The 42,937-nt window shown below is 67.7% G+C and carries 48 protein-coding genes and 1 pseudogene; 33 read left to right on the top strand and 16 right to left on the bottom strand.

Translation table 11 applies throughout. The features are described from left to right. From CHC08_RS41725 to istB, 3 genes are all read left to right on the top strand, one after another. A partial coding sequence (locus tag CHC08_RS41725; protein WP_218825742.1) for a response regulator transcription factor occupies positions 1 to 516 on the top strand: 516 nt, incomplete at its 5' end. Between the two features lie 332 nt (positions 517 to 848). Beyond that, positions 849 to 2,486: an IS21 family transposase gene (gene istA / locus CHC08_RS41730; protein WP_143653587.1), complete on the top strand. Its 1,638-nt coding sequence runs from the start codon at positions 849 to 851 to the stop codon at positions 2,484 to 2,486. Next, positions 2,483 to 3,274: an IS21-like element helper ATPase IstB gene (istB, locus tag CHC08_RS41735; RefSeq protein ID WP_089212925.1), complete on the top strand. Its 792-nt coding sequence runs from the start codon at positions 2,483 to 2,485 to the stop codon at positions 3,272 to 3,274. The genes istA and istB overlap by 4 nt, the downstream gene beginning before the upstream one ends. A gap of 40 nt (positions 3,275 to 3,314) precedes the next feature. Here the strand turns inward: istB and CHC08_RS41740 are convergent, their stop codons facing one another. Together CHC08_RS41740 and CHC08_RS41745 are read right to left on the bottom strand one after the other, a co-directional pair. Then, positions 3,315 to 3,686: a hypothetical protein gene (locus CHC08_RS41740; RefSeq protein WP_089212926.1), complete on the bottom strand. Its 372-nt coding sequence runs from the start codon at positions 3,684 to 3,686 to the stop codon at positions 3,315 to 3,317. A 129-nt stretch (positions 3,687 to 3,815) separates the two neighbouring features. Continuing rightward, entirely contained in the window at positions 3,816 to 4,631 is an 816-nt protein-coding gene (locus CHC08_RS41745; protein ID WP_089212927.1) for an SDR family NAD(P)-dependent oxidoreductase, read from the bottom strand. Positions 4,632 to 4,677: 46 nt separating this feature from the next. On the opposite strand from CHC08_RS41745, the gene CHC08_RS41750 reads away from it, so the two are divergent. Further along, on the top strand, positions 4,678 to 5,106 hold the full coding sequence (locus CHC08_RS41750) for a MarR family winged helix-turn-helix transcriptional regulator (RefSeq protein WP_089212928.1): 429 nt from the start codon (positions 4,678 to 4,680) through the stop codon (positions 5,104 to 5,106). A gap of 343 nt (positions 5,107 to 5,449) precedes the next feature. On the opposite strand, the gene CHC08_RS50165 is transcribed toward CHC08_RS41750, so the two are convergent. From CHC08_RS50165 to CHC08_RS41760, 3 genes are read right to left on the bottom strand one after another with little or no spacing between them, the layout of a single operon-like run. Further along, positions 5,450 to 5,590 carry a hypothetical protein gene (locus tag CHC08_RS50165; RefSeq protein ID WP_179282519.1) on the bottom strand — a complete coding sequence of 47 codons (141 nt, stop codon included), beginning with the start codon at positions 5,588 to 5,590 and terminating at the stop codon, positions 5,450 to 5,452. Beyond that, entirely contained in the window at positions 5,590 to 6,627 is a 1,038-nt protein-coding gene (locus tag CHC08_RS41755) for a phosphotransferase enzyme family protein (protein WP_089212929.1), read from the bottom strand. Before CHC08_RS41755 ends, CHC08_RS50165 begins: the two co-directional genes overlap by 1 nt. A 53-nt stretch (positions 6,628 to 6,680) precedes the next feature. Then, complete coding sequence (locus tag CHC08_RS41760) at positions 6,681 to 7,961, bottom strand: helix-turn-helix domain-containing protein (RefSeq protein ID WP_089212930.1); 1,281 nt, start codon at positions 7,959 to 7,961, stop codon at positions 6,681 to 6,683. 168 nt (positions 7,962 to 8,129) lie between these two features. Here CHC08_RS41760 and CHC08_RS41765 point away from each other — a divergent pair, with 168 nt between their 5' ends. The 4 genes from CHC08_RS41765 (at position 8,130) to CHC08_RS41780 (ending at position 12,547) form a co-directional block, all read left to right on the top strand. Then, a complete protein-coding gene (locus tag CHC08_RS41765) occupies positions 8,130 to 9,080 on the top strand; it encodes an NAD-dependent epimerase/dehydratase family protein (protein WP_089212931.1) in 951 nt (316 codons plus the stop codon). Then, positions 9,070 to 10,224, top strand: coding sequence for an aminotransferase class I/II-fold pyridoxal phosphate-dependent enzyme (locus CHC08_RS41770; RefSeq protein ID WP_089212932.1), 1,155 nt, complete (start codon positions 9,070 to 9,072; stop codon positions 10,222 to 10,224). Before CHC08_RS41765 ends, CHC08_RS41770 begins: the two co-directional genes overlap by 11 nt. A gap of 92 nt (positions 10,225 to 10,316) precedes the next feature. Next, the gene (locus CHC08_RS41775; protein ID WP_089212933.1) at positions 10,317 to 11,351 is read left to right on the top strand and encodes an MBL fold metallo-hydrolase; all 1,035 of its coding nucleotides are present in this window, start codon (positions 10,317 to 10,319) and stop codon (positions 11,349 to 11,351) included. A gap of 830 nt (positions 11,352 to 12,181) precedes the next feature. Continuing rightward, positions 12,182 to 12,547 carry a PadR family transcriptional regulator gene (locus CHC08_RS41780; RefSeq protein ID WP_089212934.1) on the top strand — a complete coding sequence of 122 codons (366 nt, stop codon included), beginning with the start codon at positions 12,182 to 12,184 and terminating at the stop codon, positions 12,545 to 12,547. A gap of 942 nt (positions 12,548 to 13,489) precedes the next feature. Here the strand turns inward: CHC08_RS41780 and CHC08_RS41785 are convergent. From CHC08_RS41785 to CHC08_RS41800, 4 genes are all read right to left on the bottom strand, one after another. Next, positions 13,490 to 14,191, bottom strand: a complete 702-nt coding sequence (locus tag CHC08_RS41785; RefSeq protein ID WP_089212935.1) for a hypothetical protein — start codon at positions 14,189 to 14,191, stop codon at positions 13,490 to 13,492. Between the two features lie 163 nt (positions 14,192 to 14,354). Then, complete coding sequence (locus CHC08_RS41790) at positions 14,355 to 15,227, bottom strand: ParA family protein (RefSeq protein WP_245878898.1); 873 nt, start codon at positions 15,225 to 15,227, stop codon at positions 14,355 to 14,357. A gap of 248 nt (positions 15,228 to 15,475) precedes the next feature. After that, a complete protein-coding gene (locus CHC08_RS41795; RefSeq protein ID WP_089212936.1) occupies positions 15,476 to 15,877 on the bottom strand; it encodes a hypothetical protein in 402 nt (133 codons plus the stop codon). Continuing rightward, positions 15,874 to 16,155 (bottom strand): ribbon-helix-helix domain-containing protein, encoded by a 282-nt coding sequence (locus tag CHC08_RS41800; RefSeq protein WP_089212937.1) that lies wholly within the window; start codon positions 16,153 to 16,155, stop codon positions 15,874 to 15,876. Before CHC08_RS41800 ends, CHC08_RS41795 begins: the two co-directional genes overlap by 4 nt. A 145-nt stretch (positions 16,156 to 16,300) precedes the next feature. Between CHC08_RS41800 and CHC08_RS41805 the strand changes: the two genes are divergently transcribed. Continuing rightward, on the top strand, positions 16,301 to 17,920 hold the full coding sequence (locus CHC08_RS41805; protein ID WP_218825743.1) for an RNA-guided endonuclease InsQ/TnpB family protein: 1,620 nt from the start codon (positions 16,301 to 16,303) through the stop codon (positions 17,918 to 17,920). 19 nt (positions 17,921 to 17,939) lie between these two features. Here the strand turns inward: CHC08_RS41805 and CHC08_RS41815 are convergent, their stop codons facing one another. The 3 genes and pseudogenes from CHC08_RS41815 to CHC08_RS52085 form a co-directional block, all read right to left on the bottom strand. Continuing rightward, positions 17,940 to 18,770 carry a phosphoribosylaminoimidazolesuccinocarboxamide synthase gene (locus tag CHC08_RS41815; protein ID WP_089212939.1) on the bottom strand — a complete coding sequence of 277 codons (831 nt, stop codon included), beginning with the start codon at positions 18,768 to 18,770 and terminating at the stop codon, positions 17,940 to 17,942. A 9-nt stretch (positions 18,771 to 18,779) separates the two neighbouring features. Beyond that, on the bottom strand, positions 18,780 to 19,283 hold the full coding sequence (locus tag CHC08_RS41820; RefSeq protein WP_245878900.1) for a GntR family transcriptional regulator: 504 nt from the start codon (positions 19,281 to 19,283) through the stop codon (positions 18,780 to 18,782). A gap of 27 nt (positions 19,284 to 19,310) precedes the next feature. Continuing rightward, positions 19,311 to 19,520 (bottom strand): annotated as a pseudogene (locus CHC08_RS52085) (GntR family transcriptional regulator); the annotation flags it as partial. 333 nt (positions 19,521 to 19,853) lie between these two features. On the opposite strand from CHC08_RS52085, the gene CHC08_RS41825 reads away from it, so the two are divergent. The 23 genes from CHC08_RS41825 to CHC08_RS41930 all read left to right on the top strand — a co-directional run bounded on the left by CHC08_RS41825 (position 19,854) and on the right by CHC08_RS41930 (position 38,144). After that, a complete protein-coding gene (locus CHC08_RS41825) occupies positions 19,854 to 20,096 on the top strand; it encodes a helix-turn-helix domain-containing protein (RefSeq protein WP_245878899.1) in 243 nt (80 codons plus the stop codon). After that, the gene (locus CHC08_RS41830) at positions 20,093 to 20,329 is read left to right on the top strand and encodes a hypothetical protein (protein ID WP_179282520.1); all 237 of its coding nucleotides are present in this window, start codon (positions 20,093 to 20,095) and stop codon (positions 20,327 to 20,329) included. Before CHC08_RS41825 ends, CHC08_RS41830 begins: the two co-directional genes overlap by 4 nt. After that, positions 20,329 to 21,834 (top strand): DUF2637 domain-containing protein, encoded by a 1,506-nt coding sequence (locus CHC08_RS41835; RefSeq protein WP_089212942.1) that lies wholly within the window; start codon positions 20,329 to 20,331, stop codon positions 21,832 to 21,834. Before CHC08_RS41830 ends, CHC08_RS41835 begins: the two co-directional genes overlap by 1 nt. Further along, positions 21,831 to 22,250: an SsgA family sporulation/cell division regulator gene (locus CHC08_RS41840; RefSeq protein WP_089212943.1), complete on the top strand. Its 420-nt coding sequence runs from the start codon at positions 21,831 to 21,833 to the stop codon at positions 22,248 to 22,250. Before CHC08_RS41835 ends, CHC08_RS41840 begins: the two co-directional genes overlap by 4 nt. Further along, positions 22,247 to 22,513, top strand: coding sequence for a hypothetical protein (locus CHC08_RS41845; RefSeq protein ID WP_089212944.1), 267 nt, complete (start codon positions 22,247 to 22,249; stop codon positions 22,511 to 22,513). The genes CHC08_RS41840 and CHC08_RS41845 overlap by 4 nt, the downstream gene beginning before the upstream one ends. Continuing rightward, positions 22,513 to 23,067 (top strand): ATP-binding protein, encoded by a 555-nt coding sequence (locus CHC08_RS41850; RefSeq protein WP_089212945.1) that lies wholly within the window; start codon positions 22,513 to 22,515, stop codon positions 23,065 to 23,067. The genes CHC08_RS41845 and CHC08_RS41850 overlap by 1 nt, the downstream gene beginning before the upstream one ends. Further along, positions 23,067 to 23,363: a hypothetical protein gene (locus tag CHC08_RS41855; RefSeq protein WP_089212946.1), complete on the top strand. Its 297-nt coding sequence runs from the start codon at positions 23,067 to 23,069 to the stop codon at positions 23,361 to 23,363. Before CHC08_RS41850 ends, CHC08_RS41855 begins: the two co-directional genes overlap by 1 nt. Further along, on the top strand, positions 23,360 to 23,734 hold the full coding sequence (locus tag CHC08_RS41860) for a hypothetical protein (protein WP_089212947.1): 375 nt from the start codon (positions 23,360 to 23,362) through the stop codon (positions 23,732 to 23,734). Before CHC08_RS41855 ends, CHC08_RS41860 begins: the two co-directional genes overlap by 4 nt. Before the next feature lie 43 nt (positions 23,735 to 23,777). Further along, the gene (locus tag CHC08_RS41865) at positions 23,778 to 24,176 is read left to right on the top strand and encodes a hypothetical protein (RefSeq protein ID WP_089212948.1); all 399 of its coding nucleotides are present in this window, start codon (positions 23,778 to 23,780) and stop codon (positions 24,174 to 24,176) included. A 4-nt stretch (positions 24,177 to 24,180) separates the two neighbouring features. After that, on the top strand, positions 24,181 to 26,367 hold the full coding sequence (locus CHC08_RS41870) for a hypothetical protein (protein WP_089212966.1): 2,187 nt from the start codon (positions 24,181 to 24,183) through the stop codon (positions 26,365 to 26,367). 343 nt (positions 26,368 to 26,710) lie between these two features. After that, positions 26,711 to 29,158 carry a DNA translocase FtsK gene (locus CHC08_RS41875; RefSeq protein ID WP_089212949.1) on the top strand — a complete coding sequence of 816 codons (2,448 nt, stop codon included), beginning with the start codon at positions 26,711 to 26,713 and terminating at the stop codon, positions 29,156 to 29,158. A 79-nt stretch (positions 29,159 to 29,237) separates the two neighbouring features. Beyond that, on the top strand, positions 29,238 to 29,504 hold the full coding sequence (locus CHC08_RS41880; RefSeq protein WP_089212950.1) for a hypothetical protein: 267 nt from the start codon (positions 29,238 to 29,240) through the stop codon (positions 29,502 to 29,504). Positions 29,505 to 29,611: 107 nt separating this feature from the next. Further along, positions 29,612 to 30,502: a M48 family metalloprotease gene (locus CHC08_RS41885; RefSeq protein ID WP_089212951.1), complete on the top strand. Its 891-nt coding sequence runs from the start codon at positions 29,612 to 29,614 to the stop codon at positions 30,500 to 30,502. Continuing rightward, on the top strand, positions 30,499 to 30,660 hold the full coding sequence (locus CHC08_RS50170) for a hypothetical protein (protein WP_179282521.1): 162 nt from the start codon (positions 30,499 to 30,501) through the stop codon (positions 30,658 to 30,660). Before CHC08_RS41885 ends, CHC08_RS50170 begins: the two co-directional genes overlap by 4 nt. A gap of 19 nt (positions 30,661 to 30,679) precedes the next feature. Continuing rightward, positions 30,680 to 30,859, top strand: a complete 180-nt coding sequence (locus CHC08_RS50175) for a hypothetical protein (RefSeq protein WP_089212952.1) — start codon at positions 30,680 to 30,682, stop codon at positions 30,857 to 30,859. Between the two features lie 100 nt (positions 30,860 to 30,959). Next, the gene (locus tag CHC08_RS41895) at positions 30,960 to 32,105 is read left to right on the top strand and encodes a Pycsar system effector family protein (RefSeq protein WP_089212953.1); all 1,146 of its coding nucleotides are present in this window, start codon (positions 30,960 to 30,962) and stop codon (positions 32,103 to 32,105) included. Positions 32,106 to 32,194: 89 nt separating this feature from the next. After that, complete coding sequence (locus CHC08_RS41900) at positions 32,195 to 32,617, top strand: hypothetical protein (RefSeq protein WP_089212954.1); 423 nt, start codon at positions 32,195 to 32,197, stop codon at positions 32,615 to 32,617. Positions 32,618 to 32,632: 15 nt separating this feature from the next. Next, positions 32,633 to 33,217 carry a hypothetical protein gene (locus CHC08_RS41905; protein WP_089212955.1) on the top strand — a complete coding sequence of 195 codons (585 nt, stop codon included), beginning with the start codon at positions 32,633 to 32,635 and terminating at the stop codon, positions 33,215 to 33,217. Next, positions 33,217 to 33,960, top strand: coding sequence for a hypothetical protein (locus CHC08_RS41910; RefSeq protein ID WP_089212956.1), 744 nt, complete (start codon positions 33,217 to 33,219; stop codon positions 33,958 to 33,960). Before CHC08_RS41905 ends, CHC08_RS41910 begins: the two co-directional genes overlap by 1 nt. Further along, entirely contained in the window at positions 33,957 to 34,283 is a 327-nt protein-coding gene (locus CHC08_RS41915) for a hypothetical protein (protein WP_143653584.1), read from the top strand. The genes CHC08_RS41910 and CHC08_RS41915 overlap by 4 nt, the downstream gene beginning before the upstream one ends. Next, positions 34,280 to 34,660, top strand: coding sequence for an RRQRL motif-containing zinc-binding protein (locus CHC08_RS41920; RefSeq protein ID WP_089212958.1), 381 nt, complete (start codon positions 34,280 to 34,282; stop codon positions 34,658 to 34,660). Before CHC08_RS41915 ends, CHC08_RS41920 begins: the two co-directional genes overlap by 4 nt. 754 nt (positions 34,661 to 35,414) lie before the next feature. Continuing rightward, positions 35,415 to 37,760 (top strand): hypothetical protein, encoded by a 2,346-nt coding sequence (locus tag CHC08_RS41925; RefSeq protein ID WP_143653585.1) that lies wholly within the window; start codon positions 35,415 to 35,417, stop codon positions 37,758 to 37,760. A gap of 39 nt (positions 37,761 to 37,799) precedes the next feature. Next, positions 37,800 to 38,144, top strand: coding sequence for a hypothetical protein (locus tag CHC08_RS41930; protein ID WP_089212960.1), 345 nt, complete (start codon positions 37,800 to 37,802; stop codon positions 38,142 to 38,144). A 207-nt stretch (positions 38,145 to 38,351) separates the two neighbouring features. On the opposite strand, the gene CHC08_RS41935 is transcribed toward CHC08_RS41930, so the two are convergent. Together CHC08_RS41935 and CHC08_RS41940 are read right to left on the bottom strand one after the other, a co-directional pair. Then, positions 38,352 to 39,290 carry a tyrosine-type recombinase/integrase gene (locus CHC08_RS41935; protein WP_218825744.1) on the bottom strand — a complete coding sequence of 313 codons (939 nt, stop codon included), beginning with the start codon at positions 39,288 to 39,290 and terminating at the stop codon, positions 38,352 to 38,354. Between the two features lie 159 nt (positions 39,291 to 39,449). Next, positions 39,450 to 41,147, bottom strand: coding sequence for a hypothetical protein (locus CHC08_RS41940; RefSeq protein WP_143653586.1), 1,698 nt, complete (start codon positions 41,145 to 41,147; stop codon positions 39,450 to 39,452). 346 nt (positions 41,148 to 41,493) lie between these two features. Here CHC08_RS41940 and CHC08_RS50180 point away from each other — a divergent pair, with 346 nt between their 5' ends. Beyond that, positions 41,494 to 41,640, top strand: a complete 147-nt coding sequence (locus CHC08_RS50180; protein WP_179282522.1) for a hypothetical protein — start codon at positions 41,494 to 41,496, stop codon at positions 41,638 to 41,640. 111 nt (positions 41,641 to 41,751) lie between these two features. Here the strand turns inward: CHC08_RS50180 and CHC08_RS41945 are convergent, their stop codons facing one another. Together CHC08_RS41945 and CHC08_RS41950 are read right to left on the bottom strand one after the other, a co-directional pair. Next, the gene (locus CHC08_RS41945; RefSeq protein ID WP_089212962.1) at positions 41,752 to 42,261 is read right to left on the bottom strand and encodes a DUF4158 domain-containing protein; all 510 of its coding nucleotides are present in this window, start codon (positions 42,259 to 42,261) and stop codon (positions 41,752 to 41,754) included. Positions 42,262 to 42,415: 154 nt separating this feature from the next. Next, positions 42,416 to 42,937, bottom strand: a 522-nt coding sequence (locus tag CHC08_RS41950) for a response regulator transcription factor (RefSeq protein WP_218825745.1), incomplete at its 5' end; no start/stop codon positions are given.

Consider the following 42,937-nt stretch of genomic DNA (forward strand, 5'->3'; position numbering starts at 1 on the left):
GTGTTCGCCCAGTACGGCATGCGCCACCTGCTGATGATGACACCACGCATCACCGACGAAGACCTGGTGATCATTGGCTTGACCCGCAGACTCCACGACTTCTCCGACCGTGAAACTCGAGCTCTTCATCCCATTCGTGACCTCATCGCCACGGCACTGGACTACCAAGCCCAGATCACCGCAATTCAAGCCAAGATCAGCGCCAGCCTGCCCGCCGCCTCACTACGCCGATTAACCCTCACCGAACGCGAAAACCAGGTGCTCGCACTCATCGCCACCGGCCACACCAACGACCAAGCCGCCCGCCAACTCGGTATCAGCTCGCGAACCATCCGCAAACACCTCGAAGGCGTCTTCGGCAAAGCCAACGTCCACAGCCGCGCTGCCGCTGTCGCCTGGTGGATCCGCCAACCCCCTAGAAGAACTCAGGCACCCACCGGCCACGCCAGCCGGCGTCTGACCCCGCCATCTCGCACGACCGAGCCCTTGCCACCGGAACCATCCGGCCGAAATTGAACGTTAACGAGCGCCTTCCCAGTTCAGAGCCTTGACCACCGCTGGGCCTTCCACCGCAAGCCAGGGTCGGGTGAACTGGATCGCCTTTATGGGGTTCCAGTATCATCGGCGAAATTTCCAACGGATATGCAGGTCCGGAGCCCTTCTAAGGTTCGCCCTGGAAGACTCTTCACCGAGTGGTTCTGTAGGTGAATCCCGAGAGCGTTTGTTGGTCAGTTGCGACAGCGGAGCGCGCTGACCTGGGGCGATATCGCTGAGTTTTGGCAGCGCCGGAGGCCTTGCGGTGCGAGCATGGAGATGCTTGTCGGTGCAAGGGAGCGCCCGTGGCCAAGATGTCCAAGGTCGAGCTGTATGCGGCAATCCGTCGTGACGCTCGTTCGGGTATGGCCAGCCGGGCGTTGCAGCACAAGCACGGGGTGGGTTTCCGTACGGTTCAGCGGGCATTGGCGTCGGTCTGGCCGGAACCCCGGAAGAAACTGCCGCCCCGCAAAACCAAGCTCGATCCGTTCAAGCCGTTGATTGATCAGATGTTGCGGGTGGATCTGGACGCTCCTCGCAAACAGCGGCACACCGTGAAGCGGATCTTCGACCGGCTGGTCGATGAGCATGACGCGGTCGAGGTGTCGTATCCGATGGTTCGGGCCTATGTCGCCGCGCGGCGTCCGGAGATCAAGGTCGAGGCCGGCCGGGGCCCGCCGAACGCGTTCGTGCCGCAGTCTCATCAGCCAGGTGTCGAGGCGGAGGTCGACTTCGGCGACGTGACCGTGGTCCTGGCCGGTGAGCAGGTCAAGTGCTGCATGTTCGCGTTCCGGCTGTCTTATTCGGGCAAGGCCGTGCACCGAGTGTTCGCCTCGGGCGGTCAGGAGGCGTTCTTCGAGGGGCACGTCCACGCTTTCAGGGTGCTGGGCGGAATCCCGACGGGCAAGGTCCGCTACGACAATCTGAAGGCCGCGGTCGCTCAGGTGCTGGGGTTCTCCCGAGCCCGTGTCGAGACGGAGCGGTGGATCGCGTTCCGATCTCATCATGATCTTGAGGCGTTCTACTGCCAGCCGGGCATCGGCGGCGCTCATGAGAAAGGCGGCGTGGAAGGCGATATCGGCTGGTTCCGCCGCAATCACATGGTGCCGGTTCCCGAGGTCGGGTCGCTGGCGGAGTTGAACGAGATGGTCGATCTTTGGGATCTCCAGGATGAGGCCCGCCGGATCGGGACCAGGCCGCGGACGATCGGTGAGCACTTCGCCATCGAACAGCCGCTGCTGAAGGCGTTGCCGGACGAGCCGTTCGAGACCGGACTGCTGATGTCGTTACGAGTGGATCGCTACGCCCAGATCAGCGTCCGCACGAACCACTACTCGGTTCCGGTCCGTCTGATCGGCCGGAAGGTCCGGGTGATGGTCCACGCTTCCGAGCTGATCGTCTATGACGGCCAGGAAGAGGTCGCCCGGCACGAGCGGCTACTGGCCAAGGCAGGTTCCCGGCTGAACCTGGACCACTATCTGGAAGCGCTCGTCCGCAAACCCGGAGCGCTGCCCGGGGCGACGGCTCTGGAACAGGCTCGGGCCGCAGGACGGTTCACCCCGGTGCACGATGCGTGGTGGGCGGCAGTCTGCAAAGCCCACGGAGACCGGGACGGAACCCGGGCTCTGATCGAGGTGCTGCTGCTGGCCCGGCACATGAGCCACGAGCATCTCGTCGCCGGCCTGGCCAGCGCCCTACGGGCCGGAGCGCTGACCGCAGACGCCGTCGCCCTTGAGGCCCGCAAAGCGACCGAGGCCGACCAGCGTGAATCCCTCGAGCTGCCAAAGGAGCCCGCGAAGGCCGATACCGCGACGGTGACGTTCTTGACCGAACGGCGGATGGCCCATCTACCACCAGACACCCGGCCGCTGCCTTCAGTGGCGATCTATGACCAACTACTGCGACGCCGGCACCCTGGCGCTGAGCGTCCCGTCGAAGGAGAGGGCTCATGACCGTTCAACGCCACCGAGGTCTGACCGAGCAAGCCGCGCAGACCGCCGTCGAGCAGGCCTGCCGGATGCTCCGGCTGCCGACCATCCGCAGCCAGTTCCCCGACATCACCGAGGCCGCCACCCGCGAGCAGATGTCCTACCAGGCCTACCTCGCCGAACTACTGCTGGCCGAATGCGACGACCGCTCACGCCGCCGCTCCGAACGCCGGATCAAAGCCGCCTCGTTCCCGCGCGACAAGTCCCTGCGAACCTTCGACTTCGACGCCAACTCCACCATCGACCCGGCAGTGATCCACACCCTCGCTGCCTGCGAATGGGTGAAAAAGGGGCAGCCGCTCTGTCTCATCGGAGACTCCGGAACCGGCAAGTCCCACCTGCTCATCGCCTTGGGAACCGAAGCCGCCATGAAGGGCTACCGGGTCAAATACACGCTCGCGACAAAGCTGGTGAACGAACTCGTCGAGGCCGCCGACGACATGGTCCTCAACAAGACCATCGCCCGTTACGGACGCGTCGACCTGCTCTGCATTGACGAGCTCGGCTACATGGAACTCGACCGGCGCGGCGCCGAACTGCTGTTTCAGGTTCTGACCGAAAGGGAGGAGAAGAACAGTCTGGCGATCGCCTCCAACGACAGCTTCAGCGGCTGGACCAAGACGTTCACCGACCCTCGGCTTTGCGCCGCGATCGTCGACCGGCTCACCTTCGGCGGCAACATCATCGAGACCGGCACCGACTCCTACCGCCTCGCCCAGACCCGAGCCCGCCAAGGCGTAATTTCCAGCTGACCAGCGGATCCATCACGCAGCTGCCCGCGCGGTGCTTCGTTCACGAGTCCGTGCGTTGGAAGACCTGGCTGAACTCCTCCGATTCAACGAGCCCGACGATCACTTCAGTCATCGCCCGCAGACCGGGTTCACGGACGATCAGCCCATCAGAGCACCAAAAATACCGCCCGTCCTGGGCCTCGCCCGTCTCCGACCACCTGTCCATCAAACGCCCGACCTCGGCGAGAGTAAAGATCGTCGCACTCCAGGAGGAACCGTCACGCAACCGAACGAAGACGTCGATGTTACAGATCAGATCGATGTCCTTCTCATCGTCGAGCGCAAAGGACACCTCAAAGGCATCGGTCCGTACTCGATACCAGGGGCCGTCCCACCCATGAGACCACCCCGCCGGCCAGGTGCTGATCGTCATCGATCCACAGGTCCAATCACAGCTGACACAGTTCGCCATCGGTCCCGCGACCGCCTGGCCACAGTCTGGTGGAAAGCACTCGAAATCGGTGGCACAGCCCTGTCCGACCTAGTTGCCGAATCCCTACCGTCAATGGCTGTTTCGCCGTTCCTCGGCTCCTGCGTAGGTCGTGGTCGGGAATCGGCTGGAGAGCGTGTCGAACATCTGCTGTTCGGTGTGGAGGCGGTCGGCGATGCGCTCATCGGTGGTCATTCCGTAGCCGATCACCTGGGGCCCGCCGGTGAGTGCTCGGTCGATGCCCGCAAGGGCCGCGTCGCAGAACTCCTCCAGTGGCGCTCCGTGGGTGTTTCCGGGGCCGGCCAGTGCGGTGGCCACCGCCGGGGGCATGAGTTCGATGACCCGGCAGTTGGTGTAGGCGAGGGAGTGGCGCAGCGTCACGGTGTAGCTGTGCAACGCGGCCTTGCAAGCGCTGTAGAGCGGTGCGAAGGGCTGCGGGATGATCGCGCCGCCGGAGGTGACCTCCACGATCGCGGCGGGGCGGCCGTGCGCGAGCAGGACGGGAACCAGCAGATGGTCCAGGTGGACCGGCGCGGCGAGGAGGGTGTCGAGTTCGATCTGGCGCTCTGCCCACGGGGCGTCGTCCGCGGCCAGCGCGACGCGGCGCTGGATGCCGGCGTTGTTGATGAGGAGGTCCAGTTCGGGCATGGTCTCCCGGACGTGCCAGGCGAGCTTTTCCCGGTCAGCGGGATCGCTGAGGTCGCCGGCGAAGGTCTCCACGCCGGGATGCGCCCGCGCGACCTCGGCGAGCGAGCGTTCGGAGCGGCCGGTGATGAGCACCTGGTCTCCGCGAGCGAGGAGACGGAGCGCGAGACCGAGGCCGATCCCCCGGCTGCCACCGGTGATGAGGACGTGCCGCTGTTCGTGAGAACCATTTTGTGTTGTCATGTCAACACCGTAACAACGGTATGTTGACATGACAACACGAGGGTTGGTGGGCACCTTGCTGCTCGACGAGGACGAGATCGCACTCTGGCACGCGTTCAAGCGGGCCGCGGAGACCGTGCGAGCCCGGGTGGCCGCGGAGATCACCCGGGAGACCGGGCTCTCCGACGCCGATTTCGGGATCGTCACACGGCTCGATGACGCAGGTGGCCGTATGCGCCAAAACGAGCTCGCGGCGTCCATGGGCTGGCACCGCAGCCGACTGTCACACCAGCTCACCCGTATGATCGACCGAGACCTGGTGCGCCGTCTGGACGCCGACGGAAAAGTCACGGTCGAGATCACAGATACAGGCCGCGCCGCAGCCGCACGAGCTCGCCCAGTACACGCTGCCGCCGTCCGCGAAAAGCTGATCGCTCTCATCCCACCGGATCAACGCGATCGGCTGATCGAAATACTGCGCACCCTTGCGGTCTGACCCGAAGTCAACAGCTGTTCACATCTGGCTCCTCGGCATCCGGCGGGACCGCTGATCGTCTGGGTCAGACGGGTGGTCATGGCGGGCGAGCATCGCTTCCAGATCGGCTCCGGCCTCGGGGAACCATGGAGCAGCCCTTAGCGCTAAGGGCTGCTCCATGGTTCCCCGAGGCCGGAATCGAGAGCGAACCCTCACCAAGACCCAGCGCTGTCGAAACTCATCAACATTCCGCAGCCGACCACCCTGCGAGCGCTGTCTGAACCGACCGACAAGCGCTTCCAGAACTCCCCTACAAAGCCAACCGAGGCTCTGACCAGCATTTCCGTTGCCTTTGCGGCGATTACTACCGGTCCCCCAGGAGGCGTGGCGAGAAGGGCTGGCGCGCGGCGCCCGGTTCCTGGTCGACACCCCTGCCCGGGGACTGCCGGACGGTCAAATGCAGCGACTCCTCAACGAGGTGCGCGGCGGTCAGCCAGTCGTCCATCACCGGATGGTGAAGGTCTGCTCCACTAACTCCAGGTGGGTGCTCCACCACTCCAGCATGGCGCTCGCGGAGATGAACAGGTGATCACAGGAGGTGTCGTGTCGCTCGTAATGCCAGTTCAACTGCCACAGGTCACACATCCGCTCCCACCACAGGCGGCGCACCGCGTGCAGGACCTGCTCATCGCTCACCGAGATGACACCGCGGTAGGCGGCGACGAACGCCGCCGCCCGTCGCACATCCACCACGCCGGTGGTGGCGTCGCTGAAGATCAGCGTGACCGAGCGGGCCAGCTCGTAGGCGTAGGCGCGGCGCCGGCCCATGCGGTCCCAGTCCAGCACCGCCGCCACCTGCCCGCCCTGCCACAGCAGGTTCAGCGCGTGGAAGTCGCCGTGCACATACCCGGCCGGTTCCAGATCGGTACTGTCGTCAGGACGCAGATGATCCATGCTTTCCAGCAGTTCACGCTGGGCGTTGAGCTGGGTGCGGGCGAACCGGTCGAAGTCGTCCGGGTGGGGGCGCTCGTCGATCAACGCCTGGTAGCGGTCGATACCGGCTTTGGCTTTGGCCCCTTCCGGTACCCGGTGCTGGATCGCCCCGACTCCTTCGGGCAGCGCTTGGGCCAGGCCCGCGTGGATACGGCCCAGCAGTTCGCCGACCTGGCGGCACTGCGCAAGGCTCCACTGGGTTCCAGCAAAGTGCTCGCCGTCCACCCACGCCACAGCGGAGAACACCGCCTCGCCCAGGTGCAGCAGCGTCTGCCCGTCGGCCGTGGCCAGCGGGGCGGGAACCGGCAACCCGGCCGCGGCCAGCACGGCCGTGGTGCGGTGCTGGAAGAGGGCTTGGTCGGCGCTGACGTCCAGAACTTCCTTAACCGCGACGCTGACGGCGCCGACATCGACGCGCCAGTTGCGGTTCATCAGCCCTTCGGCGATCGCCGTGATGCCAGTGGGAGGGCCGAGCCCGAAGGATTCACACACCGTAGCCAGTACTTGCAGGTCGAGGGATGCGCTGACCGTTGACACGTTGTTCGCCACGGTTCCCTCCGGTCACACGGCTTGGCTCGCGCGGATCACAACGTCGCTGAGGGTTACCTCTGGCCGCCCAGGGCGGCCAGGCGCTGCACGCCCGTCACTTTGGGGTGACGTGCTGCCAACTCGGTGACGAGTTCGCGGATGGAGGGGCGCCGGATCTCGCCCGGAGCCTCACGGTACGCGGCCAACAGCGCCCGAGTGGTCTCTTCCGGTCGACCTGCCTGCCACCAGGCGCGCGCCATGTCGGTGTGCAGCCGCCCGCGCCGCTCAGCGGTCGGGAATTGGCCTGGGTGCAACCGCCGGCCGACGTGCAGCGCCGAGCCCGCGTCGCCGAGAGACCAGTGGATCCCCACCCGATAGAGCCCCACGCTGGCGGGAGTGACCGAGAATGGCGAGCCGGGGCGCACCGGCAGCCGCGCAGCGGCCTTCTCCGCGTCGGCGATCATATCCAGGGCGCGTTCCCGATCGCCTGCTTGGGCGGTCGTGTAGGCGCACGTGCACAGCATCTGCGCATACGCCGCGGCCTGGGCGGGCGTGGCCAGCCCGGTGGCCTCCAATCGGGAGGCGGCATCCAGCGTCACCCGATTGGCGATGGCGTGCCGTCCCTCGTGGCGCAGCACGATGCTGAGCGATCGGGCGGCGGCGGCTGTCGCGATCGGCGACCCCGACAGCGTGGCGTAGGCGGTTGCCCGGTCGGCGGTGATCCTGCTTGCCGGGGTGCCGAGCTTGTTCAGCGCCTCGGTGGCCAGGCTGTAGCACAACGTCAGCCGTGCGTAGCCGGCAGCGTCGTGGGCCTGCTCGGCGTTGGCGTGCGTCACGCTCATCAGCCGCGGGAGCCGGTCGATGAAAGGGGCTAGGTCTCCGGCGTCGAACAAGCGCCGCGCGCGAGCCAACTGTGCGGTGACCTCATCGGCCGTCGGCGCCGCGGACGGGTCGGGCAGCACGGCCAGCGCGTCGTCGAGTGAGGCCAGCATGTGCGCCGGGACGGCGAACCCCGCCGCAGCCATAAACGTACGACGTCGCATGGGATCCTCCTCGCGCTGGCCTGTCGCCACGGTAACCGACGCCGGGCCGCAGAACCCCAGAGCAGCACCGAGAACATCGGCGGGGATCCCCGCGGCCTCGGCGACCCGCCGCACCATGGGCAGATCGCTTGAGGCGCGCCGGCAGTTCTCCAGCCGGGAGATGGTCGAGGCGGAGTAGCCGCTGGCACGCCCGAGGTCTCCTTGGCGCAGTCCCCGAGCGTGGCGCGCAAACTTGATCATTCCGCCGATGTCCTTGGCGGCGATGAGGGACCGCACCCGAGCCGAGTCCCATAGTGCATCGCGTGCGTCCATGTCGCGCTCCTGCGATCACACAGAGGTGCCTCAAGGTTACGCCGACGGCCGCGAGCAACCAGGGCATTTGCACAATCTGCACACGATGTGCCGCATCTGAACGCCGGATAGGAGGTGGTCGTCTGGGGGTGTGTCGTAGGTCGCATCAACCCCCGCCAAGGAGATGTCATGCAGATCCTCATCACCGGTGCGGCCGGCTACATCGGAGCCCCCACCACCGCCCGCCTGATCGCCGCCGGACACACTGTCCGCGCCCTGGACACCCTGCGCTTCGGCGGCGCCGCCCTGCTCGGCGCCTACCCCACCGGACAATTCGAGCTCCTCCGCGGTGACATCCGCGATGCCGACACGGTCGGCCAGGCGCTGGACGGGGTGGACGCCGTCGTGCACCTGGCCGCGATCGTCGGGGACCCGGCGTGCGCCGCCGAACCTGACCTGGCCCGCCAGGTGAATCTGGAGGCGACCGTCGCCCTGCACGCCGCCGCCCGCCGCGCCGGGGTGGGACGGTTCATCTTCGCCAGCACCTGCAGCGTCTACGGCCACGGCGATAGCCTGCTGGATGAGAGCTCGCCTCTGGTGCCGCTGTCGCTGTATGCGCAGACCAAGGCCGAAGCCGAAACCCGCATCCTGACCCCAGGCGGTGAGATGGCCACCACCGCGCTGCGGTTCGCCACCCTGTACGGCCTCGCGCCCCGGATGCGCTTCGACCTGGTGGTCAACCTGTGGGTCCGCCAGGCGCTCACCCGGGGCGTGCTCGCGCTGCACGCCCCGCAGGCATGGCGGCCCCTGATCCACGTCTCCGACATCGCCGCAGCCGTGACCGCCGTCCTCGACGCCCCCACTGAGCGGGTCACGGGGCAGGTGTTCAACGTCGCCTCCGCCCGAGACAACCACCAGCTGTCCGCGGTCGCCGCCATGGTGGCCGAGGTGTGCGGCGACGTGCGCATCAACGTCGCTCCACTCGCGGGTGATGCGCGTAACTACCGGGTGAGCGCGGCCAAGCTGACGGCCGCCACCGGCTGGACGCCGGCGCGCACCCTGCGCCAGGGCATCGCCGAGATGGCCGGCGCGCTGTCGGCCGGGGTCATCGAGGTCGAGGGGATGCGCCGTGCAGCCTGACCCGATCCCCTGGTGCGCCCCTGACGTATCGGGCAACGAGCGCCGCTACCTCACCGAGGCGGCCGCCGCCGGGCAGGTCGGCCCGGCCGGGACGTTCCTTGAGCGGTTCGAGAGCGACGTCGCCGCCGCGGCGGGCACCCGGCACGCGGTCGCCACATCCAGCGGCACCACGGCCTTGCACATCGCCCTTCTGGTCGCGGGCGTCGCACTGGGAGATGAGGTGCTCGTGCCGGCCTGGACGTTCGTCGCCACGGCGAACGCGATCCGGCACGCGGGGGCCCACCCCATCGTGCTGGACATCGAGCCCGATCACTGGCAGCTCGATGTCGCCCAGGTGCGGCAGTTCCTTAACGAACGCTGCACGCTCGCCGGCGGGCGGCCGGTCGATGTCCGCACCCGCCGGCCGGTGGCGGCCATCGTTCCGGTCCACCTGCTGGGGCATCCGGCCGATCTGGACCCGCTGCGCACGGTGGCGGCCGACCGCGGCCTGGTCGTGGTCGAGGACGCCGCCCAGGGCCTGGCCGCCACCTACCACGGGCGTCCGGTCGGCTCCGGCGGACTCGCCATCACCAGCTTCAACGCCAACAAGCTGATCACCACCGGCGGCGGCGGCGCGATCGTCACCGCCGACCCCGACCAGGCGGCCCGCGCCCGCTACCTCATCAACCAGGCGCGCGAGCATCCGGTGGAATACCGCCACGGAGAGGTCGGCTACAACGCCAGGATGTCCAACCTGCACGCCGCCGTCGGCGTCGCGCAGATGGAACGGCTGTCGGCCTTCGTCGAGGCCAAGCGTCGCATCCACGATCGCTACCGGCAGGCGCTCGGCGACCTGCCCGGCGTCACCTTCCAAACCCAGGCGCCCTGGGCCCGCGCCACCCGCTGGTTCACCACCGTCCTGATCGACAGCGACCGGTTCGGCATGACCGCCCGAAACCTGCGCGAGCGCCTGGGTGCGGCCGGCATCCACGCGGGCCCGCCCTGGACGCCGCTGCACCTCACCGGCGCACATCGAGGCTGCGCGCCGTGGCCGTGCCCGGTCGCCGAGCGGCTCGGCCGCACAGCCCTGCACCTGCCTTGCTCGACCACGCTCAGCACCGAGCAGCAAGACCGTGTCATCGATGCCATCCACCAGGCGGCCTGAGCACCTCTGCATGCCCGGCACGTCCGGCGGCCACAGGGTCGCCGGGCGTGTCGCCGCGGTCGACGGCGAGACCGGTCGGCAATACTCGGCGGGTGCACCACGACGACACCACCGCAGACCTCGCGCGGCAGCTCGACGCCGCCTCCGATGAGGAACTGCTCGCCATCCTCGCCGAGGCCGACGCCGCGGACGAGGCGATGCACGCCTCCCCGCCGCGGCTCGGCTCCGCCCTGCCCGTAGCGCCTGGGGCAGTGGAGATCACCCTGCTCGGCGGGCTCGGGTGCAGGTACGGGATGCTCGCGGGAGGCGCCGGCGGGCTACTCGTTCGGACCGCGCATACCTGCGTGGTGATCGACCCGGGACCGGCGGCGCTCGACTGGCTGGTGCGGCTGGCCCAGGCAGGCCACTTCGACTTCGCCGCGCTGGACGCCGTGCTCGTCAGCCACTTTCACCCTGACCACTACGTGGACGTGATCCCGTGCCTGGAAGGCGCGATCAGCGCACGCACCCGCCCGGGCCGCCCCCTGCTCGCGGGCAACACCACGGTCATGCAACGGTTCGCCGCGTTCTCGCCCTACCATCTGAGGCAGGTCGACGCGGTGACGCTGACCCACCCGGCCGGCGATGGTGACGGGGAGCCGACAACGAAGATCGGCGACCTGGTGGTACACGCCACCCCGACCCTGCACGTGGAAGAAGCAGGACGCAACCGCACCCCGATCGGGTTTGCCCTGGACACCCCCGGCGGCGGGATCTGGCACACCAGCGACACCAACCTCTACGACGGGCTCACCGACGCCGTCACCGCGATCCTCCCCGACGTCACGCTCGTGATCGCACACGCCGATGCCACCAACGTGAACGCCCCGCCCGAACGCGCCGCGCTCTGCCACCTGCAGACCCGCGACGTCCTCACCATCACCGAAGCACTGAGGCCCGGCCACGTGCTCATCCAGCACTACGACGCCGCCTACTCCAGCCAGCGCTACCGCATCGCTCAAGCCACGTGGCTCCAGCGGCGCCTCGACGCCGCCGCCCTGCCCACCCGGATACTCGCCGGGGCTGGCGGGCTGCAGCTCACTCTTGCCGAGGCGGCCCTGTCCCACCACACGATCCCCCTGGCATGACCGAAAGCCGCACCGGGGGGCGCAGTACCGGCGACCTCGCATAATCGGCCCTCATCGCTCAAAGGCCTTGCCATGGGAGCTCCGGGCGCGTTCGAGAATTTGGAGGCGGGCATCGTCGGCGTGGTGTCGGCCGATGGCTGGGAGATGAAGGGCTCTTATTGTCGCGACGGTGGCCAGTCCTCTGAACATGTGACTGGCCACCGTCGCTACTTCTGGGGTCCTACAGCGACGTCAGAGACGCGGGAACCACGGAAGCGCGGCCAGGTCCAGTCCGGACGCGACGGCCACCATGATCACAATTGTGATGACGATCGTCCGAACATGACGCCCCCACGCACCGGGGACCTGGCAAGGCCGGTTTTGTCACCAGCAGGACAGACATGCCTGTCCTGCTGTCACCTGGTCCGCCGTGCAGGTGGCTCATACCGTGTCGGAACATGAGCCGCCGGGTACGAGTCAGAGCACACTTTCGAACCCGGCGGGACGGCACTCGGTTCAGGGTTCGGGCGCATGACCGCACGATTCCTGCGATAGCGACGGCCGGGGGCGGTTTGATTGCCGCGATCATCGTCGCTGTGATCCTGGTCAACGCGTTCAGCGGTTCATCTACAGCCGACCCCTCGCCGACGGTTCCAGCACAGCTGGAGACGGCTCCGCCTCCAGAACCAATGACCGAGCCACCACCTCCGGAACCAACGTGATCGTGTCGAACGATGCGACACGATCACGTTGGCTGAGGTCGAGCTGATCGATTTCGAACTCCGTTGCCGCACTCAATTGTCGGGGTGAGCTGATTTACTTCCATAGACCCCCTATCTAGAGTTGCAAGCATGGGACGTTCCCCCTTCCGCCTCACCTTGCAGACGCTGCTGGTGCTACGCGTTCTACTCGATGATCTGGGCGAAGAGCACTATGGCCTGGAGCTCGCCGCGAAGACAGGGCTGCCGAACGGCAGTATCTATCCGATCCTGGCTCGTCTGGAGCGCGCAGGATGGGTCGACAGTGATTGGGAGGACATCAACGAGGCTGCCGAGGGGCGCCGCCGCCGCCGCTATTACCGGCTTACAACTCGCGGTGCGCTGAGTGCCCGTGAGGCTCTCGCTTCGGCCGCGCAGGCGCTCACACCTGCTGGTGACGAAGTCATTGCGAGCCAGGTTAGCCCTCGTCACGGCGACACCGAGAGGCGGCTTGGATGAGCGGCTGGCTCGTCGGTCTTGTGGCAGCGGCTAGGAACGCGGTGATGATGCCGCTAGTCGTTGAACTCATCAAAGAACAGACGCCGCGTATCGCCTATCAGCTTGTTCGAGTTACTGCCCAGCTGCTGCCTGCGGCGCATCGTGACCGGTACGCCTGTGAGTGGGCCGCGGAACTGGACGAGCTGGCCGGAAAGAACGTGACGCAGCTGTGCTTCGCGTTTACGCGTTCTGGCGACCGCCCCGGCGACTCACCGCGCGCTCGCGTTCGGCGACTCCTATATCCGCTTCGTTGAGCGGCTGGGATTCGTCCTTAGCCGGCAGGTGCTCGCGAAGGTGCCACGCGCTGCGCGCCGTGGCAGGACTGCGATGTATGAGTGGTACTGGCGGCAGGTGGTCACGGTGGGCGAGCTCCTGCTGAGGTGGGTACCTGGCTGCTGGGAACTGTCGCTGATGGTGGTGGTGTACCGAAAAGGCGAGCCGAGTACGGTAGATGAGTTCGCCCGAAGCGTGGCGGAACCGAATGTCGTGTACTGGACTGGCCATGGCCGTACGACTACAGCCCTGGTGATCGAGGGCGGTGCTTTACCAGCGAACGGCTGCTTGAGATCGGCCGCATGATAGAGCAGCGGGTGTCGCTCATCATCGTGGACTGCTGCCGGTCCGGCTAATGACGCCGCGATTTGCTGACCCGCCGTGTGACCTGACCGCCTAGCTCGCTATGGGTGATTCTCACCTTTCCAGCCCAGATATCAGGAAGTGATCGTTGCCGGATTCCCGTGTCCGCTGGCGGCGCGTGGGTGCTGGCAACACGCGGTGTGGAGGGCCAGCAGGACCTCAACGTCTCTAACGCGCATGCCTGACTGACGGGTCACGGCACGATAGGGGACGGAGTCACACGACTCTGTCCCCTCGTCATGCCCTGTGCATATACGCACGCCAGAATCAGCTCTCGTCGGTTGGAAGATCCGCCTTGAGCTCAGCTGCGATGGCGAGGAGGGCGTTTCCAACCTCCTCGCAATCCCGCAGAATTCCCTGCGCGGCTTCCGGAGTTTCGAGAGCCACCTGACGAACAGTCCGAAGGTCGAACCCCTTCAACGCTGCCCGCATCGCGATGAGAACCGGCGCCGACGCGAATTGGGCCGGGGTTGATTCGCTGGCTGTCTGGTCGGGTTCGTCGAGAAAGCCCTTCGCCCGCGCTATCCGTTCCAACGTGGCTGCGGTGGGTTTCCCGCTTCGGGAGGCGGTATGCCATACCTCCAGAACCGCACCGGCTCCGTGTCGGTCGTAGACAGGGCTGAGAACTCGTGTCTGCCCTTCCTTGATCTCTCGATCGGCATGAGGGGCGACGATTTCAACGATAGGGAGAGACGTGATGAGCTGATGGGCGCGCTGCCGAGTCCACTCCCAACGATGAGACACGTACGACTCGAACGAGGTATATCCGGTCTCCTCATACAGCTTGTGGTCGCGGATCGCTTTGAGGGCGCGACCGACACCGAGAAGCCATTGATGCGTGACAGCCGCGATGTGCTGCTCGCAGTCGGCGAGGGTTGGGACTTTCCCGTCAACAAATTTGTTGACGGGCTCAGAAATGATCTTCCCAGCCAAGGGCGGGCCGGACGCGAGCTCGAATTGCGGGTCCACCTCGGTCGGGATAGATGGACCGGATGCCGCAGAAGTCAAGGGCGCCGTTTCCGCTGCGGGTGCCTGCGGAGGTACGGCAGCCTGATCTCCAGCGATCACAGATTCTGGCTGTGCAACCAAACGAGACGTTCCGGTCGGCCGACCACGAACAGGCTTCGCCATGTCACTTCACTCCAGTGGGAAGCGCGAGCCCGATCCGGTCGGCCAGACGCGCGGCAAGCTGATCGAAACGCGTGGCCATATCTTCGCCGTCACGGCCAAGAGCGCGCAACGGCCTGGGCGGGGCCGCGTCAGCGGCGTCCTTCACCGCGACCCGCTCCGGAATAATCGGCTGCCAAAGGTCATCACCGAACAGCTCAGGGATGGTGGTCTCCACCTGGAACCGATGCGCACCGGTCCGGGTGTCTACACGGTCCACAATGTATCCGGCCATCTGAAGGCCCGGATTGTGCAGCAGGGCGGCCTTGGAGTCCACGAAGCCGCGGAGAGTCACTGCTCCATCGATACCGTCGTACTCAGGATCCATGACGCACAACACGAAGTCGGAAGCTGCCAGCGCAAGCTGGGTCAGGTGACCTAGGTTCGGTGGGCAATCGATAAGTACGATATCGAAGTCGTTGTCTGCGCCATCGAGCGCCTTCTTCAACCGCAGCACCGCACCGAGCACTCCAGCCTCAAGGGTGCGGTTCTCCAGGTCTGTGCGAGAAGGCAGCAGGGTGATCCGTTCGGAGTACGGTTCAGGCCAGCCGATCTCGGCAAAGGCGTCCGCAGCAACTCCTTCGATGTCGGCCTTGATGGCTTCGGAGACAGTCGGCTGCGGATTGGCGGGGTCGTGGACATAGTTGAGACGGCGGCTAGCGTTGGCCTGGGGGTCGAGATCAACAACCAAGACGTAGTAGCCAGCCTCGGCAAGGGCGGCAGCGAGGTTGATAGTGGTGGCGGTCTTGCCGCTGCCACCCTTGTTGTTGGCGACGGCCACTCTGTAAGGGCGTGACCGATGTTGGGGAGTGTCGGATACGGTGTCGGCGAGGGTCACCGTGTCCACCTCGCTGAGATGATCGTGGCATGCATGAGATACCTCCTGTGAAGAGTCACGGCCTGGCGGGAAAACACCGGAGCGCAGAGCACATCCTAGAGATGTCGGGCGAGGCTTCTACGGACATCGGGTTAGGAGAAATGCTGAAGGACTACACCGAATAGGTGGCGACCCTTCGCTGGCCTCTTCGTAGGTCCGGTCCCAGCATCCTGACTGATCTCCGGCGTCCGGGGTCGAGAACAGCGCGCTCAGCCTGGCAGAGCCTCAAGGACGATGCCGGGGGAAAGAGTCGCCCAGAGGTGCGGCATGGCGGTCAGGATCGGCCACTCCCGAGCGAGCGCCAAGATCAGCGTGTGCGCCTGCCCAAGGTCGACGTCCTTGGCGTCGCGCATCACATCGGCGACGTGAAAAGCAAGCTGCGGGGTGAGATCGCCCGCCGGCGGCGGGACCGTCATGCCCATCTCCACTAGGTGGCCAATGGTTTCCACCTCATGCAGGGTCTCGGCTGCGGCCAGCGCATGTGTCAGCTCGCTAGTAGCGATCAGTAAAGGGCGGGAGGCATCTTCGGCGCGCATCAGCCAGGCGACTATGTGCTGATCCAGACGCGCCCAAGCTGCGATCGCGCTACGGTCCAGCACCGCGCCGATCACGCAGCGCCCTGCACGGTACCGTCCTGATCGGCGAACTGGGCGTATAGGCCATCGGCCCATGACTGGGCCTTCCGCCAGCCTTCGGAGTCGGTTTCCTGGACTTGTTCAGCTGCTCGGTGCAAGAACAGAGAGGCGCGGTGCTGGCGTTCCATTCGATCTTGGACGGCCTGCGTGACGTAGGCCGACACCGACTCGATGTGGCCTTCCTCCGACAGGGCTCGCAGGTGTCCTACCAGGTCTTTCGGCAGACTGACGGTGATTTTCTCCACGTTCGCCATACCAAAATCATACCGGGAATGAAGGTGTCCGCAACGGTGCCACGCTGAAGTCCTGGCCAGGCTTTGATGATCCGCTGCGTTATTTCTATCGAAAGCTGTCGTAGCGTCCGAAATGAGTGATGATTTATCGGCTGAGATGAGGTGCATGGCGCGACGCGAGGTCCTGAAAGCCTTCCGCTTCACGCTGGACCCCACCCGCGCCCAAGAGACAGAGCTCCGTCGCTACGCCGGTGCTGCCCGCTGGGCGTTCAACCACGCCCTGGCCGCCAAAGTCGCTGCGCACCAAGAGCGGAAACAGCGCATCGCGGCACTGATCGGCGGAGGCCTCGCCGAAGAAGCCGCACGCAAACAGATCAAGGTCTCTGTGCTGGGGAAAGGCGTCATTCAGAAGGCGTGGGTTCGGGCGCGGGGCAGCTCCCGCAATGGAGCCGAGGGTATCTGCCCTTGGTCGCACGAGGTCAACAACTACTGCTTCCAGTCCGCGTTCGACGACGCCGACGCCGCGTGGAAGAACTGGCTGGATTCGATCACTGGCAAGCGGGTCGGGCGGTGGGTCGGCTATCCGCGGTTCAAGAAGAAGGGCCGTACCCGCGACAGCTTCCGCATCCCCCACAACGTCAACAAGCCGGGCATCCGCCTGGTCACCCATCGGCGGCTGCGGATTCCCAAGTTGGGCGAGGTGCGTCTGCACGATTCAGCCAGACGCCTGGTCCGCCTTATCAAATGCGGCCAAGCCGTCGTGCGATCCGTCACCGTTTCTCGCGGTGGCCACCGTTGGTACGCCTCGGTGCTGTGCAAGGTGACTGTCGAGCTGCCCGACAAACCGACCAGACGCCAGGCCGCAGCTGGCACCATCGGATTGGACTTGGGTGTCACCCACTTGATCGCCTTGTCCCAGCCCGCCGACCTTGGCAAGGGGCCCACCCAGCTGCTAGACAACCCGCGTTACCTGCGCGCCACCACCAAGCGACTGCGCCGCGCCCAGCAGGCGCTGTCGCGCACCCAGAAAGGGTCAACGCGCAGGGAAAAAGCCAAGCGCCGCGTCGCACGTCTGCACAACCAGGTCGCCGCCCGCCGGGCCACCTTCCTGCACGGCGTCACCAAACGCCTGGCCACCGGCTTCCACATCGTCGCCGTGGAGGATCTCAACGTCGCCGGCATGACCCGTTCAGCTCGCGGCACCGTGCAGAACCCGGGCCGGAAGGTGCGGCAAAAGGCCGGGCTCAACCGGCCGATCCTGGACGCCTCACCGGCCGAGATCCGTCGCCAGCTCCAGCACAAGACTTCCTGGTACAGCTCTACCATCGCGGTCGCCGACCGCTGGTTCCCGTCCAGCAAGACCTGCTCGGCCTGCGGGAGGCAAAACCCACGCCTCACCCTCGCTGACCGGGTGTCCACCTGCTCATCGTGTGGACTGACGATGAACCGGGACATCAACGCGGCCCGCAACATCGCCGTCTGCGCCGTCGCCCGGCCTGGAGTCCAGCCCACGGGTGCAGGCAGCGACCCACGTAACGTCAATGTGAAAGCCCCGGCGACCGGGGCTTTCACAACCATGGCGATTTTTCAGTCCCTGTCAGCCCACGGCTTGTCCACCGACCGGGCCAACGCATCCATCATGTCCATCCCGGGAGTGATGCCGAGGGCACGAAGCAGCATCCCGGCACCTGCCTGCGCCATTCCAGCTCGATCGGCTACCTGTGGGTTGAGGCCGCGGGCGTGCAGGAGTTCCTGTACTTCGCTGACTAGTCGGGCTGCGTCGTAGTACTCAGTCTCAGCCATGGTCACTTCCACCTTTGTCCGGTGATCCGCTCGTAAACATCGATGTAGCGAGCCTGCGTGGCCTGCACGATCTCGTCCGGAACAGCGGGCCCGGGGGGTGTGCGGTCCCAGTCAAGAGTGCTCGACCAGTCGCGTACGAACTGCTTGTCGAGGGCATGCTGAGGGCGACCGGGCTTCCACGAGTCCGCAGGCCAGAAGCGCGAGGAGTCGGAGGTCAGCACCTCGTCGCCGAGCACGAGCGTGCCGTCAGTGGCCCGCCCGAACTCCAGCTTGGTGTCGGCGATGATGACCCCTCGTTCTCCAGCTAGGGCGGCGCCGCGGGTGTACACCTTCAGCGTCAGATCCCGTAGCGTGGCGGCTGTCTCAGCACCGAGTTCGGCAGTCACGTCGTTGTACGTGATGAATTCGTCATGGCCGACAGTGGCCTTGGTTGTGGGAGTGAAGATCGGCTCAGGTAGCCGGGATCCTTCGACTAGGCCAGGCGGCAGGGTGATGCCTGACACCGTGCCGTACTTCTGGTACTCCTTGAGGCCTAGTCCGGCCAGGTAGCCGCGAGCGATGAACTCCACTGGCATCATCTCTAGTCGGCGGCATCTGATCGCCCGGCCTGCCCACTCCTTAGGAATGTCGGTCGTCGAGATCACGTGGTTGGGGACCAAGTCTGCGAGTTGATCGAACCACCACAGCGACAACTGTGTGAGGATCTTTCCCTTGTCGGGGATGAGGGTCGGCAGCACGACGTCGTACACCGAAACCCGATCGGACGCGACCAGGATGAGATCCTCACCGTCCAGGTAGACGTCCCGGACCTTTCCCGAATGCAGTAGTTTCACGTGGTTTCCTTAGTTGATCTCGTAGTCGTAGGACTTCCAGCGGCGAGCAGCCGATACGTACTCGCCATATTCGATGACGCCGCCATCTGCGTCGTACATCCAATTGCGTCCTCGCAGGACTGGTGAGCCCACTTCGATGTTCAGGTCGCTGGCGTCCTGTGACGTTGCTTCATCAGCTGCGAGCTGATCCCGCACTGTCCTCATGGGGCGGCCGGTCGCGGTCTCGATGTAAGCGAAAGTGCCCTCAAGGATGCGTGAGGTCTCCAACAACTTGGGTGCGAGTTCGGCGAGTGTGCCATCGAACCAGGAGATTGACGCTGACACTGGGATCTCGCCCTTGTAAGTAACTCGCTGACGGCGAATCACAGACGCTCCGACAGTGATCCCCAGTGCGTCAGCGATTTGATCGGACGCTGCGACGAGTCCGGCTTCCTCGATGCGGGCATGTTCATCGGAGGGATAGATCCGGCCAGTGCGACGGGTCGAGAGGACACGTGCCGTCGGACTGTGCACCCTCTCCGAGGTAGTGACCACCGTGCCTACCCCGGACACTCCCCGTACAAGTCCCTCCGATCGCAAGGTGCCTAATGCCTTGGTAGCTGTAGCCAATGAGATACCCCACTCCTGGGCGATCTGCCGTGTAGAGGGCACAGTGTCGCCATCGCGTAGAGCCCCTGACTCGATCTGTCCTCTAATGTGCTTGACCACCTGCAGGTATGGGGGATCAGGGCGATGAACCTGTGGTGCCACCTGCTTCTCCTCACGCCATCGGCAATCTAGCCCCAGTGTACTAATACACCGGTAGCGTCCAATCTTCGCGGTCGCTTATGGGTGGGCGTAGCGAAAAAAAAGGGGGGTCAGAGCCTTGACGGTGTCCTAGTACGCTCCTAACTTGTGTACTAGTACGCAACATCCAGTACGGACCATGGATCGCGCAAGCGACTCGTGTCCGAATTGGGAGCTGGAAGCGGCAGATGGCCTGTCCCATCAGCCCTTGAGCAAGGCTCATACGCCCCAAACAAGCGGCCCCGGTGCTGTCACACCGAGGCCACGGCGAGTCGCTATCTGAAGGGACCTCGACTCATGTCCATCATCGCTGATCTCACCATGCCTGAGGAACGGCTGCTGACCTCGAAAGAGGTCGCGAGTCTGTTTCGGGTCGACCCCAAGACGATCGTTCGCTGGGCTCGTACCGGTGCGTTGGCCGCTGTCCGGACTCCGGGTGGGCGGCTGCTGCGTTACCCGGAGTCGGGCGTGCGCGCAGCTCTCCGCGATGGCCTCGCCGTCGACGCGCAGACCGAGTCCGCTGAGGCGGTGAGCGCGTGATGGAGGTCTTCGTCGTGATGGTGCCGGCCAAGACCCACGGTCTGGGCCTGGTTGAGCAGCTCACCGTGATCAGGACCTGCACGGTGCAGCGGGGCGACAGCCGCTCCGAGCTGTTCGATGTGATGTTGGCCGGTGCCCCGGAGCGGATGCGGGGCAGCACCGTGACGTTCTTCTCCGCCGAGCCCAATGCCCTGATCGCCTCGCCTCCCGCTTCCACGGCGGTGAGCGGCTGATGGCCAGCACCTACTACGACTCGCGCGCGCAGCGTGCCGTCGCCGACGCCGAGGCCGAGCAGGCCCGCGCCGCGGCTGAGGCCATCCGCGCGGAGACCACGCTGCGCCTGGAGGAGTCCCGTACCGCTCGTGCGAGTGCGGCCAAGGTCGCCGACCAGCGTGAGCGTGAGACTCAGGCCGCGAGTAAGGCCGCGCGGCGCCGGCTGCGTCGCCGGGAGCGCAAGCTGGCCCGCACCGCCCGGTACGCCGCCGCTCGTCGTGGCGTCGGCGCCTTGGCGGCCGCGGTGGTTGAGCGTGCTCCGGTCATCGTGGGCGGCATCGCGATGGGTGCGCCGATCGTGATCGCCTGGCGCGGCCAGCTGGAGTTCGCCGACCAGGTCATGCATCTGGGCCTGATGGCCCCGGCCCTGCCGATCGCTTTGGAGGGCGGGGTTTGGTATCTGGCCTATCTGATCCACCGTGCGATTCAGGCGAAGTTGCCGATCGGCCGCTACCGGGTCGCGACCTGGGGCATGGCGGGCATCGCGGCCGGGATGAACCTGTGGCACGGCGTCGTCGCCAACGCCACCCAGGATGATCCGTGGGCCGGTCTGCAGGTCGGGGTGATCCTCGCGCTGGCCTCCCTGCTGGGCATCGCCCTGTGGGAGCTGACCGCGTCGCTGACCCAGCAGACCGCCTCCAAGCGATCGGCCGTGGAGATCCGCCGGGCCGCCTGGCGGCGGATCCGCTACCCGCGCCTGTCGTGGGCGGCCGCCTCGATCCGGGCCGCCTACGGCGAGCACTGCACGATCGAGTCCGCCTGGTCGGCGGCGTGGATCGACCGCTACGGCGTCGGCCCCGAATCCTGCCGCCGAGATCGCAAGCTCGCTCGATCGATCGTGCGCTATGAGAAGAAGGCCGACCGTGCCGCTGCCAAGGATGGCCGCCTGCTGATCGTGGACGGCTCGATCGTCCGCCCCGGCGCCCCGACTTCGCAGGCCAGCGAGGCGGGCGAGGAGGCCATGGCGCGGCTGCGGGCGTTCTCCGAGCAGCGCCAGGATGTGGCTCGATCGATCGCCTTCCCCACGATGGGCCATCCGTCGATTGAGAGCGCGCCGATCCATCCGCCGATCGTCGCCCCTCGATCGATCGAGGCCGACCGTCTCGCCGCTGCGGCGAGGATCGATCGGGTCGCGTCGATCGAGACGCGGCCCGCCTCCCGATCGATCGAGGCCGATCGATCGAGCGCCCCGAACCCGATCAAAGCTCGCCGGTCGATTGGGTCCCGATCGAGTGAGGAGTCGATCGAGGCCGAGTCGTTGATGGACCCGATCGATCCCGAGCACCCGAGTGCGCCGCGTCGATCGATCGATGAGCACCGGCTCACCCTGTATGCCGCGATCGAGGCCGGCGACGTCAACCCCCAGGAAGCCACCGCCGAGGGCCTGCGCAAGCTGCTGCGCTGCGCCCCCAAAACCGCCGCGCTGCTGCGCAACGAGATCCAGAAGGCCGAGGTCATGTCATGAGGCGCTCTTCCGAGGTTGTCGAGGGCCTGACCCTGTGGCTGGCGGACCTGCCCGGCTACCCGCTGGCCGGGGTGCTGTCCTACACCAAGGCCGACCCGTACGCGGTCCGGCTGATGTTCCTGTCCGCCGATGGCGGTGAGACGGTCGACGTCACCTTCGGCCGGGCCCTGCTGACCGACGGCCTGCAGGACCCGGTCGGTGAAGGTGACGTGATGGTCGGCCCGCACGAGGCCGACGGCTATCTGGTCATCACGCTGCGCCCCGAGCACGGCAGCCCGTACGCCCTGTACGGCTCCCGCAAGCGCATCGCCGCCTTCCTGAACAACGCCTACCGGCTGGTGCCGATGGGCCGCGAATACGAGGGCGTCGACGTCGACGCCGCGATCGCCGCGCTCCTTCGCGGGGTGACCCCATGACCACGCTGACGACGTTGACCAGGCACAACACCCTCACCGACCAGGACCTGGCCCTGCAGCTCGCCGCCTACGCCGAGCTGCTGGCCGCCGCCCGCGCCACCATGGCGGCCGCCGCGCTCGGCGAGGCCGACCCGCTGATCCACCTGCGACACACCCTGGCCGCGCACGGCCAGCTGCCGCCGACCGGCGCTCGGCCCGTGGTGCTGCTGGCCCAGTGCACCGCCCCGGCCCTGCCCCAGCGAACCACCGCGGGGGTGGCGTGATGGGCCTGGTCGTCACCACCGCCTACCAGCGCGCCTTCCCCGGCCGCCCCGAGCAGGTCGCGCTGGCCCGCTCATGGGCACTGAGCTGCCTGCCCGCGAACTGTCCACGTACCGGTGATGTGTCCCTGGTGGTCTCGGAGCTGGTCACCAACGCCCTGCTGCACACCCGCTCTGGATCCGCTCCAGATGGCGAGTTCGTTGTCCGGCTGGAGGTGTGTGACCCGCGGCGGGTGCGCCTGGAGGTCACCGACCAAGGCGAGGCCGCGCGCGGGGCGCACATCAGCGCACAGCAGGTCAGCGGTACCGCACACGTTCCGGAGGTGCCTGCACAGCGCGCGCACATCCCCACCGCACATCCCGCGCACATCCCCGAAAACCGCCCGGCGGCTCTGGTGCGCCCGGCGGGGGAGGGCGGCTACGGACTGGCCGTCGTGTGCGCCCTGATCGGCCCGGAAGCCCTGAGCGTCCGCCACACCCCGCGGGGCCGGACCACGGCCTGCACCATCGCCTGGCCCGCGCCTTGCGACGGCTCCGCCGCTGAGGTGGGCCGGTGATGGCGCACCTGGTCATCTGGCTGGCCCGGGTGTTCGCGCCGGGCTGGCCGGAGCGGGCCGCGCACGCCGTCGCGATCGCGCTGCTGGCCGCGGCGGCGGTGCTGGTCGCCTTCGCCCTGGCCGAGGAGAGCTCGCTGCGCGGCCGGTCCCGCGCCGTGGTCCGCAGCTGGGCCCGGTCGGCGGCGGAGACCACCACGGTCGAGGCCCGCCGCGATGGGAGCACGATCGCCCGCACCACCACCGAGCAGACCGCCCGTCACCTGCTGTTTTCCGTGATTCATGAGGAGGACCTGTGAGTAAACGCACCGAGGATTTGGGCACGCAGATGGTCGCGTTCGAGAACGCCGAGATCATCGCCGGGCACGAGGCCTTCGAAAACCACCTCTACACCGTGCAGTCCATGGCCCGGACCATGGCGCTGATGCTGGTCCAAGACGGGGAGCTGGTGGCTACCTGGCTGCGTCATCGCAAGCCCAAGAAGGGCAAGCGCATCGCCCTGCTGGAGCGCGTCGGCCTGTCCCGGCGCACCAAGGCCCACAGCCGCAACGCCGCCGATGCCCTGCTGGAGGCGGTCAGCTGCCTGCAGAAGATGGCCGGCGTGCACGCCGAGTACATGCGGGCGGAGAAGGGCTCTTCTCCCATTCGAGACGACACCAACAAGCCGTAGCACCCCGCTGATCAGCGCAACGACCAGACAGGTGAGGTAGCCGATGTCCAAGCAGATCGATCTGGTGGAGGCCGCGAACGCCTTCATCGACAGCGACGTGACCCATTCGCACCAGTCCTATCGCGACTACCAGGAGAACACCCGGGCGATGCTATGCGCCATCTCGCTGACCATGAGCGAGGACGCCCGCCAGGCCGCGGCCTGGCTGCGGCACCGCACCGCTCCCGATGGGCGCCGGGTGGGCTGGCTGCAGCGGGTCTTCCTCGCTAGTCGGCTGCGTGGTCACGGCAACAACACCGCCGAGGCGTTCCTGGAGGCGGCCAAGGCGATCGTGCGGATGTCGGCGGTGCACGCCGAATACATGCTCGCTGAACAGCAGGCCAACAAGACCACCAGCGCAGACAAGCGGCAGGGCCGCTATGAGACGAAGGACGGTGCATGACGTGATGGGACGTCGCAACAAGACCAAGCAGACCGCCGCCGGTGCGCAGGTGGTCCATGTGGAAACCGACTCCAGCCGGCTCAGCGGCGGCTGGCTGCTGGTCCACGGCCTGCCGCTGGCCACCCCGGGCATCGGTTGTGCGATCTTCGCCATCCTGATCGTCCTCGCCCACGCCCAGTGGGGCGGCGATCCGGTCTGGACGCCGCTGCTGTCCATCCTGTTCCTGCTCATCGGCGCCCTGGTCACCTTTTTTGCCCACCTCTCAGCCGGCCCCCGAATGCTGCTGCGGGTGCTGATGGTCGTCACCGGCTCGCTGGCCACCGGCTCGCTGGTGCTCGGCCTGGTCGTCGGGATGGGCGCGATCTGGCCCGCCTACATCCTGTGCTCGCTGGTCGTGTGGGTGCTGTGGGGCATCTGGCGCGGCACCAAGTACGCCGGAGCCACCCCCACCGCCGATGGGGCGGGTAACCCGCTGATGGAGGCCATCAAGCAGGCCAAGGTGCAGTTCAACAACCCCACCGTGGACGAGCGCGGCGTGGTCCGCGCCACGGTGGAGACCCTGTCCGGCGGCACCCTGGAAAACGCCCGCGCCCTGATGCCGATGATCTCAGCAGAGGCCCGGGCGGTGCCGGGCAGCACCAACCTGGCCGGCGACCTGGACGTCGACGGCCGCGGCGTGGTGGAGATCGCCACCCGCGACAACCTCAAGCACGGCGTGCCCTGGCCCGGCGTGTCCGGGATCGGCTCGCTGCCCACCGAGCCATTCGCGATCGGTGAGTATCAGACCGGCCCGTGCCAGGTGCAGATCCTCGGCGACCTCAGCAAAGACCGGCGGGCCCCCGACATCAAGCACCTGAAGATCGGCGGGGTGACCGGGTCCGGCAAGAGCACCGGCGCCCGTATCTTCCTGGCCTCCCAGCTGGTCAAGCGCCGCCTGAACATCATCGGCATCGACCTGTCCAAGGGCCTGCAGACCTTCGGGCCGTTCGCGCACGGCATGACCTGGGTCATCACCAACGAGGAAGAGGCGCGGCTGTTTTTGCACCGCCTCAAGCACGTCATCAAGGGCCGTAACAACCACCTGACCAGCGAAAAGCTGATGCGCTGGTCACCGACGTCCAGCCTGAACGTGCTGGAGATCTGGGTGGAGGAGTCCAAGGAGTTCCGCAAGTTCCAGACCCTGTACGGAGACCTGGTCGCCGATGCCCGCTCGGCGGGCATCTTCTTCGTCTCCTCCACCCAGCACTGGAACTACCGCAACGTCTCCACCGACACCCGCGCCAACCACGGCGCGGCCATCATGTTCGGCGTCGAGAGCTATGAAAACGCCGAGCAGATCCTGCCCAAGGACGCCCTGGCCGCGCTCGGCAAGAACCTGCAGTACTGGGGAGCCAACAAGCCCGGCTACTGCTACGTGACCGGCTTGAGCATCCCGATGAACCGGTGGGGCTCGATGCTGCGCATCTACGACCCGACCGATGAGCAGCTCACCGAAGCCGTCGAGCTCGGCGCCCCGCACCGCGACGCGATGGACCCCGTCACCGCTCACCTGTTCGGCGAGCTGTTCACCCAGCGCACCCGCTACCCCCGCTCCATCTGGGGCGCGACGAGCGGCCAGGACGCCACCGCAACCCCGGCCCCGGCCGCTGCCCCGCAGGCCCCGCCTGCGGCGGCTCACCGCGACCCCGACACCACGGCACCGGCTCGCTGGCCCAGCACTCCCACCCTCACCGACGACGAGCAGGAGATGACCGAGATGGCCGATGACGAGACCGCCGAAGAGCGCGAGGCGATGTACGAAGCACTGCGCACCTCCCGCCGCCGGCACCTGGGCGAGGACGCCCACCCCAGCGACCTGGCCGACGTCGACCCCGAAGACGTCATCAGCGGCGTCATCGTGGGCCCCGACACCGACGGCAACGAAGGTGACGACGAGCCCGAGACGCCGCGACCGTCCACCGAAGAAGCCCAGCGCATCTGGGACATGGCGCTGGATGACTGGTATCGGGAGGGCCGCACCACGGTCCGCACCGCTGACCTGGTCGAACTGCTGGCCAATGTGCAGCGAGCCCGCAAATTCCTCTACCGCCAGACCGAGCGGTGGGAGCAGCTGGGCTGCGTCGCCCCCCGCCCCGACGCCGCCGGCTGGGACCTGATCGCCTCCCCGATGCAAACCACCACCCGCACCTAACCCCCGCCCGGGGCACCCGCGCGCTGCACGAGCCCGCCGGGGGCACCCGGCCCGCTCACCGCAACGTCACTGAACGCAACCGGTGATGTGCGGTGTGCGGAGGCCGCTTTCTCTATAGGGCCGACCCCCATGTGCGTAAGGAGCACAAGAGGGCCGCACAGCTTACGCACACCGAATCGCCCATGCTCCGCCCACCCCCGCACATCAACGCAACGTAACCGCGCACCCGGCGCCCATGCCAGCGCACACCGCGCACATGCACGAAACGCCAGAGCACCGTCACGGAAAGCACTCGCACACGCACGCTCCGTCCCCACCGGCTCGATCCCCCTGAGGTGAAGACATGGCCACCCGAAGCCGCAAAACCGCCCGCAGGCGCCCGGCCGCCTCCCGCCGACCGATTTCCCGTCGCACCGCCCATACCGGCCCGCTGATGATGATGACCGGCGGCGCGCTGGCCGTGGCCTGGATGTGGCTGGCCCGCGGCGCCGGAAAAAGCGTTCGCGCTCTGGGTAGCGGCCCGGCCGACCTGGACGCCGCCCACCAGCGCGACGGTCTCGGTCTGCTCAGCGCCGTTACCACCCTCGCGCTGACGCTGGCCGGCTGGCACCTGGCCGGGGGCATCGTCATCGACCTGATCGAGGTCGCCGCCCGCGCCCTGATCGGCTCCCTCATCATCGCCGCGCCGCTCGCGCTCGGGGCACTGACCTGGCGGCTGCTACGCGCCACCGATACCGAGATCGCCCTGGTGCGGCTGATGCTGGGATCACTGGCCATCACCACCGCGGCGGCGGGCATCATCCACACCCTGCACGGACCCACCGCCGACGCCCTGGCGGGGGGCGGCGTGCTCGGCTACGCCGCCGCCTCCCCGCTGGCGCTGCTGCTGCCCGCCCCGCTGGCCATCGCCCTGCTGGCCGTGCTCGCCGGATGGGGCGCCCTGGCGGCCACCCAGACCTCGATCCGGCAACTCCCGGCCCGGCTGGCCGGCCTGCGCGGCGCCGGGGTACGGCGCAACTCACCGCAGCCCAGCGACAACCCGCGCTACGCCACCTCCCCTGCCGACGCCGGCGCCGAGGCGGCGCCGCGCGACGGCGCCGAGAGCGAGCTTGGTGATGCCGGTGACTGGCCGCCCGCCCGCCACCACGCCGTTGCGCGCCGGTCGCAGCCGGTCGACCCCGACCTGATCGGCGAGCGCGGCCCCTACGACACCCCCGTCCTGGGCACCCAGCACGAGGCATCGAGCGGCCCCACCGACGCCGACATTGACGTCGCAGCGGCCGCGGCCGCCCGATCCGGGGTGCTGCCGAGCCTGAACCTGCTGCGCGCGGGCACCGCGACCCGGCCCTCCACCACGGCCAACGAGACCATCGTGGCCGACCTCACCGGCGTGCTGCAGGAGTTCAAGGTCGACGCGACCGTCAGCGGCTTCACCCGCGGCCCGACCATCACCCGCTATGAGATCACCCTGGGCCCGGGCACGAAGGTGGAGAAGGTCACCGGCCTGACCAAGAACATCTCCTACGCGGTCAAGTCTGCCGACGTGCGGATTCTGCCGGTGATCCCCGGCAAGTCCGCGATCGGCGTGGAGATCCCCAACACCGACAAAGACCTGGTCTGTCTGGGCGACGTACTGCGCTCGCCGGTGGCCCAAGCCGAAGGCCACCCGCTGATCGTCGGCCTGGGCAAGGACGTCGAGGGCCGCACCATCGTGGCCAACCTGGCCAAGATGCCGCACCTGCTGATCGCGGGCGCCACCGGGTCTGGTAAGTCGGTGTGCGTCAACGGGCTGATCACCTCGATCCTGATGCGCGCCACCCCGGATGAGGTCCGGATGGTGCTGATCGACCCCAAGCGGGTCGAGCTCAGCATTTACGAGGGCATCCCGCACCTCATCACCCCGATCATCACCAACGCCAAGAAAGCCGCTGACGCCCTGGAGTGGGTGGTGGGCGAGATGGATCGCCGTTACGACGACCTGGCCGGCTGCGGGTTCCGCCACATCGACGACTTCAACCGGGCGGTCCGCGCGGGCAAGGTCTCCACCCCGACCGGCGAAGCCCCCCTGGCGCCGTACCCGTACCTGCTGGTCATCGTCGACGAGCTCGCCGACCTGATGATGGTCGCCCCCCGCGACGTCGAAGAGTCCATCGTGCGCATCACCCAGCTGGCCCGCGCCGCGGGCATCCACCTGGTCATCGCCACCCAGCGCCCCTCCGTGGACGTGGTCACCGGCCTGATCAAGGCCAACGTGCCCTCCCGCCTCGCCTTCGCCACCTCCAGCCTCACCGACTCCCGGGTCATCCTCGATCAGCCGGGCGCCGAGAAGCTCGTCGGCCAGGGCGACGCGCTGTTCGCCCCGATGGGCTCCACCAATCCGGTCCGGCTGCAGAACGCGTTCGTGTCGGAGAAGGAGATCGCCGCGATCGTCGCGCACTGCCGCACGCTGGCCGGCGCCGAGCACACGAGCGACCACGACGCCATGGCCACCGCCCTGGCCCCCGCCAGAAACGGTGGCGCCGGTGGCGCTGATGACATCGGCGAGGACCTGGAGCTGTTGCTGGCCGCCGCCGAGCTGGTCGTGACCACCCAGTTCGGGTCCACCTCGATGCTGCAGCGCAAGCTGCGCGTCGGCTTCGCCAAGGCGGGTCGGCTGATGGACCTGCTGGAAAGCCGCCAGGTCGTCGGCCCGTCCGAGGGCTCCAAGGCCCGGGAGGTCTTCATCACCCCGAGCGAGCTGGCCGAACTGCTCGAAGACCTGCGCAGCCCCAGCGCCCCGGCAAACCGGTGACCACCACCTCGCGGATCCGCACCCAGATCTGCCCCGCACCACAACCAACCGCACACCGATCACCCAAGGAGCACCTGTCATGACCATCACCAAGCGCCTGCGCCCCCTCGCCGCCACGCTCGTCCTGGCCGCGCTCTTCAGCCTGGCGGCCGCGTGCCCGGCGCAGCAGGCGGCGTGCGCCGCCACCGCCGCAGGGTCCACCACCGTGCTCAACCCGCCCGAGCCGATCGAAGAGATCGCTCCGGAGCCGATTGAGGACGGCAGCTACCGCGACGGCAGCCTCACCGAAGCCGAGAAGGCGGAGGAGTCCGACGAGGTCGCCCAGGACGACGCGCAGGGCTGCTGACCGTCGGGACGGGCGCGCACCACCGTGGCCAAACCGCCAAGTCAACCCACGCCGGGCGCGCCCGCTCACCCCGCTCACCTGAACCGATCAGAGAGGCATCTCCCATCATGACCCAGCCTGAACGCACCCCGAAAGCCCGGGGCACGCTGGCCATCTTCGATCCAGCCGCCGTGCGCATCTCCTACCGCCCGCCCACCACCGTCATCGACGCGGCACCCGCCCAGACGGCGCCCCTCACCACCGCTCCGGAGGTCGCCGACACCGCTGAGCTGGCCGGCCTGGCCGGTCTGGTGTGGGCGCTGCGCTGCGCCGCCGAGCTGCCCGGCGTGGTTGTCGTCGTCGATGCTCAGCTCGGCACCAACGCCGTCGCGGTCGACCAGGGCCGCTGCGCCCGCGCGCCGATGATGAAGCTCGGCGCCAACCTGCTGCAGACCCCTCAGTCCCTGGCGTTGTACGGCACGCTCGCTCACGAGATCGCGCACCTGGCGTTGGGGCACACCGATACGTGCTCGGCGCCCGAATGGAAGCACACCTCGCGGGTGGCCGGAGTCGGCGCGCTGGTCACCCTGGCCCTCAACCGGCCCGGCGCCGCCGCCACCCTGGCCGCGGTGTCGGCTGTGCTGCACCTGATCGCCAGTCGCGTCAGCCGGGTGGCCGAATACGACGCCGACACCTACGCCGTCACTCTGCTGGAGCGGGCTGGGCTGCCCGGCGTGCAGACCATGACCGCGATGCTCACCGACGTCGCCGATGACGACCCCCGCTGGTACGCGCTGGCCGGCTGGATCGCTGGTGAGCATCCCGCTGCCGCCGCCCGCCTGCGCAATCTCAGCCGCGGCTTTACCGCGCCGCGCCGGACCTGGCGCACGGCCTGGCGGTGCGCGGCCACCGGCACCCGGCTGGGCACCCACGCGCACCGCCAGGCACACCATGGCGAGCGCTGCCGCCTGCGCTGGTGGCAGCTGATGCCGTATCGGCGCCCCCCAGCGCAGCGGTGATCGGCCGCACCTACCTCGAGCGCGGCCAACCCGTCGTCGTCCTTCTGCGCTGGGGACCCGGAGGCGGCCCGCGCAACGTCCTGATCCAGCGCACCGACGGCTCCCAGGTCGTCCGCCCCTTCCGCGGTCTGCGCCGCCTACCCGCACCCCCGCTCTGACCCCCACGGAGAACAGCTCATGACGAAGAACACGCGAGAGACGATCGTGTGCACCTGCGGATGCCGCGGTGCCTGCACCGTCGATGCCCGCTCCGAGGTCGTGCACTACGCCAACGGCAACGACCCGGCCGCCCGGGCCGTGCGGCACGCGCTGGTCATCGGCGCGGCCAACGGATCCGGCGAAGGCCGCCCCCTTTAGCCCTGCACAGCAGGAAGGGCGCGCACCAGCGTGGTCAACCGCCAAGTCACCCACGCGGAACGCGCCCTCAACCCCCATCCAGAAACGGGAGAACCCCATCATGCACCGCAACGACACCCTGAACGGCACCCCGCCGCTCACCTGCCCGCCCGCGACCGCCCAGTGCGACAACCGCAGCGTCGGCGTCATCATCCAGCGCGACGACGGCCAATACCTCATGTTCGACCGGGCCACATTCCCGGCCGGAGTGGCCGGCGCCGCCGGTCACATCGACGACCACGGCGACGGCGCCGACGCCGCTCGCGCCGAGGTCGCCGAGGAACTCGGACTGACCGCGACCTCGCTGACACTGGAGCTGACCGCCTGGCGCTCCAACCGCTGCCGCCGCCTGCCCGGACAGGCCGGCGTCGGCCACCAGTGGGAGCTCTACCGGGCCGAGGTAAGCGGCACCCTGAACCCCAGCGTCCGCGAGACCCGCAACGTCCGCTGGCTGCGCGACGTGGAGCTGCAGGAGCTGGCCGACCAGACCGCCGCCTATGCCGCCGGACTCATGACGGACGAGGAGTTCGCCAAGGATCCCGGCATCGAGCCGGTCTGGGTGGCCTGGCTCCAGGCGGCCGGAATCATCAGCATGAGCGCGGAAGAGCTGTCCCTGATCGACGAGGTCGCCGCCAACGGTTCCCTGTCCGTCCCGCCGACGCAGAAGGCCGACCCCGAAAGGGAGGGTGCGCTGGCCCCGGTGCCGACTACTCCGCAGCTGCGGGCCCGGCTGGAGCGGCTCGACGACTCCGGCGCGGCCGATCTGATCGCCGAGACCGCGGCCGCCCGCACCGAGCTCATGCGCACCGACACCAAGGCCAACACCGTGCTGGCCTTCGCCGGTGGCGCGTTCAGCGTGCTGGCCGCTCTGTCGGTGCTGGCCTCCGGCCTGGCCCTCCCGACCCGGGTCGGTCTGTGGGTCGCGGTGGCGCTGCTGGCCTCCGCCTCCGCTGTGGCACTCACCGTCATCCGCCCCACCCTGCCCCGCCACGGTGACGGGACCGGGTTCACCGCCCACGCCGCCGTCGGCGACGTGGAGGAGCTGCTTGACCAGCTCGCCGCCGACCCCGAGAGCCGCCGGGCCCGGGACGTCATCCGTCTGTCGCAGATCGCCTGCGCCAAGTACCGGGTGCTGCGCACGGCCGTCGACCTGATGCTCGCCGCCCTGGGGGTCGTGGTCATCTCGATCCCCTTCGGCCTGCTGTAACCCCGGTGGCCGCTTCCCGCACCCAGCCCTCGCCCGCCGCGGCGGGCGAGGGCCCCGGTCCCGCCCCGACGAGCTGTAAGGACACCCCGATGCCCACGCCCACCACCGTTACCGCCGAGGACCGTGACTTCCGTCAGCGCGTTGACGCCGTCCTGGACGCCGCCCTCGCCGACGACGTCGACGCCACCAACACGCTGATCGTGAACCTGGTCGCCACCTACGGAGGCGCCAGCCTGGGATCCGCCCTGCTGTGGTGGATCCACCCCATCACCTCCCACCCCGACGCACCCCCGATCGGCACCGCCGCCTTTCCCCACGCGGCGGCCACCGGCATCAGCGCGCCTGTGACCGACTGGGTCGAACGCCTGATCGCCGCCCGCCTCGACAATGACCGCACCGCGTTCGAGCAACTGCTGGACCTGCTGGTCGGCAAAGCCGTCGTGCGCGAGCACGTCATGGGCCTGCTCACCCTCGTAACCACCCACCCACCTGCGCCAGCGGCGAGCCGATGAGATGAGGACCTCCTGATGACCGCCCCCAGCGAGACCACCGCGATCGCCACCCTGAGCCGATACATCACCACCGCGCCCGCCGCCGACCTGCTGGATCTGGCCCGCACCTGCCCCGACCCTGCCGTCCAGGACAGCGCCGAGCACGTCGAGTGCGCCCTGGAGCTCCTGCGCACCCACCTGGCCGAGACGACCGCCGAGGCCTACCGGCTCGCCGAACACGCCCACGCCACCGCCGCCGTCACCGCGATCGCCGCGGTGCACGAAAACACCGGAACCATCGCGGCGGCCACCCCGGTGCCGGTGGAGGGCGCCGTCGACGCCCTGGCCGGAGGTCGCCGGAGCGTCGAGCGCCGGGACTCGACCGCTCCGCACACCGCGCGTCCCCTCACCGGGCCGTCTCCCCGGCGCTCTGCGGGGAACGCCTCCGGGCTCACCAGTCAGCTCCGTGACCGGGGCATGCTCACCGAGGCGATCACGCCGCCGAGCGAGCACGACAGCGCCGTGGTGCGCGGCCTGTGCGAGCGCTACGGCCACACCAGCGACGAGGTCGCCGAGCTGATCGCTATGCTCGGCGTTGGCGCCGATGAGGCGAGCGCCTAATGAACGACACCCGCAACGTCTTGACTCCCACTGTCACCCCTCTTGTCAAGAAGCCAGCGCAGGAGCTGCCCGAGGCGCCGTTCGTCGCCGGGATCGGCACCACCGGCGAGGTGCACGCCATCCCGCACCTCTATGCCGCCCGCGCCCTCGGCGCCGGAGCCCGGCGCGAGTCCGGCACCGTGTGCGGAGCGCGCGCCGGAGTTCATCGCGAGCCCAGCGCCTTCGACCGGGCCGCCCTGCCGCGGTGGGCGAGCGTGTGCCCGCCCTGCGCCTGGACGGTCGCGGTGGAAACCCGGACCCTCGATCGTGAGCTGCAGGAGCTCACCCCGACCGGCGAACACCTCGCGGCACTGACCCGGCTGCTGGACGACCCGCTGATCGTCCGTCACGTCTGCGAAGCGGTCATCGCCGGCTACCAGAGCGAGGCGGACGCGCGGAGTGAAGCCTGCATGATCGCGGCGCTGGTCCACGCCACCCGGCACGCGCCGGTACTGCTCCAGCCCTATGAGTGCATCACCGGTGACTGCGACCACCCCGACGGCCAGTGCCCGGCCGACGTCGCGTGTGCGACGTGCAGCCTGCAGGGCCGCTCTTTTGACAGCGAACCGGACGGCACCTTCCTGGAGATCTGCACGATCACCGCGCCGTGTCAGGTGCTCATCACACTGGTCGGCCACCTGGGCCTGCCCGGCTGTGGGATCGGCGCTCCGGGCGCCGCGCACCCCGAGGCGGCCCGGCCATGACAGCGGCGAACGCGTTTTTGTCAATGACCTGCTACGCCCACCAGCGTTACGGCGTGCCGTACGTACGGACCAGCGTCCGGGTGCGGGGTGAGCGGCAGATCCGCACCTTCCTGGCCATGTGCCGGCTGGCCGGGCGCCGCCCGCACGAGCTGGCCGCCGACCTCGTGCTGGCCGCGATCCGCGCCGCCCAGTGCGACCACGAGGTCCAGCACGCCGTCGCTGAGCTGTCGGCCGCGCTCTCGCAAGAGGACACCGAGCTGAACCAGGCGGTTGACGATGGCGACCAGGACGAGCTCGCCGCGGCCCACGGGCAGGCGTCATGAGCCGCCACCGGGTCTTCCTCGATCCCACCGGCCGCACCTACGGCGGGTTGCCGACCTACCCCTGGCGGTTCGCCCCCGAAGGCCTGGCCACCCGCCGGCAGCTGCGCGCGGCCGGGCTCCGGCCCGGCGGCCAGAGCCCGTGCGCGCAGCTCATGTGGAGCTCGCGCCGGACGGCGACCGGGATCGGGGTCGCCTACCTGTATGAGGTCGCGGCCGCCAAGCCGCGCCGCACCCCGTCCCCGGCGCAGCTGCGGGCGCTGGGCAAGGCGATGCGCGCCCGGAAGATCTGTCCCGACTGCGGGGTGGAGCAGCCGTATTGCATCCCGACCCGCTACGGCGCCTGCCTGGCCTGCCATGGCTGGGGGCTCGGCGCATGAGCACCGGCCCGTTCTCGCCTCCGCTCACTTCGGTGGGCGGGGGCCCCGCCGTCCGCTGGTTGCCGTCGGCGGCCGGGCCCGCGCAGTCTCCCCACGGCCTGTGCGGGCCCGATCGCCGGCGTCCTGCCAATCAGGGCTCTACCTGCGAGGACACATTCGTGATCTTGGTGATGGGCCGTAAGTCGCCGATCGTGTTACACATCCGCCTCATGCGCGCACACCGTCGCTTCGCGCCGGATTGCGGCTTTTCTGCCACGTACCCCGGCGGAGTCGTACACAAGGGCAGCCGGTCGGCTACCCCTTGCCGGATGAAAATGGCATCTGAGCTGCTTCGGCGTGTCCCGGGCGACAAAACGTCTGTTTTCCGCACACTCTTGCTACTCTCACCAGTCACAAACGCTTACAAAAAAAGTCAGGAATCAGGTCGAACCCCTCATGCCACCCCCGCCCCCCGTTGTCCGGTCATGGTCACCGCAAACCCGCCGCGCAGCGTGCGTACGGTTTCGGTTGGGATGGGAAGCGCCGATTACGGCGTGGATGCAGGCGACGACGGTTCAAACCTGCCATGCTTGCGCGTTGACTGCCCGAACAGCCTCAGGAGCCCCTCAAGGCAAATAAAAACGCCCCGCAAAGCGGGGCGCAGGATCACGACGACGACGTTGTGGACACGCGGTAGGTATCAGCTCAAGTCTTTGCTTGGCGGCGGAGGCGAGCGAAACACCTGTTGCGTGTCAATCAAATTGACGAACCGGTGATGACGATACCAGGCATCCAGCCGGTCAGTCATGCATGCCCGGAATTCGACACGCCGGGTGTGTCGCTGACCGACCCCGTTTCCGCCGCACGGCCCGCTGGGCCGGGCGCTGTCAAGGCCGCCCAATGGGAGAGCCTGCGCGCCGAGGCGGCTTTGACGTGGGCACGGCTGGCTCCGCTCATCGCCCAGGCCCCGCACGTGCGCCACTCCCTTGACGGCGGGGAAAGCTTCCCGGCCAAGGGCCGGCGGCCGCTGAAACCGCTGAATCCCGTCCTGCCGAACCGGCCCGCCACGGTGCCGGTGTTCGACCGCGAGCGCGGTACCGGGCACCTGCTGGTGGCCGACCTGGACGTCGGCCGGGCCAAGGCGCTCGGCGCTGGCGACCCCGCGGCCCAGGTCGCCGCCGAGGCGGCCGCGCTGATCGCGCTGATCGAGCGGTGCGGCGGCCGCGCCCTCGCCGATGTGTCCCCCTCCGGCGGTCGCCACGTCTACGTCCTGTTTGCCAAGGCGCTGCCCTGGACCGAGTTGCGCTCCCTGGCCACGGCGATGGCCCGGCGCTTTCCCACCATGGACACGGTGCCGATGTCGAATCCGGGCGGGCAGATCCGCCCGCCCGGCGCCCCGCACAAACTACTGAACGGTCACCTGACCGGGTACATGCGCCTGACCATCGGCCTGGAGGAGGCGGCGGCGATCGCGCGCCGCCCGTGCCGCGCCCGGGTGTGGGAGCGGCTGCACGACGAGCTCGCCGCCGAGCTGCAGCCCTGGGCCCCGGCCCGGCCCGAGCCCGCACCGGCCACCTCACCCGACCCTGACCCCGCGTCGCTGGCGACATCGCCTGTCGCCGGCCGACGGGTCGAGCTCGACGCTGACGGCATGCCCTGGGTGCGCCGCCGGGGCGGCCGCGGCGCTCCCCGGCCGGATCTGGCAGAGCGCGCACGCACCGGGGACTGGAGCGGCTACCACAGCCCGTCGGAGGCCCGGCTGGCGGTGCTGAACTCCATCGCAGCGGCCGGCTGGAAGTTCGCCGAAGTCGTGGAGGAGATCGAGCGCGGCGCCTGGGGCGGGTTGCAGGTGCTGCTGGAGCGACGCTCGACTCCCGAGCAGGAACGCGTGCTGCGCGGGGACTGGCAAAAAGCGATCGACGGAATCGCGGTGGGAAAACCTGCCTCTAAAATCGACACTCACCTGATTTTCTCCACGCCCCCCCTCCCTCCCCAAGAGGTCCGCCCCTGCTCTGAGGGGCCAGGTGAGGGAGGGAAACAAGGCCAAGATCTTTACTTCGTAGATTCGCTGACGCCTGACCCCAGTGATCAAACTACCGCCCTGGTCGCGGACCCTAAACCGCTGAACTTCTGGCAAGAGATCATGGTGTGGAACTCCGCGGTCTGGGCCGCCGAACGCGACATCACCCGCCGGGCCGGCTGGGGCCGGGCCACCCCGGCGATCCGGATGCTGCTGCGCGCCATGGCCGTGGCTGCCCGGCAAAACCACACAACCGCTCCGGCGTTCGGCGTGCGCTGGCTGTCGTTGATGAGCGGCCTGGACCACTCCACGGTGGCCAAACACCTCAAGGCCCTGCGTGAGGAGCCCGACCCGCTGATCGAGCGCATCGTCATCGGCCGCGGCAAGGCCGGCGACCGCTACCAGCTCATCGTGCCCACCGCTTACCGCGCCGAGGCCTCCTGGCGACGCTGGCGCGGCGGCCGCATCGAAACCGTCCACCCCGCCCTGCATCACCTGGGCGCCACCGTCGCGCTGACCTACGAGACCCTGTCGACCGCGCCGACCGGCTCGGCCGAGCTCGCCCGCCTGGCCCTGCTGTCGCCGGCCGCCACCACCCTGGCCCTGCGCACCCTGGCCGCGCTGCAGCTGGCCGAGCGAACCCCGACCGGCTGGATCCGCGGCATGCGCAACCTGGACGAGGTCGCCACCGAGACCGGAGCCGACGTCGAGCAGGCCGAACGCCTGGCCGCCTACCTCGCTGAGCGCGCCCGGTGGCACCAGCTGCTGGAGCTGTGGAGCCTGCCCCCGGCCGATCGCCCCGGCTATCTCGACCGGATGCCTACCGAGCCCGACCTCGCCGAGCTGGTGCCCTGGCCCACCGCCCCCAAAGACGACGGACTACACACCGAACCAGACGACGCCACCGCGATCGACACCCCACCCGTGCCGGTGCTGGCCGCCGCGGCCGAGAACGAGGCGATGGCGTTGCTGCAGCAGATGCTCGGCGCCCACATCATCACCCCACCACAGCCCACCACGCGAGGCCGGCCACGCACCCCCGAACGCGACGACGGCCCCTCTCCACCGACCGGTAACGCGCGGGAAACCATCTTCCCGTGAGCCGAAAAACCCCACCCGACCCATCCGAAGGAGACACCAATGGACGCCGATGACCTGGCGAGATTCGGTGAAGCGACCCGCGCCGCCGACGAGCGACGCGCCCTGGAGATGGCCGAGCTGTACGAAGCCGCAGGACTACTGGCTGAGGTGACGCGTGCTGTTGCCACCCTGGCCAATCACCTGCAGGCTGAAGCCGCGGCCCTGCCCGGTCGCTACATCCTGCGTGACGACACCGGCGACGACCCCGGAGCCCGTCTCGCCGAGATCCGACGTCGCATGGAGCAGATGGTGGAGCTCCTGCAGAAAGCCGAGCTTCATGCCCGCCGTTCTCATGCCGCGATCGGCCACCTTGGCGTGGAGATCGACCCGGCCGCCGAGAGCTGAGCCGAGTCCACGATGCCTCGCTCCGGAGAGAGTCTGTGTTCAAGGTCTCGATTCACTTACGTGTGGGTCATGAGCGACGACCAGGACGGCCCCAACCCCGCGACCTTCACCGAACCCGGGTGGCAGGGGGTTTCTCCCGAACATGACCCCAGCCCCAAAGTAGCTCTGGGTGATCCGTGTGGCACTGCGTGATCTAGCGGGTAGAGATCACCGACGTCGGGCAGCCGGAGCCCGGCCTTCTTGCCAGCGAGCCAGGGCTTCAGGGGAGACTCGCGCGTAGCGAGTGAGGGAAGCGACGGAGGTGTGGCCGGAGTAGGCGAGCAGGGTGGAGGTGTTGGCGCCGTCTTCGGCGGCGTGGGTCAGCGCGCTGTGGCGTAGTTGGTGCAGTGTCCATGGGCCACCGGCCAGCTTGGCAGTGGTGGCCTCGAAGAGTTCAGCAGCGCGGCGGTAGGACAGCCGGGCCCGGCCGCTGGCGGGGTCGAGGTCACTGGGCGGTAACTGGATGCGGGCGCGGCGGTCGGTGAGGAAGACCGGGCCAGCGCGGCGGCCGTCCAACAGGCGGGGCAGCAGCCGTGCGGTGGCCGTTTGCCAGACGATGACATCGACCGCGCGGCCCTTGCGCCGTACTTTCGCGCGCCGGTTGCGCAGGTCGAGCTCGTCGGCGTCGAGGGCCAGGACCTCCTGCGCTCTGGCCGCGCTCTCATACAGCAGCCGAAACAGGGTGCGTTCGCGCAGGCCCAGGGTGGGGCGGGCGAGCAGCGCCTCGACCTCGGCGCGGGCCAGTGCCCGGGTCCGATCCGAGGTGCGCGAGCGGCGGCGGATATGGCGCAGCGGGTCACCGGTCAGCCAGTCCTGCTCGCGCCACCAGGCGCAGGCCGAACCGATCGCGTCCAGGCGGGCGTTGACGGTGGCCGCGGCCGCGCCGCCCCAGCGGCCGGCGAACCAGGCCGCGACGCGGTCGGCGCCGGCCTCGCCGTTCAGCTCGGTCACGGCGGCGCGCTCGCCGAACTCGGCCACCAGCGCCCGGATCGCGATCGTGTAGGCGCGGGCGGTGTTCGCATTGGCGATGGTTGCCAGGAAGGCCTCGGCGGCCGCACCGAGGTGGAGCGCGTTCTCGCTGGCCTTGAACCGGTGCACCGTCGCCACGAGGGCCTCCCGAACAGTTATCGCAGATAAGCAGTGGGAGTCACCGGTGCCGCACGGTGGTGTTTTCCCAGGGGGCCATCGACGTTACCGCAGATAATGCACTCCTATCTGCGATAGTTAGACAAGATCGTTTCGGACATTCTGGCCCCAAAGATCGGATCAGGCGCGCGAGCGTCGGGTGCGCATGACGTTGAGAGCCAGGTAAATGGCTGCGGCAGCGTTGGGTACCAGCTCGATGGCCCGGAAGGAGCTACCCTCCACCGGTTGTAGGTCGGGGCCCAGCCGGAGACGATGCTCCGGCTTGAGCTGCGAGTATTTAGCCTTGGGCTGCGAGTGTTCGATCTCGCCTTCGGCATACTCCCATCCCAGCCTGAAAGGACGTCCTACCTGTTTCGCGGCTTCGATCTCATTACCTAGCCAACGGGGATCATCGACGACCAGGAGAAGGCATATCTCTGGGCGCAGAGTCAGGAGATTGACCGAAACTCCGGTATAGAGAAGATCGCCCCTGCGTTTGGGATTGGTCTGATCGAAGTCTTCTTGCAACCGTGCGACCTCGGGCGCGAGGGTTGGATCGAGTGGTTCACCGACGTCCTCAAGCTGCCAGCCCTCGTAGGCCTCGGCGTCGAAGAGCTCCTCCACCCATTCGCGGTAGAAGTTACGCAGCACTGAGAACTCTGCCCTGCGAGACTTCGCGCTCGATACGACGCGCGCGTTGAAGGGCGCGAAGATCCCGGAAGGGGCCACATGCCGGAAACCGGCGTGAAAAGCCACGTCGGCTGAGCGCTCGGGAAGCAGGATGTCGTAGCTCCCATCGCCGGTGGCCAGCATGACCACCGCGGCGTGCGACAACGCCGCAGCTCTGAACCGGCCTGTTTCGATGGGATCGACCCCTGGCTCCAACTCCTCAGCGATACGTCGATGAAGATTCGCCCGCTGGAGCAGCTCGCTGAGCGGAATCCGGGCTTTGTGACGATTATCTCTGTCCTGCTCCTGCATGAGCTCGGCGTCCAAGCGTTCCGATGTGGCCGCCGAGTGGAAGTAGCGACTCAGGAAAGCATCGAGCTTCGGACCGCCATCGCGGTGAGTCAATCGATCGAAGGCGAACGTGGCGCCAGGAAAGTTGTACCGGAGCTGCTCAGGATTGGATCGCTTGGCCTTCTGATAGGCCCGATTGAGCTCGATGAACTGATGGATTCCCGCCCGGTCGAACTCGGCGTCATCATAATCGTCTGCCGCAGGCACGACGCTGCCCCGCAGCTGCCCGAGCGGGGCTTCGATGTTGTCCCACTGGTGTTGAGGAGCGGGGTAGACGCAGATCGGTATCAGCTGCCCCCACAGGTCGACTAACTGATGGTTGGGGTACAGCGAGCGCAGAGTGGTGTACACACCGGTGTTACCGAGCACGCGCCCCAGCTGTTCCAGCTTCTCTATCGCGGCCTTGCTGAGGGCCCTGGGCGGCGGCGGAGGTGTCAGCTGCGGCAGCGGAGATCGATGTGCGGCCGCAATCTCCTGAGAGGTGTCCTCGGGCAGGTTCTCGAGCGTCTGCCGCCAGGTCTCCCACTCCTGAAGGGTTCCCCACACACCGAGCTCGGCTTTGCCGGCCGGGCCCATCGACCCGTCGTAGCAGGCCAGGACGAACGCTCTCACGAAGTCCTTGTCTTCGAGAAAGACATCCTCGTCTCTTGCGCGCATCTTCTTGTACAGGGCCGTTTTCGACGCGCCGCGACCGGGATACCCATGATCATTGATCATCTTCTCACTTAGGGCCCGTGCGTTCAACGCGGCACGGTTAGCGAGTCGTCTCAACTCGTTCCACAGTTGGACAGCCCGCCAGTCGGGCGCTTCTTCGTTCACTGATCGACCTCCGCCCGGAGCAAAGCAGACCTATGGGATCCAGTGTCGCGAGCCGAGTGCCTGCTGACGAGTACTTGTCGGCAAGGAGCAGAGAGTGTTCTAGATCTTCGAAAGTCCCGTCTTTCCCGTTGATCATGAATTAGTGGATTTGTCCGTCAACCTGTGATGCAGAGACGTCCGCAGACTTGCGGCCCGCGCCGGGCATGGCGCGGGCCGCTCCAGCACCTGCGGGCCTTCATCCGATCCACGGGAGAGGACACGAGTGCTGATGAACACGAGCGTAAGCCGAAACGAGCCACGAAGGCGGTCATGGCTGCTGATCGGGTGGGCCGGTGTGCTTGTTGCAATGGCTGCCGCAGCAGTGCTGCTGGCAGTGCATGAGCCGGTGATCGCCTGGACCATAGGGTTTCCCCTCAACGTGGTCGGGTTCGCCCTCACCGCGCAGAACGCAGCAGCCCGGCTCGTCGATCGCATGAGAGGCGGAGCGGAGTAGGCCAACAACGCCTTCATCGTCTCGAACTCGATGCGGAGTCCGGCTCTGGTGCGCGTGTTCACCGGAGCCGGACTCGTGGCCTCTCGCCGCGTGGCTGCTTTGGTGGACATCTCAGGCGACCAAGTCCAGGTCCAGGTGGGTGTCCATGTCGATTTGGATGGTGCCGTACAGGTTGGCGTGCGACCAGAAGAGCGGACTGAGTGCGCGCCGGTCGGCGTCGGTGAGCCGATCAGCCCAGGCAGGGTCCTTGAGAAGCGACTGCACCAGGACGGTGTTGACGAAGACCAGGGCCGACGCGTCCTCATCGGCCCGGGTCGATTCGCGAAGCCCCAGCGCTTTGCGGATCTGGGAGCGGTGATACTCGATCGTGCTACCCGTCCACGGGTAGTCGGCCAGCAGGCCCGGCTCGACCTTCACCTGTCCAGCCACATAGTCCACCGCAGTCTTGGGAAACTCCCCGACATGCCGGGGGAAACGGGCCTCTAGCTCGAAGAACTTCAGCATCAGGCTGAACCCCAGCCGTGTCGCACCCGACTTGTTCGACACCAACTCCCAGTCGTCGTCCAGCAACGTCCACGCTGCGATCAGCTCTTCCGGTTCCCACTCCCGACGCACCAGCACACCGCCACTCGTCGAACGATCCCCGAGGTCGAGAACACAGTCGAAGGCCGCAGCACTGCTACTGGAACCCCATAAAGGCGATCCAGTTCACCCGACCCTGGCTTGCGGTGGAAGGCCCAGCGGTGGTCAAGGCTCTGAACTGGGAAGGCGCTCGTTAACGTTCAATTTCGGCCGGATGGCCCGGTGGCAAGGGTTCGGTCGTGCGAGATGGCGGGGTCAGACGTCGGCTGGCGTGGCCGGTGGGTGCTTGAGTTCTTCTGGGGGGTTGGCGGATCCACCAGGCGACAGCGGCAGCGCGGCTGTGGACGTTGGCTTTGCCGAAGACGCCTTCGAGGTGTTTGCGGATGGTTCGCGAGCTGATACCGAGTTGGCGGGCGGCTTGGTCGTTGGTGTGGCCGGTGGCGATGAGTGCGAGCACCTGGTTTTCGCGTTCGGTGAGGGTTAATCGGCGTAGTGAGGCGGCGGGCAGGCTGGCGCTGATCTTGGCTTGAATTGCGGTGATCTGGGCTTGGTAGTCCAGTGCCGTGGCGATGAGGTCACGAATGGGATGAAGAGCTCGAGTCTCACGGTCGGAGAAGTCGTGGAGTCTGCGGGTCAAGCCAATGATCACCAGGTCTTCGTCGGTGATGCGTGGTGTCATCATCAGCAGGTGGCGCATGCCGTACTGGGCGAACAC

It is taken from the genome of Streptosporangium subroseum (assembly GCF_900188345.1).
Classification (GTDB): domain Bacteria; phylum Actinomycetota; class Actinomycetes; order Streptosporangiales; family Streptosporangiaceae; genus Streptosporangium; species Streptosporangium subroseum.

What these genes read in the sequence shown, in the direction of transcription:
- istA (WP_143653587.1), top strand. Translation starts at nt 849, where the DNA reads ATGTCCAAGGTCGAGCTGTATGCGGCAATCCGTCGTGACGCTCGTTCG.
- istB (WP_089212925.1), top strand. Translation starts at nt 2,483, where the DNA reads ATGACCGTTCAACGCCACCGAGGTCTGACCGAGCAAGCCGCGCAGACC.
- CHC08_RS41740 (WP_089212926.1), bottom strand. Translation starts at nt 3,686, where the DNA reads ATGACGATCAGCACCTGGCCGGCGGGGTGGTCTCATGGGTGGGACGGC.
- CHC08_RS41745 (WP_089212927.1), bottom strand. Translation starts at nt 4,631, where the DNA reads ATGACAACACAAAATGGTTCTCACGAACAGCGGCACGTCCTCATCACC.
- CHC08_RS50165 (WP_179282519.1), bottom strand. Translation starts at nt 5,590, where the DNA reads ATGGACGACTGGCTGACCGCCGCGCACCTCGTTGAGGAGTCGCTGCAT.
- CHC08_RS41760 (WP_089212930.1), bottom strand. Translation starts at nt 7,961, where the DNA reads ATGGACGCACGCGATGCACTATGGGACTCGGCTCGGGTGCGGTCCCTC.
- CHC08_RS41765 (WP_089212931.1), top strand. Translation starts at nt 8,130, where the DNA reads ATGCAGATCCTCATCACCGGTGCGGCCGGCTACATCGGAGCCCCCACC.
- CHC08_RS41780 (WP_089212934.1), top strand. Translation starts at nt 12,182, where the DNA reads ATGGGACGTTCCCCCTTCCGCCTCACCTTGCAGACGCTGCTGGTGCTA.
- CHC08_RS41800 (WP_089212937.1), bottom strand. Translation starts at nt 16,155, where the DNA reads ATGGCGAACGTGGAGAAAATCACCGTCAGTCTGCCGAAAGACCTGGTA.
- CHC08_RS41805 (WP_218825743.1), top strand. Translation starts at nt 16,301, where the DNA reads ATGGCGCGACGCGAGGTCCTGAAAGCCTTCCGCTTCACGCTGGACCCC.
- CHC08_RS41825 (WP_245878899.1), top strand. Translation starts at nt 19,854, where the DNA reads ATGTCCATCATCGCTGATCTCACCATGCCTGAGGAACGGCTGCTGACC.
- CHC08_RS41835 (WP_089212942.1), top strand. Translation starts at nt 20,329, where the DNA reads ATGGCCAGCACCTACTACGACTCGCGCGCGCAGCGTGCCGTCGCCGAC.
- CHC08_RS41840 (WP_089212943.1), top strand. Translation starts at nt 21,831, where the DNA reads ATGAGGCGCTCTTCCGAGGTTGTCGAGGGCCTGACCCTGTGGCTGGCG.
- CHC08_RS41845 (WP_089212944.1), top strand. Translation starts at nt 22,247, where the DNA reads ATGACCACGCTGACGACGTTGACCAGGCACAACACCCTCACCGACCAG.
- CHC08_RS41850 (WP_089212945.1), top strand. Translation starts at nt 22,513, where the DNA reads ATGGGCCTGGTCGTCACCACCGCCTACCAGCGCGCCTTCCCCGGCCGC.
- CHC08_RS41855 (WP_089212946.1), top strand. Translation starts at nt 23,067, where the DNA reads ATGGCGCACCTGGTCATCTGGCTGGCCCGGGTGTTCGCGCCGGGCTGG.
- CHC08_RS41865 (WP_089212948.1), top strand. Translation starts at nt 23,778, where the DNA reads ATGTCCAAGCAGATCGATCTGGTGGAGGCCGCGAACGCCTTCATCGAC.
- CHC08_RS41870 (WP_089212966.1), top strand. Translation starts at nt 24,181, where the DNA reads ATGGGACGTCGCAACAAGACCAAGCAGACCGCCGCCGGTGCGCAGGTG.
- CHC08_RS41875 (WP_089212949.1), top strand. Translation starts at nt 26,711, where the DNA reads ATGGCCACCCGAAGCCGCAAAACCGCCCGCAGGCGCCCGGCCGCCTCC.
- CHC08_RS41880 (WP_089212950.1), top strand. Translation starts at nt 29,238, where the DNA reads ATGACCATCACCAAGCGCCTGCGCCCCCTCGCCGCCACGCTCGTCCTG.
- CHC08_RS41885 (WP_089212951.1), top strand. Translation starts at nt 29,612, where the DNA reads ATGACCCAGCCTGAACGCACCCCGAAAGCCCGGGGCACGCTGGCCATC.
- CHC08_RS50175 (WP_089212952.1), top strand. Translation starts at nt 30,680, where the DNA reads ATGACGAAGAACACGCGAGAGACGATCGTGTGCACCTGCGGATGCCGC.
- CHC08_RS41895 (WP_089212953.1), top strand. Translation starts at nt 30,960, where the DNA reads ATGCACCGCAACGACACCCTGAACGGCACCCCGCCGCTCACCTGCCCG.
- CHC08_RS41900 (WP_089212954.1), top strand. Translation starts at nt 32,195, where the DNA reads ATGCCCACGCCCACCACCGTTACCGCCGAGGACCGTGACTTCCGTCAG.
- CHC08_RS41905 (WP_089212955.1), top strand. Translation starts at nt 32,633, where the DNA reads ATGACCGCCCCCAGCGAGACCACCGCGATCGCCACCCTGAGCCGATAC.
- CHC08_RS41910 (WP_089212956.1), top strand. Translation starts at nt 33,217, where the DNA reads ATGAACGACACCCGCAACGTCTTGACTCCCACTGTCACCCCTCTTGTC.
- CHC08_RS41915 (WP_143653584.1), top strand. Translation starts at nt 33,957, where the DNA reads ATGACAGCGGCGAACGCGTTTTTGTCAATGACCTGCTACGCCCACCAG.
- CHC08_RS41920 (WP_089212958.1), top strand. Translation starts at nt 34,280, where the DNA reads ATGAGCCGCCACCGGGTCTTCCTCGATCCCACCGGCCGCACCTACGGC.
- CHC08_RS41925 (WP_143653585.1), top strand. Translation starts at nt 35,415, where the DNA reads ATGACGATACCAGGCATCCAGCCGGTCAGTCATGCATGCCCGGAATTC.
- CHC08_RS41930 (WP_089212960.1), top strand. Translation starts at nt 37,800, where the DNA reads ATGGACGCCGATGACCTGGCGAGATTCGGTGAAGCGACCCGCGCCGCC.
- CHC08_RS50180 (WP_179282522.1), top strand. Translation starts at nt 41,494, where the DNA reads ATGGCTGCCGCAGCAGTGCTGCTGGCAGTGCATGAGCCGGTGATCGCC.